Annotated in this window: 53 protein-coding genes, 1 tRNA gene and 2 riboswitches (2 of these 56 running past the window's edge); of the genes, 32 read left to right on the top strand and 22 right to left on the bottom strand. The window is 63.5% G+C overall.

The window, feature by feature from the left end:
- Positions 1 to 51 carry the 3' end of a pyruvate, phosphate dikinase gene (ppdK, locus tag KEM60_RS00795; RefSeq protein WP_219105595.1) on the top strand. Its footprint begins 2652 nt before the window's first position, so the window shows 51 of its 2703 coding nt (coding positions 2653-2703); its start codon lies off the left edge, out of view; it ends in the stop codon at positions 49 to 51.
- A gap of 173 nt (positions 52 to 224) precedes the next feature.
- Here ppdK and KEM60_RS00790 read toward each other — a convergent pair whose 3' ends face one another.
- The 3 genes from KEM60_RS00790 to KEM60_RS00780 form a co-directional block, all read right to left on the bottom strand.
- Positions 225 to 878, bottom strand: coding sequence for a PadR family transcriptional regulator (locus tag KEM60_RS00790; RefSeq protein ID WP_219105594.1), 654 nt, complete (start codon positions 876 to 878; stop codon positions 225 to 227).
- A 234-nt stretch (positions 879 to 1112) separates the two neighbouring features.
- Positions 1113 to 2096 carry an NAD(P)H-quinone oxidoreductase gene (locus tag KEM60_RS00785; RefSeq protein ID WP_219105593.1) on the bottom strand — a complete coding sequence of 328 codons (984 nt, stop codon included), beginning with the start codon at positions 2094 to 2096 and terminating at the stop codon, positions 1113 to 1115.
- A gap of 55 nt (positions 2097 to 2151) precedes the next feature.
- The gene (locus tag KEM60_RS00780) at positions 2152 to 2739 is read right to left on the bottom strand and encodes a molybdenum cofactor guanylyltransferase (RefSeq protein ID WP_219105592.1); all 588 of its coding nucleotides are present in this window, start codon (positions 2737 to 2739) and stop codon (positions 2152 to 2154) included.
- Positions 2740 to 3170: 431 nt separating this feature from the next.
- Between KEM60_RS00780 and KEM60_RS00775 the strand changes: the two genes are divergently transcribed.
- Together KEM60_RS00775 and KEM60_RS00770 are read left to right on the top strand one after the other, a co-directional pair.
- Positions 3171 to 3851: a hypothetical protein gene (locus KEM60_RS00775; RefSeq protein ID WP_219105591.1), complete on the top strand. Its 681-nt coding sequence runs from the start codon at positions 3171 to 3173 to the stop codon at positions 3849 to 3851.
- Complete coding sequence (locus KEM60_RS00770) at positions 3842 to 4180, top strand: hypothetical protein (RefSeq protein WP_219105590.1); 339 nt, start codon at positions 3842 to 3844, stop codon at positions 4178 to 4180. Before KEM60_RS00775 ends, KEM60_RS00770 begins: the two co-directional genes overlap by 10 nt.
- Before the next feature lie 50 nt (positions 4181 to 4230).
- On the opposite strand, the gene KEM60_RS00765 is transcribed toward KEM60_RS00770, so the two are convergent.
- Positions 4231 to 5031 carry an IclR family transcriptional regulator gene (locus KEM60_RS00765; protein ID WP_255574094.1) on the bottom strand — a complete coding sequence of 267 codons (801 nt, stop codon included), beginning with the start codon at positions 5029 to 5031 and terminating at the stop codon, positions 4231 to 4233.
- 176 nt (positions 5032 to 5207) lie between these two features.
- Here KEM60_RS00765 and hutH point away from each other — a divergent pair, with 176 nt between their 5' ends.
- Complete coding sequence (gene hutH / locus KEM60_RS00760) at positions 5208 to 6785, top strand: histidine ammonia-lyase (RefSeq protein ID WP_219105589.1); 1578 nt, start codon at positions 5208 to 5210, stop codon at positions 6783 to 6785.
- Positions 6786 to 6812: 27 nt separating this feature from the next.
- Here hutH and KEM60_RS00755 read toward each other — a convergent pair whose 3' ends face one another.
- From KEM60_RS00755 to pdhA, 5 genes are all read right to left on the bottom strand, one after another.
- On the bottom strand, positions 6813 to 8186 hold the full coding sequence (locus KEM60_RS00755; RefSeq protein WP_219105588.1) for an AI-2E family transporter: 1374 nt from the start codon (positions 8184 to 8186) through the stop codon (positions 6813 to 6815).
- A 138-nt stretch (positions 8187 to 8324) separates the two neighbouring features.
- On the bottom strand, positions 8325 to 9041 hold the full coding sequence (locus KEM60_RS00750; RefSeq protein ID WP_219105587.1) for a Type 1 glutamine amidotransferase-like domain-containing protein: 717 nt from the start codon (positions 9039 to 9041) through the stop codon (positions 8325 to 8327).
- A 64-nt stretch (positions 9042 to 9105) separates the two neighbouring features.
- Entirely contained in the window at positions 9106 to 10656 is a 1551-nt protein-coding gene (locus tag KEM60_RS00745; protein ID WP_219105586.1) for a dihydrolipoamide acetyltransferase family protein, read from the bottom strand.
- Positions 10653 to 11729 carry an alpha-ketoacid dehydrogenase subunit beta gene (locus tag KEM60_RS00740; protein WP_219105585.1) on the bottom strand — a complete coding sequence of 359 codons (1077 nt, stop codon included), beginning with the start codon at positions 11727 to 11729 and terminating at the stop codon, positions 10653 to 10655. Before KEM60_RS00740 ends, KEM60_RS00745 begins: the two co-directional genes overlap by 4 nt.
- 1 nt (position 11730) lies before the next feature.
- Positions 11731 to 12873, bottom strand: a complete 1143-nt coding sequence (gene pdhA, locus KEM60_RS00735; protein ID WP_219105584.1) for a pyruvate dehydrogenase (acetyl-transferring) E1 component subunit alpha — start codon at positions 12871 to 12873, stop codon at positions 11731 to 11733.
- A 249-nt stretch (positions 12874 to 13122) separates the two neighbouring features.
- Positions 13123 to 13226: riboswitch (TPP riboswitch) on the top strand.
- 96 nt (positions 13227 to 13322) lie between these two features.
- On the opposite strand from pdhA, the gene KEM60_RS00730 reads away from it, so the two are divergent.
- The 4 genes from KEM60_RS00730 (at position 13323) to KEM60_RS00715 (ending at position 16901) form a co-directional block, all read left to right on the top strand.
- Positions 13323 to 13988: an ECF transporter S component gene (locus KEM60_RS00730; RefSeq protein WP_219105583.1), complete on the top strand. Its 666-nt coding sequence runs from the start codon at positions 13323 to 13325 to the stop codon at positions 13986 to 13988.
- Entirely contained in the window at positions 13988 to 15613 is a 1626-nt protein-coding gene (locus tag KEM60_RS00725; RefSeq protein ID WP_219105582.1) for an ABC transporter ATP-binding protein, read from the top strand. Before KEM60_RS00730 ends, KEM60_RS00725 begins: the two co-directional genes overlap by 1 nt.
- A complete protein-coding gene (locus KEM60_RS00720) occupies positions 15613 to 16326 on the top strand; it encodes an energy-coupling factor transporter transmembrane protein EcfT (protein WP_219105581.1) in 714 nt (237 codons plus the stop codon). Before KEM60_RS00725 ends, KEM60_RS00720 begins: the two co-directional genes overlap by 1 nt.
- Positions 16327 to 16400: 74 nt before the next feature.
- Positions 16401 to 16901, top strand: coding sequence for an Lrp/AsnC family transcriptional regulator (locus KEM60_RS00715; protein WP_219105580.1), 501 nt, complete (start codon positions 16401 to 16403; stop codon positions 16899 to 16901).
- Positions 16902 to 17017: 116 nt separating this feature from the next.
- Here KEM60_RS00715 and KEM60_RS00710 read toward each other — a convergent pair whose 3' ends face one another.
- The 6 genes from KEM60_RS00710 to KEM60_RS00685 form a co-directional block, all read right to left on the bottom strand.
- Complete coding sequence (locus tag KEM60_RS00710) at positions 17018 to 17296, bottom strand: DUF4235 domain-containing protein (RefSeq protein ID WP_219105579.1); 279 nt, start codon at positions 17294 to 17296, stop codon at positions 17018 to 17020.
- Positions 17297 to 17488: 192 nt separating this feature from the next.
- Positions 17489 to 19102, bottom strand: coding sequence for a VaFE repeat-containing surface-anchored protein (locus KEM60_RS00705; RefSeq protein ID WP_219105578.1), 1614 nt, complete (start codon positions 19100 to 19102; stop codon positions 17489 to 17491).
- Between the two features lie 536 nt (positions 19103 to 19638).
- Positions 19639 to 20487 carry a PhzF family phenazine biosynthesis protein gene (locus tag KEM60_RS00700; RefSeq protein ID WP_219105577.1) on the bottom strand — a complete coding sequence of 283 codons (849 nt, stop codon included), beginning with the start codon at positions 20485 to 20487 and terminating at the stop codon, positions 19639 to 19641.
- 93 nt (positions 20488 to 20580) lie between these two features.
- Entirely contained in the window at positions 20581 to 22179 is a 1599-nt protein-coding gene (locus tag KEM60_RS00695; RefSeq protein WP_219105576.1) for a Cys-Gln thioester bond-forming surface protein, read from the bottom strand.
- Between the two features lie 987 nt (positions 22180 to 23166).
- On the bottom strand, positions 23167 to 24489 hold the full coding sequence (locus KEM60_RS00690; protein ID WP_219105575.1) for a DUF4921 family protein: 1323 nt from the start codon (positions 24487 to 24489) through the stop codon (positions 23167 to 23169).
- Positions 24490 to 24548: 59 nt separating this feature from the next.
- Positions 24549 to 25022, bottom strand: a complete 474-nt coding sequence (locus tag KEM60_RS00685; RefSeq protein WP_255574092.1) for a hypothetical protein — start codon at positions 25020 to 25022, stop codon at positions 24549 to 24551.
- A gap of 182 nt (positions 25023 to 25204) precedes the next feature.
- On the opposite strand from KEM60_RS00685, the gene KEM60_RS00680 reads away from it, so the two are divergent.
- Positions 25205 to 26467, top strand: coding sequence for an MFS transporter (locus KEM60_RS00680; protein ID WP_219105574.1), 1263 nt, complete (start codon positions 25205 to 25207; stop codon positions 26465 to 26467).
- Positions 26468 to 26508: 41 nt separating this feature from the next.
- On the opposite strand, the gene KEM60_RS00675 is transcribed toward KEM60_RS00680, so the two are convergent.
- The 5 genes from KEM60_RS00675 to KEM60_RS00655 all read right to left on the bottom strand — a co-directional run bounded on the left by KEM60_RS00675 (position 26509) and on the right by KEM60_RS00655 (position 32166).
- Complete coding sequence (locus KEM60_RS00675; protein WP_219105573.1) at positions 26509 to 28482, bottom strand: hypothetical protein; 1974 nt, start codon at positions 28480 to 28482, stop codon at positions 26509 to 26511.
- A 257-nt stretch (positions 28483 to 28739) separates the two neighbouring features.
- Positions 28740 to 29495 (bottom strand): ABC transporter permease subunit, encoded by a 756-nt coding sequence (locus KEM60_RS00670; protein ID WP_219105572.1) that lies wholly within the window; start codon positions 29493 to 29495, stop codon positions 28740 to 28742.
- Entirely contained in the window at positions 29492 to 30436 is a 945-nt protein-coding gene (locus KEM60_RS00665) for an ABC transporter ATP-binding protein (protein ID WP_219105571.1), read from the bottom strand. The genes KEM60_RS00670 and KEM60_RS00665 overlap by 4 nt, the downstream gene beginning before the upstream one ends.
- 477 nt (positions 30437 to 30913) lie before the next feature.
- Positions 30914 to 31234: a PLD nuclease N-terminal domain-containing protein gene (locus KEM60_RS00660; RefSeq protein ID WP_219105570.1), complete on the bottom strand. Its 321-nt coding sequence runs from the start codon at positions 31232 to 31234 to the stop codon at positions 30914 to 30916.
- 554 nt (positions 31235 to 31788) lie between these two features.
- Entirely contained in the window at positions 31789 to 32166 is a 378-nt protein-coding gene (locus tag KEM60_RS00655; RefSeq protein WP_219105569.1) for a helix-turn-helix transcriptional regulator, read from the bottom strand.
- Between the two features lie 103 nt (positions 32167 to 32269).
- Here KEM60_RS00655 and KEM60_RS00650 point away from each other — a divergent pair, with 103 nt between their 5' ends.
- From KEM60_RS00650 to KEM60_RS00630, 5 genes are all read left to right on the top strand, one after another.
- On the top strand, positions 32270 to 33325 hold the full coding sequence (locus KEM60_RS00650) for a permease (RefSeq protein WP_255574090.1): 1056 nt from the start codon (positions 32270 to 32272) through the stop codon (positions 33323 to 33325).
- 54 nt (positions 33326 to 33379) lie between these two features.
- On the top strand, positions 33380 to 33613 hold the full coding sequence (locus KEM60_RS00645) for a thioredoxin family protein (RefSeq protein WP_219105567.1): 234 nt from the start codon (positions 33380 to 33382) through the stop codon (positions 33611 to 33613).
- A 1163-nt stretch (positions 33614 to 34776) separates the two neighbouring features.
- On the top strand, positions 34777 to 35079 hold the full coding sequence (locus KEM60_RS00640) for a hypothetical protein (RefSeq protein WP_219105566.1): 303 nt from the start codon (positions 34777 to 34779) through the stop codon (positions 35077 to 35079).
- A 428-nt stretch (positions 35080 to 35507) separates the two neighbouring features.
- Positions 35508 to 36968, top strand: coding sequence for an Ig-like domain-containing protein (locus KEM60_RS00635; RefSeq protein WP_219105565.1), 1461 nt, complete (start codon positions 35508 to 35510; stop codon positions 36966 to 36968).
- A 194-nt stretch (positions 36969 to 37162) separates the two neighbouring features.
- Positions 37163 to 37237: riboswitch (cobalamin riboswitch) on the top strand.
- 46 nt (positions 37238 to 37283) lie between these two features.
- On the top strand, positions 37284 to 37907 hold the full coding sequence (locus KEM60_RS00630) for a hypothetical protein (RefSeq protein ID WP_219105564.1): 624 nt from the start codon (positions 37284 to 37286) through the stop codon (positions 37905 to 37907).
- Positions 37908 to 37992: 85 nt separating this feature from the next.
- Here KEM60_RS00630 and upp read toward each other — a convergent pair whose 3' ends face one another.
- Positions 37993 to 38631, bottom strand: a complete 639-nt coding sequence (gene upp, locus KEM60_RS00625) for a uracil phosphoribosyltransferase (RefSeq protein WP_219105563.1) — start codon at positions 38629 to 38631, stop codon at positions 37993 to 37995.
- A gap of 103 nt (positions 38632 to 38734) precedes the next feature.
- Here upp and KEM60_RS00620 point away from each other — a divergent pair, with 103 nt between their 5' ends.
- From KEM60_RS00620 to KEM60_RS00535, 18 genes are all read left to right on the top strand, one after another.
- Positions 38735 to 39166 (top strand): nucleoside deaminase, encoded by a 432-nt coding sequence (locus KEM60_RS00620; RefSeq protein ID WP_219105871.1) that lies wholly within the window; start codon positions 38735 to 38737, stop codon positions 39164 to 39166.
- A gap of 56 nt (positions 39167 to 39222) precedes the next feature.
- A tRNA-Ser gene (locus KEM60_RS00615) sits at positions 39223 to 39309 on the top strand.
- A gap of 119 nt (positions 39310 to 39428) precedes the next feature.
- The gene (locus KEM60_RS00610; RefSeq protein ID WP_219105562.1) at positions 39429 to 40634 is read left to right on the top strand and encodes a helix-turn-helix domain-containing protein; all 1206 of its coding nucleotides are present in this window, start codon (positions 39429 to 39431) and stop codon (positions 40632 to 40634) included.
- A 230-nt stretch (positions 40635 to 40864) separates the two neighbouring features.
- Entirely contained in the window at positions 40865 to 41527 is a 663-nt protein-coding gene (locus KEM60_RS00605; protein ID WP_219105561.1) for a hypothetical protein, read from the top strand.
- A gap of 1642 nt (positions 41528 to 43169) precedes the next feature.
- On the top strand, positions 43170 to 43595 hold the full coding sequence (locus tag KEM60_RS00600) for a hypothetical protein (RefSeq protein WP_219105560.1): 426 nt from the start codon (positions 43170 to 43172) through the stop codon (positions 43593 to 43595).
- A gap of 241 nt (positions 43596 to 43836) precedes the next feature.
- On the top strand, positions 43837 to 44067 hold the full coding sequence (locus KEM60_RS00595) for a hypothetical protein (protein ID WP_219105559.1): 231 nt from the start codon (positions 43837 to 43839) through the stop codon (positions 44065 to 44067).
- A 712-nt stretch (positions 44068 to 44779) separates the two neighbouring features.
- Positions 44780 to 45136: a flagellar basal body protein gene (locus KEM60_RS00590; RefSeq protein WP_219105558.1), complete on the top strand. Its 357-nt coding sequence runs from the start codon at positions 44780 to 44782 to the stop codon at positions 45134 to 45136.
- Between the two features lie 17 nt (positions 45137 to 45153).
- Entirely contained in the window at positions 45154 to 45552 is a 399-nt protein-coding gene (locus KEM60_RS00585) for a flagellar basal body rod protein FlgC (protein WP_219105557.1), read from the top strand.
- Positions 45549 to 45884 (top strand): flagellar hook-basal body complex protein FliE, encoded by a 336-nt coding sequence (locus tag KEM60_RS00580; RefSeq protein WP_255574088.1) that lies wholly within the window; start codon positions 45549 to 45551, stop codon positions 45882 to 45884. The genes KEM60_RS00585 and KEM60_RS00580 overlap by 4 nt, the downstream gene beginning before the upstream one ends.
- Positions 45881 to 47494 (top strand): flagellar basal-body MS-ring/collar protein FliF, encoded by a 1614-nt coding sequence (fliF, locus tag KEM60_RS00575; RefSeq protein WP_255574087.1) that lies wholly within the window; start codon positions 45881 to 45883, stop codon positions 47492 to 47494. Before KEM60_RS00580 ends, fliF begins: the two co-directional genes overlap by 4 nt.
- A 3-nt stretch (positions 47495 to 47497) precedes the next feature.
- Positions 47498 to 48511 carry a flagellar motor switch protein FliG gene (gene fliG, locus KEM60_RS00570; protein ID WP_219105556.1) on the top strand — a complete coding sequence of 338 codons (1014 nt, stop codon included), beginning with the start codon at positions 47498 to 47500 and terminating at the stop codon, positions 48509 to 48511.
- The gene (locus KEM60_RS00565) at positions 48504 to 49226 is read left to right on the top strand and encodes a FliH/SctL family protein (protein ID WP_219105555.1); all 723 of its coding nucleotides are present in this window, start codon (positions 48504 to 48506) and stop codon (positions 49224 to 49226) included. The genes fliG and KEM60_RS00565 overlap by 8 nt, the downstream gene beginning before the upstream one ends.
- Before the next feature lie 8 nt (positions 49227 to 49234).
- Positions 49235 to 50521, top strand: a complete 1287-nt coding sequence (locus KEM60_RS00560; RefSeq protein ID WP_219105868.1) for a FliI/YscN family ATPase — start codon at positions 49235 to 49237, stop codon at positions 50519 to 50521.
- A 37-nt stretch (positions 50522 to 50558) separates the two neighbouring features.
- Positions 50559 to 50999 (top strand): hypothetical protein, encoded by a 441-nt coding sequence (locus KEM60_RS00555; RefSeq protein WP_219105554.1) that lies wholly within the window; start codon positions 50559 to 50561, stop codon positions 50997 to 50999.
- Complete coding sequence (locus KEM60_RS00550; protein ID WP_219105553.1) at positions 50996 to 52144, top strand: transglycosylase SLT domain-containing protein; 1149 nt, start codon at positions 50996 to 50998, stop codon at positions 52142 to 52144. Before KEM60_RS00555 ends, KEM60_RS00550 begins: the two co-directional genes overlap by 4 nt.
- The gene (locus KEM60_RS00545) at positions 52141 to 54090 is read left to right on the top strand and encodes a flagellar hook-length control protein FliK (RefSeq protein WP_219105552.1); all 1950 of its coding nucleotides are present in this window, start codon (positions 52141 to 52143) and stop codon (positions 54088 to 54090) included. Before KEM60_RS00550 ends, KEM60_RS00545 begins: the two co-directional genes overlap by 4 nt.
- Positions 54091 to 54101: 11 nt before the next feature.
- Entirely contained in the window at positions 54102 to 54713 is a 612-nt protein-coding gene (locus KEM60_RS00540) for a flagellar hook assembly protein FlgD (protein WP_219105551.1), read from the top strand.
- A gap of 106 nt (positions 54714 to 54819) precedes the next feature.
- On the top strand, positions 54820 to 55917 hold the full coding sequence (locus KEM60_RS00535; protein WP_255574085.1) for a flagellar hook protein FlgE: 1098 nt from the start codon (positions 54820 to 54822) through the stop codon (positions 55915 to 55917).
- A 110-nt stretch (positions 55918 to 56027) separates the two neighbouring features.
- On the opposite strand, the gene KEM60_RS00530 is transcribed toward KEM60_RS00535, so the two are convergent.
- A protein-coding gene (locus tag KEM60_RS00530) for an alpha/beta hydrolase (RefSeq protein WP_219105549.1) crosses the window boundary here: on the bottom strand, positions 56028 to 57317 show its 3' portion. Its footprint extends 486 nt past the window's final position; only the last 1290 of its 1776 coding nucleotides appear in the window; the start codon falls outside the window, past its right edge — the gene reads right to left on this strand; the stop codon is at positions 56028 to 56030.

Below are 57317 nucleotides of genomic sequence, written 5' to 3'. Positions count from 1 at the left end.
CTTGAAGCTGGTCGTTCTTCGGGTACGGCGGAGGGCAGCGACTTCCGCTGATCGGTGATCTCCTCTGCGGATCAGCCGTGGAGGACAGCCAGGTCCGTATGACGTGCTGACGGCTCGGTTTCTCTGCAGAGACCGAGCCGTCAGCGTGGGTCACGACTTAGGTCGTTCGCCGTACCAGCGGCGGGTCGTGGCGAGCTGATCTGTGGGGGTGGCGGTGGGGGCGCTCATCGCGGACTCCGGTCGCTGGTGGCGCGGGGAGCGAGGAATGGCGCGGATAGGGGCCGGGAGGGGGCCGGGGCGTAAGGCGCTGCGGTAGAGGTTGTCTGTCGGTGGGTGGCCGCGCGGGCCAGAGTGCTTTCGACGTGGTCTAACCATCGGATTTCGGCTTCGTCGGCGAAGATCAGGTGGTCGAGGACTAAGTGCCAAGACAGGTCGTACGTCGGTGTGCTCTGGTCGGGGGGAGCGGTGGTGGCATCCGCGCGTTTGAGCCGGGTGAGGTCTTGGAGGTGGCGCAGGGTGGCGGTGCGTTGCTGCTGGACGAGGGCGGAGACATCGACTCCGGGAAGAGTGACGGCGAGGGCAAGTTTGATGACGAGTTCGTCACGGGGGGTGTCTTGTCGGTCGACCGGGGTGTCCCACCAGTGGTGGAGGACGGTGCGGCCGTGATCGGTGAGCTGGTAGGGGATGCGCCCTTCGTCGTCGGGGATTCCGGAGGATTCGACTAGTCCGTCGCGTTCGAGGCGGCCCAGGGTGGTGTAGACCTGACCCACGTTCAGCGGCCACGTCCCGCCGGTGCGTTCTTCGAATTCGGCGCGGAGCTGGGCGCCGTACATGGGGTGGGTGTCCATGAGAGCCATCAGTGCAAACTTCACCGACATGGGTTGTCTCCACATCCTCGGACGTATACCGGGTATTACTGGTTCCGTCGTTAAGGTATACCCGGTATGTGATCTGTGGTTGTGGTGTCACGCGGTGAGGGTGGTGGTTGCGCCGAGCGGTCCTGGATCCCCGTTCGCTGGGGCCCGCTCTGCCCGCCGTACGACGGACGGGGTCCTTCCTCGCGGAAGAACCCCGTCACCACCCCACCGGTCCCGGTGGGAAAACCCTGAAGCTCAGTCCACGGTCAGGACGACCTTGCCGATGTGATCTCCACCTTCGAGGAGCGCATGGGCCTGCGCCGCCTGCGCCAACGGCACGGTCTCATACACCATCGGGCGGACCCGGCCCGCTTCCACCAATGGCCAGACATGCTCCCGGACCGCCGCGACGATTGCGGCTTTCTCTGCCACTGGCCGAGCCCGCAAGGATGTCGCATGCAACGACGCCCGCTTGGACAGCAAGGCATTCAAGTTGAGTTCTGCTTTCACGCCACCTTGTAAGCCGATGACCACCAAACGACCGTTTGTGGCCAACGCTGTGACATTGCGCTCCAGATATTTCGCCCCGATGAGGTCAAGGATCACATCTGCTCCTGCGCCGCCAGTCGCGGTGGCAATCTCAGTGACGAAATCAGCATCTCGATAATTGATGAGGATCTCCGCCCCCAAATCGCGGCACGCTTCCAGCTTGTGCGCGCTGCCTGCCGTCACGGCGACGGTCGCCCCCGCCTCCCGAGCCAACTGGATCGCCATGGTGCCGATCCCCGACGCGCCACCGTGCAGTAGCACCACCTCACCGGCGTGCAGATGAGCTGTGCCAAAGAGGTTGGACCACACGGTGCATGCCACTTCCGGCAACGCCGCCGCCTGCACCATCGACAGTCCGGTCGGCACCGGAAGCACCTGGCCTGCTGGCACAGCGACCTTTTGGGCGTATCCGCCGCCGGTCAACAGAGCACACACCTGTTGACCGACTCGCCAGGTCTGCACGTGCGAGCCCACCTCGCAGATCGTGCCCGACACCTCCAGGCCCGGCAGCGGCGATGCCCCCGGCGGCGGGTCGTAGAAACCTCGACGTTGCAACAGGTCAGCGCGGTTGACACCGGCTGCAGCCACCTCGATGACGACGTCGTCGACCGCCGGGGTCGGGTCGTCGACCTCGGCGTACTGCAGGGCATCCACGCTCTTGCCGGGCGTGGGGATGGTGATCGCCTTCATGGCCCCACCTTAGATGGGGGCGTTGACGACCAGACGTCTCCGGACGTCGTTGTCCTCAGCTGCTGTTCCGACGATCAGCCCCGGCGTGATGCTGTCGGGCCCGCTCCAGATCCTCTGGGGTATCCACATCCCACGCCACCCACGCCGGAATGTCCATTGATCCGCAGGTCAACGGACGCAGCACGCGGCGTACCCCCAGATCACGTGCCTGCTCCGGGATGACTCGCCGCAGTGCGTCAGTGCGGTATGCCGCCAACAACGGCTGCCGCTCGCCGTTCTCGTCTAGCGCCTGGACGCCATCGAGAGACCGACGATCCTGTACGGCGGCAGCCAGTTGCGCCGCCACTGCGCCACCGAAGGGCAGATCTCCGGCCAGCACCACCACGTACGGCGTGGCGAGAGTGGTCAGCGCGGCGGCGATCCCGGCGACCGGTCCGCCTCCCGCCGGTTCTTCGCGGACCCATTGCACCGAACGCGGCACGGGACGTGCCGGACCCACACAGGTCACCGGCCAGTGCGGGGGGAGGTCCATGATGGTCCTGTCCAGAATGGGGTGGCCCCCGACGACAGCAGCCGTCTTATCGCTCGCCCCAAATCGGCGAGACTGGCCCCCGCAGAGGATCACTGCTGAGCACCTGTGCATCGACTCATTCTCGCTGAGAAATGAAAACGTCACTGTGTCAAGAGATATCGGTGCGGCAGTGTCGCTGCTGGTGGCGTGCGCGAACCGCGGCAACGTCAGTTGAGCCTGATGGTTACGATAGGGAGGCGGCTCGTGCCGCCCGATGCAGGAGGTGTCCATGTCGGAGCAGTCGAAGGGCGAATCGAGCCCCACTTCCGAGACAGAACCCGCCGCGGCACCCACGCCCGGCCACGAAACCGCAGCCGACGGGAATGACGCCACCAGTGTCTTATCCCCGACAGCGACCGCAAAAATGCCACAGCCGGTGGCCCCGCCGCAGCCGTTGGCACCTCCGGCAGGGATGGCCCCACCGCCGTTGCCCGGCCAGCAGGCTTCTCACCAGCAGCCCGGACCTGTTCAGCAGGGGCAGCCAGGCCAAGGCGGTCCCAGCTATGGCGGGCCCGCGTATGGCGCCCCACCGATGTCGGGTCAGCCTGGTCAACCCGGCCAGCAAGGACAATCAGGTCCGCAGGGGCAGCCTGGATATGGTCAGCCCCAGCAGGGCCAGCAGGGTTATGGCGCCCCGCAATACGGTGCCCCCGGTTACGGCCCGCAAAGTCGGCCAGGGCAGCCTGGATACGGCCAGCCGGGACAACCTGGCTATGGCCAGCAGGGGTACGGGCAGCCAGGGCAGCCCGGCCAACCTGGCTTTGGCCAGCCGGGTCAACCAGGCCAGCCCGGTCAACCGGGGCAGCCTGGCCAACCTGGCTATGGCCAACCCGGACGGCCAGGACAGCCCGGATACGGCCAGCCGGGACAACCTGGCTATGGCCAGCAGGGGTACGGGCAGCCAGGGCAGCCCGGCCAACCTGGCTTTGGTCAGCCGGGTCAACCCGGCCAGCCCGGCTACGGTCAGCCCGGTTTCGGCGGTCAACCTGGGCAACCTGGCTTCGGTCAGCCGGGTCAACCCGGCCAGCCCGGCTACGGTCAGCCCGGTTTCGGCGGTCAACCTGGGCAACCTGGCTTCGGTCAGCCGGGTCAACCCGGCCAGCCCGGCTATGGCCCGCAAGGCCCCTATGGATTCCGACCTGCTACCAGCAGTAAAGGAATGGCCAGGGGGACGATGGCCGTGATCGCCATCGTCGTGGTGTTGGTGGTGATCGTGGCCGGTGTCGTGGTCGTGCAAGCATTCAACAGTCCTAAAGCTGAAGCGAAATGCAGCAATACGTCCTGCGATCTCACCTTCTCCGGCAAGGGAGCAGCGGTCGACCTCTCCATCGGCAGTAGCGGTGGGAAAAAAGTCATCAAGCACGATGGCATCACCGGCAGCACAGCCACTTACACCGTCGATGGGGCTACTCAAACATGCCAGGCCGGTGACACCCGCAAAGTCAGCGGCCTCACGGTGACCTGCTCCTCGATTCGAGACCAGACGCTCACACTGAAGGTCACCAACGGCTAATCGAGCAAACACCGCACCGCGACCGTCGGTGTGAGCGTCAGCGCAGGCGCTCACACCGACGGTGACATGCCCCCTAACCGTCGAGTGATCTCATCCGCAGCGGCGCGGATCCGCCGTACCAATTTGTCCGTGGACATCCCGAGCGTTCCTTCCGCCCAGGTCACTGCCACCGCGGCCACGGGGTGCCCCACCGGATCCCGGGCCACCACCCCGATGGATTCAAACCCCGGGGTCACCGTGCCCGTCTCATAACCAAAACCTCGGGACCTGACCTGCGTCAACATCGCCCGCAATGACACCAGCCCCGTCGGCCCCTTCTGATGCCGCCGGACAAAAGCCGTCCGATCCGGGTAGAGGGCACGCACCTGCGCCGCTGGCAAACACGCCAACATGGACAATCCACTGGCCGTCAGATGCGCAGGCAGCCGCACATCGACGTCAGAAACCAGTGCTGGACGACCCGGCGCGCGCTCCTCCACGACATACAACACGTCACGCCCATGCAACACCGCCAAATGCGCCGAATGACCTATCCGGTCGACCAGCCGAGCAAGGACCGGGCGACCAATCCGCGCTAACGGCGCCTGCCGCGCATATGCCGAACCCGTCTCAAAAGCAGACAGCCCCAAGGTGTAGCGACGCACCTCAGGCAGATGCACCACAAATCCCTGATCACACAATGCCGCCAACAACTTATACGTCGTGGAGCGGGGCAGTCCCAAGTCCCGGGCCACCGCAGCTGCCGGCATCGGCTCAGCATGGCAGGACAACAGCCGCAACACTTCCAACACCTGCACCGCTGCCGGGGGAGCGCCAGGACTGGTGCCGTCCCCAGCCGACATATCACGCATCAAGCTGCTTCCTCCGCCTGGTACGACGATGACCGACGCCGCTTCAGACGCATTCAAAGACAACGCAGGCCATCACGCATCGTTCAAGCAGCAATGACACCACTGTCTCGTATCCGAGACGTGTTGTCAGCTTGTTTCCCGCCACGAAGTCCCCACCCCCCGATTTCATGGATGACATGAGCCCCCACGAGTCGGCCGCCGAGGCCCCCCGCCCCCACCCTGTCGCCCTGGGGACAAGCCCCCTCACCGTCGACGACGTCGTCGCCATCGCCCGCCATGACGCACCCGTCATCCTCACCGATGCGGCACGCCACCAGATCACGCACACCCGGTCCGTCATCGAAGCGCTCGCCGATGACGCGATGCCCCACTACGGCATCTCCACTGGCTTCGGTGCGCTCGCCACCACCTCTATCCCGCTGGAAAAACGTGCTCAACTGCAACGCAGCTTGGTCCGCAGTCATGCCGCTGGGACCGGTCCCGAGGTCGAACGAGAAGTAGTTCGAGCGCTGATGACTCTGCGATTGGCGACCTTAGCTACTGGACGCACCGGCGTCGCCCTGACGACCGCCGAGGTCTATGCCGACATCCTCAACGCTGGCATCACCCCGATCGTCCACGAATACGGTTCGCTTGGCTGCTCCGGTGACCTCGCCCCATTGGCGGCCTGCGCCTTGACAGCCATGGGCGAAGGTGAGGTCCGGGACGCGCAAGGATGTCGCCGCCCCACCGCCGAGGTCCTCGCTGAGGCTGGCATCACCCCAGTGACGTTGCGGGAGAAGGAAGGCTTGGCGCTCATCAATGGGACCGATGGGATGCTCGGCATGCTCTGCCTCGCCTTGACCGATCTCACTCATCTGCTGCGATGTGCGGATATCACTGCCGCGCTCAGTGTTGAAGGGCTGTTGGGCACAGACCGGGTTTTTGCACCGGATCTCCACGCTCTCCGACCGCACCCAGGTCAGGCCGCTGCCGCAGCAAATATGGCTGCGGTCTTAGCCGGCAGCCCCATCCGCGCCAGCCACGACAATCACGCCTGCACCCGTGTCCAAGACGCCTACTCGCTGCGGTGCGCGCCCCAAGTGCACGGCGCCGCCCGGGACACGGTGGCCCATGCCCGTGATGTCGCTATCCGCGAACTTGCTGCGGCGATCGACAATCCAGTGGTCACCCTGGACGATCGGGTCGAATCCAATGGCAATTTTCATGGAGCGCCCCTGGGCTACGTGTTGGATTTCCTGGCCATTGCGGTCGCTGACGTGGCCAGCATGAGCGAACGTCGTACGGACCGGTTCCTCGACCCGGCCCGCAACCACGGGCTGCCACCATTTCTCGCAGACGACCCAGGCACTGACTCCGGCCACATGATCGCCCAATACACGCAGGCCGCGATCGTCTCGGAACTGAAACGTCTTGCTGTGCCCGCCAGCGTCGACTCCATCCCCAGCTCGGCCATGCAAGAGGACCATGTCTCTATGGGGTGGTCCGCAGCGCGCAAACTGCGCCGAGCCCTCGACGGCCTAGGCCGGGTCCTGGCGGTGGAACTGCTAACTGCGGCTCGAGGAATCACTGTGCGTGATCCCCTTCGGCCCGGCCCGGCCGGTAGCGCCGCCGTCGACGCCTTGCACGTTGCAGGATGGGAAGGAGCTGGCCCGGACCGTTGGCTCGCCCCGCAGATCGAGACGGCGTACGAGGTGCTGCGCAGCGGACAGCTGGTGACAGCTGTCGAGGAGGCGGTCGGCCCGCTACGGTGACTCGCCGACCGGCCTCCTCACCTGCTGTCAGGCGCGTCGTCGAGCTGCGGCCATGCGTTCGCTTTGCTCGGCCAGCATCATCGGGGTGACGCTGCCGATCTTGCGGGTCTGATCTTCTTGGCGGTCTTCCTCTTCAGGGACATCGTCGTCTCCGGAGGATTCGCCCGCGAGGTCCTTCGCGGACATGCCGACCGCGCTTCCTCCTTGGGCCAGGCCGGGGAAATTGTCATGCCCAGCCCAGTAAGACATCACAGTGTTGACGACCGCCATGAAAGGCACCGAGAACAGCGCGCCGACCATGCCCAACAGGAAGGAGCCCAGACCGACGCCGAGGATGACGGCGAGCGGATGCAGAGCCACCGCTTTGCTCATCAGCACCGGCTGCAGGATGTGCCCTTCGACCTGCTGCACCAACAAGATGATGCCCAGCATGATCAACGCGGCGACCGGACCCTTCACAAACAGGGCCACCAACACGGCCAGGCTTGCGGAGATGACGGCTCCGACGATGGGGATGAACGATCCGAAGAAGATGATCAGGCCCATCGGGATCAACAGGGGCAGTCCGAGGATGCCAGCGCCGATCGCGATGAACACCGCATCCACGGCGGCCACGATGCATTGGGTCTTGGCGTAGCTGCCCAGGGTCACCCAGCCGCGGCGGAATCCTTCGTGGACTCGCTCCTGATACATCCCGGGGAGCAGACGCACCATCCACGACCAGATCCGGTCGCCTTCGGCGAGGAAGAAAAACGTCGAAATCAAGGTGATGAGAATGCCAGCGAGGAATTCAGTGGCGGTGCCGCTGGCGCGTAAGGCCCCGGTGGACAGGTTTTGGCCGTGTTCCTTCAGCCAGGTCCGTCCAGCGTCGAGGTATTCAGTCATCTGGGCGTCGCCGATGTGCAATGGGCCGTCTTGCAGCCATCGGGTCACCTGATCCATGCCCAGGCCAGCCTGATCGACCAGTTTAGGCACCCCGGAGATCAACTGGGACCCAGCCAGTGACAGCAGCCCGATCACCACAGCCATGAAGATCAGCACGGTCACTGCGGCGGCTGCATGGCGAGGGAAGGCCAGCCGGTGATTCAAGAAGACAGCAAATGGCATTAATAGCCCAGTGAGGAGCAGCGCCACTGCGATGGGAATCACCACAGTCGTGGTGGCTGACAGGATTTGCATCAAGCCCCACAGGGCGATCCCGACGACAATAAAACGCCAGGAGTACGCCGCTGCCACTTTCAGCTCGTGCGGGATCGCAGCCTCGGCATCCCGAGGGACCAGATCGGCCCCGGAGGTGTCGGACCAACCCGGCGAAGCGGAGGGATCGGTGGCGGCGGGGATAGTTTTTCGGGTGGGGACCGCCGCAGGGGTGCGGCGGGCAGGGCGGGGCAGTCTGGCCATGGCTCCTCAGGAGGTGTCGAGGTCAACGCGTCCTCGGGGCGCTGATCAGACGAAGTGTCCCATGCTGGGTCAGCTCCGTACCTCCCGATCCGCTGGATCGGGAGCCGTCCTGTCCCAAAACTGCTCCGAACGGCGAGCTCAGGTCGTTAGCACAGTCATGGGCTGCGCCGTGATGGACGCTCCGTTCTCGTGTTGGTCCACCCGGTAGACCGTGGCCCCATCCCGCTCGGCGTAACACCCGGCCAGTTGCCCGTCCACAAAATGCAGCGCCGCACCGTTATCTGCGCCATACCCAGAGGGCAACTGGCCGGTGTCGACGTACTCCTTGAACTGGGGGCGGCGATCGGCTTCCCCGTCGAAATGCGGACAGAACGATCCTGGCAGCAGACCCAGGCCGTGCGGGAAGGGCGACACCCCAGTGCCGTACCCGTCCGTGGCGCACGCTTCAAACCAGGCCGCGCCACCGGCACCAACGCCAGCCAGCACCACGTTTCGTGACGGGTCATGGGCGATGTCCATGACTTTGCGGGACACCCCGTGCGCTGCCCACAACGCCATCATGTTGACGGTGTTGCCGCCCCCGACGAGGAAAACATCGACCTCGTCCAGGCGGGCCAAAGAAGCGGCGGCGCCCTCCCACAAGGTCAACACGCTGGTCCTGGCGCGGCTCCGGCTGTAGGCATTCATGAACCGGGACACGTACAGGCCGTTGTCGCCCGATGCGGTCGGGACGAAACACACCAACGGATTGGGCGCCTCGGTCAGAGACAGGACATACCGGTCAAGACTGGTCGCAGCGAACCCCTCCGACGTGGAGAAGCCTCCGCCGCCCATCGCGACGATGTGAGTGCTCATGCGGTCACGCTATCCCGGGCAGGTCACCCAACGGTGGGTTAGGGGCGTGGTCACTGCGGTGTGTTCACAGTCCGGCCAGTAAGGCCCCAGGGTGTTCCACACAGTCCGCGACGTACCGCAGGAAACCACCAGCGACCCCACCGTCACACACCCGATGGTCAAATGTCAGTGACAACTGGGTCATCGGACGCACACACAACTGACCGTCGACGACCCACGGCCGGTCAATGATGCGTCCCACCCCGAGCATGCCCGCCTCTGGGTGGTTGATGATCGGGGTCGATCCGTCGACGCCGTACACGCCGTAATTGTTGAGGGTGAAGGTGCCACCGCTCATCTCTTCCGGAGTGAGGACGCCTGCCTTGGCGCGATCGACCAGAGTCCGTAGCGCTGCCGCGAGTTCCTGCGTGGACAGGACTTCCGCGTGGTGGAGCACCGGCACCACCAGTCCACGGGGTCCTTGCGCGGCAATCGACAGGTGAACTGATCCCATCTGCACAATTTCTTGGGCGTGGGTATCTACGCGGGCGTTGAGCTCAGGGAAACGGGTCAGCCCCGCCACCACGATCCGGGCGAGCAACGCCAGATAGCCGATGCGGGCGTGCGGCACATACGTGGCCAGGTCGTCCTTCAAGCTGCGCAGACCGGTCGCGTCGACATCCACCCAGGTGGTGGCGTCGGGAATGTCCCGGCGAGAGGTCGACAGCCGGTCGGCGATGACTTTACGGATCCCTGTCAGTGGCAGGCGGACATCGTCATGGCCAAAAGTCCGTGCTGCGGTGAGGGCGTCCTGGCCAGGAACAGCGGCCGACGCAGAGACAGCAGCTGGTTCGAGAGCGGCTGCTGGCTCGGGCGCGGTGACGGGCACCGGTACGTCGACCGTCTCTGACGTGGTGTCCGATGCTGCGACAAGACCGGATTCCGGGGCAGCAGCGTCCTGCTCCAGCTCATCAAGGAGGTCCCGGTCGGGGATCGGCTCCGCTGGGTACGCCTTATCCGTTGTCCACGTGGTCTCTCCGGGCAGCGCTGTCGGGGTCTGCGGTGCGATCGACGCCACTGGGGTGACGACAGCCACGGCCTGCTCCTGACGGTCCGTGGATAACACGGCCTCGATATCACGTTTAGTGATGATTCCTCCTGGGGCACTAGGTGACACCTGACTCAGGTCGATGCCATTCTCGGCGGCGAGACGACGGACCAGCGGTGAGATGACCCGCACCGCACCGCCCGGGCGTGAACCCGGCTCCTGGGCAGCCCTGGCCACGGCTGGCACGCGACGTCGACGACGCTGAGTAGTTTCCGAAGTGCCGTACCCGATAAGGACATTGCCCGATCCGGAGGTATTGTCCCCGACCGGTTGTCTCGAGCGCGAGGCCGTCACCTTCACCGTCACGAGAGGTGCCCCCACATCCAAGACCTCACCGGCCCGCCCGTGCCGATCAGTGACCACCCCGGCGTACGGACAAGGCACCTCCACCTGCGCCTTCGCGGTCTCCACGGTGACGATGACCTGATCGACGGCCACGGTGTCGCCGGTCTCCACCGCCCAGGACACGATCTCGGCTTCGGTGAGGCCTTCGCCCAAGTCGGGCAGCAGGAATGTCTGGGTGCTCATCGGGCCCCTCCCAGCGACACCAGGTCGGCTCCATTGACTGAACCCTGACCAGCTGACAGGTCGACATGTCGCAGGTCAGGCTCGTCATCCCATTGCAGCCGCGCAATCGTGTCCAAAATCCGGTCGACCCCAGGCAGGTGCAGATGCTCCAACTTCGGTGGCGGATAAGGGATGTCCAAGCCAGTGACTCGCAACACCGGCGCTGCCAACGCATGAAACGCTCGTTCCTGCACCCGCGCCACGATCTCTGCGCCCACCCCGGCAAAACCCTGCGCTTCGGTCACCACGACGCATCGCCCAGTCCGACGTACCGATTCCACCACGGTGACATCGTCGTACGGGTTGAGAGTGCGCAGGTCGATGACCTCCACCGACCAGCCTTCGTCCTCAGCAGCGGCCGCCGCCTGCAATGCCACCGGCACTGACGGCCCATAGGTCACGAGGGTGACATCCGTGCCAGGGCGCCGGACCACAGCCTGACCGGGCGGGGTGAGGTCATGGCGGGCCGCCAGATCACGCAAGTCGACGTCGTCCTTAGACCAATAGAGCCGCTTCGGTTCGAGGAAGATCACCGGGTCGGGGTCGGCCACTGCCGCGCGAAGCAGCACATAGGCATCTTCCACGGTTCCTGGGGTGTAGACCCGCAGCCCAGGGGTGTGCGCGTAGTAGCCCTCCGAGGAGTCGCAGTGATGTTCGACCCCACCGATGCCCCCGGCGTAGGGCACTCGGATCACCATCGGCAGGTTCACCACCCCCCGGGTCCGGTTGCGCATCTTCGCCACATGGGAGGTGATTTGCTCGAAAGCGGGGTAGGCGAAGGCATCGAATTGCATCTCCACGATCGGCCGCAGCCCCGCCATGCACATGCCGATCGCAAAACCTACGATCCCGGACTCCGCTAAGGGGGTGTCAAAACAGCGATCCTCGCCCAGATCCCGCGCGATGCCGTCAGTGATGCGGAAAACTCCGCCAGCGACGCCGACATCTTCCCCAAAGACACTGACGCGGTCGTCGGCGGCAAGGGCGTCTCGCAACGCCTGGTTGAGTGCGTTCGCAAAAGTCACCGGTGCCATGTCAGCACCCCTTCTGGTCAGTGGTGGGTACGTCGGCGTCGGTGTCGTCCTGTGCGGCGATCTCCGCGAGGACCTGTTCGCGCTGCTCTTGCAACTGGGCCGTCGGGGTGGCATAGACGTGGTCAAAGAGGCTGCCCGGGTCGGGCTGCGGATCGATATTCATCCGTTCGCGCAGGTCAGCTGCCGCATCTTCGGCGTTCTCGGCAATGAACGCCGCTGTCTCGTCGTCCAAGGTGCCGCAGGCACGCAGATAAGTCTCCAACCGGGCTAACGGATCGCGCGCGCCCCATGCAGCGACGTCTTCGGCGTTGCGATAGCGGGTCGCGTCGTCGGCGTTGGTGTGGGCTTCCATCCGGTAGGTGTGCAATTCGATGAGAGCGGGTCCGCCGCCGGCACGGGCTCGTTCGATGGCTTTGCCCACGACAGCGAGCACTGCGAGCGCGTCGTTGCCGTCGACTTGTTCACAGACCATTCCGTAGCCGATGCCTTTGTAGGCCAGGCTTGGAGCGGCGGTTTGTTTGGACAAGGGCACTGAGATCGCCCAGCCGTTGTTCTGGACGACGAACACCACGGGGGCTTTGAAGACCGCTGCGAAGTTCAACGCTTCGTGGAAATCACCTTCGCTGGTGGCGCCGTCGCCGATGAAGGCCACGGCGACGCGGTCATGTCCTTGTCGGGCTTCGCCGTAGGCGACTCCGGCGGCGTGGACGAGCTGGGTGGATAGCGGCGTGCACTGGGGGGCGGTGTGGGTGGCCATCGTGTCGTATCCGCAGTGGGCGTCACCGCGCAGCAAGGTGAGCACTTCCACGGGGTCGATGCCCCGGGAGATGAGGGCCACCGAGTCTCGGTACGTCGGGAAAAACCAGTCGTCAGGGCGCAGCATCAGCACTGAGCCGACTTGGCAGGCTTCTTGACCTCGTGAACTGGGGTAGACCGCAAGTCGGCCTTGCTTGGTCAGTGCGGTGGCTTGGGTGTCGAAGCGACGGCCGATGACCATGAGGCGGTAGCACTCCAAGAGAAGGGCCTCCGGCGGTGGGGCATAGTCATCAGTGACCGGGGTGACCCGCTCGCCGAGCTCGTCGAGGAATCGCACCGGCTCGGGCGCGGGCATCAGCCCGGTCCTATCTGTCGACGTCGTCGTCATCGGAATCCCTTCCTCGCCCGCTTCGTCGCGGTCCTGAGTGGCGGTGCATCGGCAGGCCTCGACACGGCCTGGTGTCACCATGGGTCACGTTGTGATCGTGCTCGCGCCGTACCCTCGGCTCAAGCACTCCCGGCAAGACGAGACTAATTGGCTTGAATAGCCTCTAGTACCAAACTAATTGTCATTCATAGGTGAGCTGAGACAGCACACGGTGGATGCAGGAGTGGCTATCGCTGAGGTACGGTGAGCCGCAGACGACAGGGGAGCGCCCACGCGCTGAGAGTGCGGACCCACCGCAGACCCTCGAACCTGATCCGGTTCACACCGGCGGAGGGAGTCGGGATATCTCAGGCATGCCACGACGACGCACCGTGATCCGCGGAGCGCCGCTGGGTGGCACGCCCCCCAGCGGCTCCCCTAGGAGACCAGCGGGTAGATAGGACATCAGCATGAATCACCACCCCGACACCACCCGCCCGACCGGCGTACTCGCCCGCGGTGGGCCTTTTGCCTGGCGGGCCATCGACCTGGTTACCCTTGCCGTTCTCGGTGTCGCCTTCGGTGTCGTGTTCTGGGGTTTTAGCACCTTCATTTACCCCCTGGTCGAAGTCTTCACCCAGCTGTTCCCGCCGGCCGGGGAATTGATGCTCGGGGTCTGGCTCCTCCCGGCGGTGCTCGGCGCGCTCGTCGTCCGACGTCCCGGCGCGGCCTTGTTCATTGAACTGGTCGCTGCCAGCATCGAAGCGATCCTCGGCAACAAATGGGGCGGTGCCGTGCTGATCTCGGCCGTGTTGCAAGCTGGTGGAGTCGAATTCGCGGTAGCTCTTTACCGTTGGCGCCGCTGGAAACTCGATGTGGCTGTCCTCGCTGGTGCCCTCGCCGCGGTCAGCGAGATCGTCCTCTATGAATGGTGGACTTATGTCGCTGAATACTCTCCTCTTTACAAAGCGGCGTACCTCGGCTGTGGGGTGATCTCCGGGGTCGTCGTGGCTGGAATACTCAGTTGGAAAGCCATTCAACTGCTTGCCGCCACCGGAGTCCTTCATGCCTTCCCAGCTGGAGAAGAGCTCTTGGCTGCGGAAGCCACCGTTGAGGACGACATCCCGCACCCCTGATGACCTCCCCGCGCGCCCGGATCCGCCCCGCCGACGGCCCCCGCTCTGGCGGCGCCCGCATCGACCTGAATCACCTCAGCTGGACCCCGTTGGGTCGGCGACGTCCGATCCTGGATGCACTCGACCTGCACCTGGAGCCGGGTGAAAAGGTCCTTCTCGCCGGGGCCTCCGGCGCCGGAAAGTCCACCCTGCTCCGAGCGATTGCCGGAGTCCTCGACACCGTCGACCCTGGCACGATCACCGGGCACGTCCTCATCAACGGCACCCCCGCCCACGCCGGTGATGGACGGGTCGGATTGATGGTCCAAGACCCCGCAGACTCCCGAGTCGCAGGCACCATCGGTCGAGATATCGCATTCGGCCCGGAAAATCTCGCCGTACCCCGCGATGACATCGCCCAGAGGGTCCGCCACGCCCTTCGCTGCGTGCACCTGCCCTACCCTGCCCACCATGCGACCACCGCCCTCTCCGGTGGTGAATCCCAACGACTGGCCCTCGCCGGACTGATTGCCCTGCAACCCCAGGTCATCCTCCTCGACGAACCCACCTCCATGCTCGACGAGCAGTCCGCCGCCGCCGTACGTCGAGCTGTCATCGACACCGTCGATGGCACCGGCGCCACGTTGATCGTCGTCGAGCACCGACTCGACGGTTGGGTCGACCTGGTGGACCGCCTCGTCGTCCTCGACGCTGAGGGCACCGTCTCCGCCGACGGGCCAGTCCAGAAGGTCCTCGACACCCACACCGCCACCCTCCTCAACGCCGGTGTCTGGGTGCCTGGCGCCCCTGCCCCTGACCTTCCTGCCCTCCCCGATGACCTCTGCCGCCCATGGCCAGGGGTCATCCCTGAGCACCTCGACGTCCCCCTCATCACCGGCACCGACCTGACCCTGCGGCGGCGCCCGCGACGCGGACTGCGCGCCCTCACTCAGCCTGAACCGGACATCCTCGCCCTGACCGGGGTATCCACTGAATTGCTCCGCGGACACGCACTCGCCGTCCGGGGGGCTAGTGGCGCGGGAAAGTCCTCTCTGGTTGGTGTCCTTTGTGGTCTTGATGCTCCCACCAGTGGGGAGGTGAGGGCGGCGTCGGGATTCTCGCCGCTGGGACGCACTGCTCCGCACCGATGGTCACCCATCGACGTGGCTGCGCGCATCGGCTGGATCCCCCAGCGGGCAGCAATGGCCGCGGTGGGTGGGCATACCGTCCGAGATGCCCTGCTGAGCACCCCCCGCGCTTTGGGTCGCTGGAAGAGTGGCGCCGGTGGCGCCGGTGTGGTCGGTGACTCTGGGCGTGCTGCGGAGCATCGGGTCGACGTCCTCATGGATGTCCTGGGGATCGGGCATCTGGCCCGTCGGCATCCGCATCGGCTTTCCGGTGGGGAACAACGACGTCTCGCTGTCGTAGCAGCTGTCGCTCATGGACCAGCGGTGATCGGCGCTGACGAACCCACGGTCGGTCAAGATCGGCACACCTGGGCGGCGGTCGCTGCGGTTCTCGTGGCGGCCCGGGATGCTGGCTGCGCGGTCGCGGTCTCTACCCATGACGATGCTCTGGCGGCGCATGCTGACGCGACGCTCCATCTGCACGCTGGAGCTATGCGGGTGGCGGGAGGGCCGCAGTGATGTGGGGTTTGCTCAGGCGGTGTGGTCCGTTGTCTCTGATGGCATCGTCATTGGTGCTAGTCGTGACGGCTCCGGCCATTCGCACCTTCACTCAAGCGCTGATCAGCGCCGGTACGGCGATTCTGCTCCTGGTGATCGTGGTGGGTCCGGTCCGGTTTCCGTGGGCCAGGATCCTCCCCGGGGTCTTGGCTGTCCTCTCGGTCACGTGGTCAAACTGGCTGCTGGCCGCCACTCCAGATGGCATGACGGCGGTCACTGCGGGCCTTCGGGTCGGATTCTTCGTCATACCGGGAATTATTTTTGCTTCGTTTGTGGACCCGTCCACGGTGGGCGACCATCTGGGGCAACGGTTGCGGTTGCCGGCGAGGCCGGTCCTGGCGTTTGTGGCGGCTCTGCAACGTTTTGAGGATCTGCAGCAGGAATGGGAAGACATTCGACGGATCCGGCGGATTCGTGGGTTGGCTTCCGGTCGCGGGCCTGTGGCGCTGGCCCAGGATGCAGCGACGTCTGCCGTGATGTTGATAGTGGAGGCGATTCGGGCTGCCGGTCGGATGACAGTCGCGATGGAAGCTCGCGGATATTCGGCGGCGGCGGCATCGGGGGAGCCCCGGACGTGGGCTGAGCCAGCTCCCTGGACCGGCGCCGACAGCACCTTGGTGATCATGAATTCACTGCTGGCGGCGTTGCCGGTGGCGCTCCTGTGGTGTGGATAAGACCCAGGCCGAAGGCTGCTGACTGGCGCCCCGTAGGCTCCTCGTGGAAGACGATGTGACGAGAGGTCCTTCTGATGCCTGATCGTACGTCCCCCACCGCGACGGCTCTGGATGCGACAGACCGGGCCATCGTGGCAGCCCTGGTGGATGACGGACGCCTATCCATGCGGGCTTTGGCGCAGCGGCTGCACATCAGTCGTGCGAATGCCTATGCCCGGGTGGAGCGGTTGACCCGATCCGGAGTGATTGCTGGGTTCACTGCGCGAGTGGTCGCAGACCGAGCCGGGTTGTCCACCGCGGCCTATGTGAGTCTGTCCATCGAGCAGGATTCGTGGCGTGAGGTCCGTGACGCTCTCGTCCAGGTGCCCTACGTCGAGCATGTCGCCCTAGTGGGTGCCGAGTTCGACGTGATCACCTTGGTGCGAGCTCCGGATACCGCGACCTTGCGCGATGTGGTCCTAGAGCGTCTGCAATCGATCCCGGGAGTGAAAGCATCTCGGACGTGGCTGGTGTTCGCCGACGTCGAGACCCCGGGTCCGTGGCGGTCGATGGAGCCCACCGGCACCGCTGACTGACCTGGCATCGCTGATCTGGCCTGAGGTGTGCTCTCAGCGACGTCTCTTGCGCTGGCGTCCCTCGCCTCCGACGGCGGTGCCATCGGAGGCGAGGAGGCCCAGGGTGCTCCCTGAGGTCAGTCCGCAGTGATTGCGGCCCGGGTACGGTCGCCCACGGACTTGCCGTAGTACCGGCTCCACTGTCGGCTGGCGAGCATCCGAGCGACAGCGATCGCCGCGCCGGAAGCCATGGCCCACGCCATGGCTTCCCATAGTTCGGTGTCGGGGTCATCGGGGTTGGTGGGGGGTTCGCTCGCCATGACGGCTTTCCACCCCTTTTCACTGACGATCTTGGCCACGGCTGCTGCGCCGACCGCTGCGCCCGCGCCGACCAGTTTGAACACCTTGTCGCCCACGGTTGCTCTCCTCTCGCGAAACACCCGACGACACGTCGGGTCTGGGCTCAGTCTGCCAGGACATGATGATCCCGACATATCGCCGGGTGGGCTCGGCCAGCGATGCTGCCAGGTCGTGTGCTGAGAGGCATGACAACAGGGGTGGCGCCGGTCGCGAGGACCGACGCCACCCCTGTGGGTGCGGCTACGTCGTCAGTGCTTGGCGGAACGACGACGCGTCATGTAGATGGCACTGCCACCAGCGGCCAGCAGGGCCAGACCGCCACCTGCAATGAGCAGGGTCTGCGAACCGGTCACCGGGAGTTCCGGGGTGTTCGGCGGCGTCGGCGGGGTGTTCGGTGGGGTGGCCGGAGGGGTGTTCGGCGGTGACGGCGGAGTGACCGGCGGGGTGCCGGGCTTCGTCGTGGTGGGCGGCGGCGGCGGAGCGTCGACGGTCACCGTCTGCTCGGGGCTGTTGATGTCCTCGTGGGACGCGACCAGGGTGTCACCGGTGATGACCTGCTCGAAAGCCACCAGGCTACGACCGGCGTGGCCCGCGGGGACCTGGAAGGACACGGTGGTCGTGCCGCTCTCAGAGGTGGGCGTGAAGCTGCCCTCACCGGTGATGCCGGTGCTCTTGCCAGTGGCCTTGTCCATCAGCAGGCCCTTGACCTTGTAGGTGGTGCCGGGCTTGAGGCCGGAGTAGCGGATCGTGTCGACAACCGTGCCACCGTTGGGTGACAGCTTCTTGTCGTTGTCCGCCTTGTCGATCGCGGTGGTGCTCAGCTTCGCTGGGGCCGGAGACCAGATGAAGTGCGCTTCGGCAGTCACCTTGGTGGCGCCAGCCTTGGCGGTGATCAGCGACTGCTTGCCGTGCGAGTACCAGACGGTACCGGCCGGGGCGAGTTCGCCTTGGGCGACGGCTTCCACCGAGGCCGTACCGGCTTCGGCGCCAGCTTTGATGCTGATGGTGTGCTTGCCCTGCGGCAGCTTGACCGGGGAGTTCGCCGGCTTACCGTCGATCAGCAGCTGAGCGCCCTGGGGGAGCTTGGCGGTGATCTCGGTCTCCGCGGAGGCGGTCAGCTCGGTGGACTTCAGCGTGGTGTTGCTGGTGCCGGAGATGCTGTTGAGCGAGAAGCTCGGGGTGACCTTGGGCGCCTTGACGTCCGTGGCGTTGGCCACCAGGTACTCGTAGAGCTTCTCCGCGGACTCGTCGTTGCCGACGTTGTGCGTCTGGAACGGCTTGGACGGGACGAAGCCCTGCGTGTAGTGCCAGATGGCGGCCTGGGTCGCAGCGACGATCCGGGTCTTGTCCATCGGGCTGTTGATTCCGGCCTTCTGCAGCACCACTTCGGGGGCGACACTGGGGAAGGAGTTTGCCGCGATCCAGGCCACCTTGCCGGAAACCTTGGACCAGTTCGGGTCGTGCGAGTTGTAGGAACTCCACTCCCGCTGGATGTAGCGGACGGTGCGGTTGCGGACGTCGATCGGGACGTCCATCTCGATGCAGTACAGGCCCACATCGCTGCCGGTCAGGTCATCCTTGAGGTGGATGAGGGCTGTGTTCATCTTCCGCTGGGGGTCCGGCTGGGCCCGCAGGACGGTGTTCTCGTGGCTGCCGCCGTTAATGTGTGCCTCGTTGGGGGCAGCGTGCGCCGTCCCGCAGGTGAGCGCTCCGGCGCTGAGCGCGAAGGAGCAGAGCACAGCGCTGGTGCGCAGTGCGGCCCGACGGGGGCTAGACGTGTGTCGTACTCGAGCGTCCTGCGAGTCGACCGCCGGTAGGGGGGCCTCTTCTCGCAGGGATGCGAGGGCCAACGGCCTATGCATGGTGTCTCTCCTCAGCGGAGGTGCCAACCCGTGACCCGTTGGCTGACGGGGCATGGATCGACAAAGGGCGTGGCGGAGTCAATGACAACGATGACCAGGTCAGGGCGTTGACGGACCCCACTTCTCTGTATGGTTCCCGGATGCTATCGCGTCCTCTGACTCAAAAAAGAGTTAGTTGAGTGATAAATGAACGCCCGTCTTGGACGATGTGCCAGGTAGGGGCATTAAAGCCCGCTATACGACGTGTTCAGTGGGTCATAAAGTTGCAATGAGTCGTTATGGATCCGTGACGTCAGTGATCGTCGTATCGGGGGTACTGGTGAGTACATCGCACTCTTCTGCCATCACATATAAGCCATCTGACCAGCAGATATAGGGGTTTCCGGTAGAGATCGCACGGAGAGAACCGGGCAAAACTCCCCATCATCAAAGTGACATTTCCATTGCAGCGTTCCAGCCATCCATCAGCAGCCGCTGTCACCAGACACCTGTGGGCTGTGACAGCTACCTGTCACAGCCCACAGTTCAGTATCGAATCAGATGCTCAGCACACCACTTGCCACCTGGTTGACATGACCACCGACGAAGACGCTCTGATCCTCAGCCACATCAAGATCCAACACAGACGGACGCCCTACTGCCGCACCCTGATAGATGTGCCATTGACCGCTCTCACCGTGCGCAGAGAGCCAATGACCCAAGTTCGCCGCCCCTGAACCCGTCGCCGCGACCTCCAACACGCCCCCGCCTGGCCCGTAGAACATCCGAGACACGATGGTCTTCTCGTCTCGACGCGCCCAGACATACACCTGAGGGTCGGTGTTCAGCAGCATCGCGTAACTGTGCAACATGCGAGCGTCCAGGTGAGTCTTGGCCACGTCCTCAACCGTCTTGACCGGCAACACCACCCCAGAGCGGCCCGAATTGATCAGCATCACGTCGTCGCTGATGGCGGTGGTCGGCAACCCCACCAGCGAAGCAAGGATCTGCGGGCTTGACTTCAACTTGCGGCTCTCAGCCTCCCGTGCCCGGATCTGCCAGTTATCGCGCCCATACGGCTTAATCCACGTCGGCTCGCTCTCCGGCCCGGAGGTCAGACGCATCGGGGCACGACGAGCACCGGACAACTCGTCCACCACATGTGCGGTGCCGAGACTGGCGCTCCCGGCGAACCGTCCCTTGCCCTCCGGTGAGTAGAACCGGATGTCTGCGCCCTCCTCGGTGACCTCCAGGAGGAACACAGTCTCCAGATTCACCTGGCGGGAGATGGCTTGCATGGCATCTTCGCCGAGGTCCCGGCAGTTCTCGAACACGGCGATGGCGTTACCAGAGAAAGGGTCGTGGCTCTCGGCGAACACGTTGATGAGGCGGAAGGTGAGATCCATTCCTGCAGCTTATTGCCCATCGGAGGTGGCCGCGTCCGAAAAGGGGCGGAGCCGCGATCCGAAGGGGACTCGGATCGCGGCTCCTGGGGGAACTCAGACGCGCGCGCGGCGTCCGAGGGCAAGGAAGGCGGCACCTACGCTGATCAGGGCGAAGGCCACACCTCCCCAGATCATCGTCCCGGCACCGGTGTAGGGCAGGGTGCCGGTGTTTTCCGGCGCGGACGAGGTCGGAGCGCTCGCGGTGGTGTTGCTGGTCGCTGAGGCAGTGACCTTGCCGTTGGGGCTGCTGGTGGTAGTGGCGGCCTTCTCCGGCGGCACGATCGCGCTTGGCTCAGGGCTGCCGACGGGCGCGTCAGCGGTCTGAGTTGGTACGGCGACCGGTGCGGACGGTTCCTGGGTCGGCACGGGTGCCTGCGTTGGTGCAGGTGAGTCGACTGGCGTAGGTGCTTCGGCCGATGTGGTGGGTACGGCGGTCGGTGCGACGCTCGGTGCGTCAGTGGTGGGCGTGCTCACCGGGGTCTCGGCTGGCGTGGTGGGCGCGGCCGTGGGCGCGACGCTCGGTGCGTCAGTGGTGGGCGTCGGCTCTGGCGAGCTGACCGGAGTTGTCGGCTCCGGCGACGGCGCAGGGGCGGACGGTTCTGGTGTGGGCTCTGGCGCAGGTGCGGGAGCAGTCCAGGACAGTGTGGTGGAGGCTTCGGCGGTGGTCTGGGTGGAGGATGCGGTGATCAGCGACTGGTAGTTGCCACCAGTGCTCTGCCAAATCGTGCCGACCGGGGCCCCTACGCCGGAACTGCTCACCTTCACGTCCAGCGAGCCGCTAGGGGTGGTCGGAGGGACGCTCAGTGACAGCGTGTGCTCGCCAGCGACGACCGTTGCGGGCAGGGTAGTTTCCTGGCCGTCGATCGTCAGTGTCGCGCCAGTGGGAAGGGTTCCGTTGACGGTGGCCGGGTTGGTGGCTTTCAGCGTGATCGGAGCAAAAAGGCCGTTGTCGTCACGGGCAGGGTTGTTCGGTGTGAGGCTGACGCTCAGCTTCGGTGGGGCCACGTCGGTGGCGTTCGTGGTCAGGTAGTCGTAGACGGCGGTGGCGGCAGGGTCCGCGCTGTCTGCGGTGGCGCGGGAGGTGGCGGTCCAGAAGCCGTCGGCGCGGGGCTCGAAGCCCTGGGTGTAGTGCCAGATGGCGGCCTGGGTCGCGGCGGCGATGCGGCTGGCTGCGACGGTCTCACCGGCTTGGAGGGTGTACCCGGCGTTGTGTAGGACCTGGGTGGCGTTGATCTGCGGATAGGAGTGGGACAGGATCCAGGCGACCTTGCCGGAGACGCGGTCCCAGTTGGCGTTGCGTTCGTACGTCGCCCATTCGTGGGCTTCGTAGCGCAGGTTACGGTCGATGTAGGTCGGGGTGTCCCGTTCGATGCAGTAGACGTAGGCGCTGCCACCAGCATCCGGGCGGATCTGCATGAGCGTGGTGCCCATCCAGGCGTGGGTGGTGTTTTCCCAGACTTCGTTCTGGGCGGTCCCCCCGGTCAGGGTCCCTTGAGGGCCGACGGCGTGGGCGTTGCCGGCTCCTGCGACGAGAGCGGCGAGTGTGAGACCACCGGCGGTGGTGGCGCTGACGATGTGGCGTGCGTGACGGCGCATCTTCCCCGTGAACTGCATGGAACTGTCCCCTTGAATGTTTTCCCCGTGGATCACCACCCATGCGTCCTTTCCCCAGGATCCGCATGGGGTGAAGTGCCAATTTCCCCTTGTGCACTTCGCCAGAAGTCTTCGAAGAACCCCTTCTCCGATATCTTTCTGATCGTGATCTGCAGCTGCGCTGCGATCTCTATGTTGCACGTTCTTGAAGCCCAAAGTCAAATCAGCTAGATCAGCCATCGTGGCGCGGATCGACCACAGCTTGATCACCCTGCTTTAGGGGTGATTCAGGCGGCAGGAAAATCCTGAGGTGAGCTCTTCATGGTGGCGGGACAGCGATGTGTAGCAGAACTGACAGCAGGTTGGCAGAATGACATCTGCGCTGGTCGTAGCCAGGTGAAAATAAAAAGGCAGGATGTCATGCCGCCCCCATCATGGGTGAGACATGACATCCTGCCTGTGCACCCTCGAATGATCTATGAGATCGCTCGAGGCGACATTTCCTTGGTGGCGGAAATGTCACTGATCATGTCGTCACCCCTGAGTCCATGATCAGTTTTTCGCCCCCGAAGGACACATCCCCATGTACTTCGGGAGCGATGCCAGATTGTCTCGACTCCCCAGCCGACAATCCGGTCATCGCATTCCTGAAATGATGCTCCCCAGCTATTTCAGGATGTTTTCCTGTTCCCCAACAGGTGCGTTAATGCTGTCCCCCGATGATGCTGTCAGGATCACGTCGACGATGTCGGCATCCCCATGCCATCGTCCTGAATGCATCCCCATGCGTTCAGGACATCGCGTGTCCCTCGTGTGGTTCACGGTCCGTGTGTCCGGCCCGTGACTTAATCCTGAGACGGACGTCCGAGTCATGTCTACTTTCCGTTCGCTGACCTGGGTAAAGTGCCAGTAAACGGGGCAGCACTGGGGGTGCAGATCGTCAGATCCGCAGCGGCATTCAGGTGTTAACAGGGGTTAGTGAAGTTAACGTGGATCGGGTTGCTGGCTGCCTGGGCGGGCTTGCTGGGGGTGGGGGGAAAGCGCGGGTCAACGCAGCACAGGGTTGTAGAGCAGCGAGTTCGGCACGCAGCAGCATTCAGCGCCGATCGTGATACCCGGCGCGATCCGCCCTTCGTCTCGCAACCGCAGCAGGGCAGGGACGACCCGGTCGCGCAGATTCCAGGGGTCGATGGTGTTGAGATAAATCTTGGTGCCCCCTTCGAACCCGGCCAGTGTGGATACCCGCCACTTCACCAAGATCCGCCACGGCATAGGTAAGTCCACGTCTGGGGGCTGATGGCTCCACTCCTCGTTGCAGGGGATATCGGGTCCGGTCGCGGCATGACAGGCGTGCAGGAGGTCAGAGAGGGCAGCTCGCTCGTCAGGAGTCTGCTCCCAAGGGCGGCAGCGTGGGCTGCGACTGTAGATGGCTAAGGTGGGGTAGCGATGCCCGAACCCGACGAACGCCACGGCATGTTCGTTCTCCGCGACGATGAGGTTGTGGTAGCCGGCGTAATCCACGGCTAGTTCGTTGTAAAGGTTGGGGTTGGTGCGCAACCGTTGCAGCTCCAGCTGGGTCTGCACTCCGCGATCGTCGATCGCCACGATCTGTTTGTGCAGGTGATCGAAGGACGCCCCGGCCGGTTTCAGCCAGTTCTGGAAGGCAGCGACGTATCGCACGTATCTGTTTTGCTGGTAGAGGTCACGCATCGATTCGACGGTGAAGTCGACGTACCGGCGGTGCTCGTCGTACGTGAGGGTCCCAGAACCGGCGAGTTGGTCGTCGTGGGTGGCGCCATCGATGAAGTGGCGGCGGGCGACGATCACGTCATGCCCGCCGCCGAAGAACCCGGAGGATTGTTCCAGCTTGTCTTGCTCACCCAGCGCATCCCAGTCGGATTCAGAGCGACCAGACGCAGACCACCGTTGAAAGAGCACCCGCAGGACATGCTCCCGACCCAGTGGGTCGGCGAGATAGCGCTGGCGGTGCTCCTGGATGCTCGGCGGCAGGACATAGCCGTAGTTGGCGTGCCAATAGTCGTAGGAGACGATTTCAAACAGATTGGGGATACGTCGGAACTGCGCGACGCTCGCTCCGATCTGGTCGAAAGGCACGTGGTGCAGGGTGTGCCAGGTGCCATCGTCGACAGTCACCCGCGCCTTTTCTGGTGGCGTCTCGGGGTAGCGCTGCTCACAGAACGCACAGTGGCGGCGCGCCTCGAGAGGCTCGACCGGGAGTGGGTCGCTGCGACGTACCCCGAGGGGACGGTTGCCTCGCCCCGGTACGGTCCACACCTCCGTGCCGGTGAACGGATGGATCTGCTTCACCGTCCCGTCGGCCATCTTCGTCAACGGTTCTGCAGAAGGCATGTGTGGTTGCAGCACGGCAGCAGCCTAGAGACGGGAGGGCGGTCACCACGCCCCGGGGCTCACAACCGGATATCGGCTCGTGACTTGCCGTGCGCATCGAGCCAAGCCACCGCCTTGTCCATCACGTCCCCGGAGTACGGATTGGTGAAACCGGCTCTCCCGCCGTTGCGCTGGTCGAGTTCAGCGGCGGCATTTTTTAAATAAACGCTGGTGACCGGCTGGTGCGGGGCCAGCTGGCCGGTACGTCGATCCAAGGCCAGTTGCAATGCGAAGGCACTGGCTGAACCGGGCTTGTCGGTGAAACCCGGCTCAATTTTCTCGCCGGTAACCTCGGTCAGCATCCGCTTGTCCGAGTCGGTGAGATACCGGAAGTCATTGAGGACGGAAAACTGGTCCGCCGTACTGCTCCGGGAGACCCGCTGCGTCGCAGCCGTCGTGACGGGCGCGTCCACTCCGTCATGCGGGGAAGCCGACACCGGCACAAATTGCGAGCGCACCGGGGGAACTACGGCGTCTGACCTGGGGGGTGGCATGCCGGGAGTCGGAGCAGGAATACGCATGTGCAGCCTCCGGAGGGTAAGTCGAGGCGGTCTGTCATGTGCCCTATCGACACTCTCGAAAGAAAGTGAAGCAGAAGTGGATTCGATGTTCTGCTGGGTTGTCGGCATGCCCGGCGGCTGGGTCTGGGGGAGTGTCAGTGATACTGGGCGATGCCATGACGAACACCTCTGACCTGCCTAGCGCCCCCTCTGCCCCCAGCATCCCCCGCGAAATATGGGTGCTGGTCGTGGCTGCATTCTGTGTCGCCATCGGGTTCGGGCTGGTCGCTCCGGTCCTGCCGGCGTACGCCCGGAGCTTCGACGTCGGGGTGCAAGCTGCCGCGGCGATCATCAGCGTTTTCGCGGTGATGCGACTGCTTTTCGCCCCGGCGGGGGGTGCCCTGGTCGTGCGCTGGGGTGAGCGATCGGTCTATTTGAGTGGCTTAGTGATTGTGGCGCTGTCGACAGGGGCGTGCGCTCTCGCCCAGGACTATTGGCAGCTGCTGATCTTCCGTAGCCTCGGTGGGGTCGGTTCGACGATGTTCACTGTGTCGGCGACCGCGCTGATCGTGCGGTTGTCGCCACCGACCATCAGAGGCCGCATCTCGGGGCATTACGGCGCGGGCTTCCTGCTCGGCAACATCCTGGGGCCGGTGCTGGGCGGGATGACCTCTGGTTTCGGCTACCGGGTGCCCTTCTTGGCCTATGCCGTGACGTTGCTGATCGCTGCGGCAGTGGTGGCCTGGCAGATCCCCGCAGCGTCCTCACCTCGCCAGGACACGACGACGGCTCTGCCGGTGATGACGGTGCGTGAGGCCTGTCAGGGGCGGGCCTATCGGGCTTTGCTGGTGTCGAGTTTCTGCAACGGCTGGTCGACGTACGGCTCCCGGGTGGCTTTATTGCCGCTGTTTGCGGTGACCGTGCCGGGGATGGGTGTCGGCTGGGCTGGGGTGGCGCTGACCGTTTTTGCTGCCGGGGATGCGGCCGCGCTGAGCGTGGCTGGCCGCTTGGTCGACGTGTGGGGGCGCAAACCGCTGGTCCTCATCGGTCTAGTCGTGAATGGTATTGCCACTGCGGTGATCGGATTCTCCACCAACGCACCAGCACTGCTGACGGTGTCCTTCGTCGCAGGTGTCGGCGCCGGCATCCTCATTCCCGCACAGCAGGCGTGCGCTGCCGACGTGATCGGGCACGAACGCAGCGGCGGGAAAGTCCTCGCTGCGGTGCAGATGGCTCAGGATGCCGGCACCATCGTCGGTCCCATCCTGGCGGGAATGGTCGCCGACATTGTCGGATTTTCCTGGGCCTTTGGGATCGCCGGTGTGCTGATGGTCATCGCGGTAGCCGCGTGGCTGCCCGCCCCGGAGACGCTTCCTGTGGTGGTCGAGCATGACGGGCCGTACGGCGACCCGGTTGCTGACCCACCGCTGCCGTCCTGAGCTGACATCATCGCGCGCCGAACCCACGACAGGATGGCGGCTCACCGGGCGGGCGGCACGACCGGAGTCGGAATGTTCCCCGAGACTGCGGGGCTGCTTGGCACGATGGGCGCCCCCGGTGTGCCTGGGGCGGACGGTGACATCGACACCGTGGACAGCGCCGCTGTCTGCGAGGTCACCTGATAAGCGTCGATCAGCCACGGCCGCGACGGATTCCCCTTCACCACAGCGATTCGATAGGTCCGTTTGAGGATCTGATCGACCTTCCGCCCACCGTCAAGCATGTGAGTGACGATGCCGGTCTCAAAGCCCAACCCGAGGCGTTTTTTGCCATCAGGTCCCTCAGCGGTCCACGTGACCGGCTGCCCCACCGCAAAATTGCTAGACCGCCCGCTAGCTGCCGGGTCAAAGGTCAACCGGGAGTTATCCCAGGCCAGCCGCGTCAACGCAGAGATGCGCTGCGCCGCGGCACTATTCACATCCTGGGTGCGCACCAGATCCGCCACGTCCCGATCCCACTGCGCCACCAACGACGGCGACAAATACGTGCGGACCGTCGCGAAGTCCCCGACCGTGTACGGCTTGTCCTTGTCACGCCTGACCGCCAACTCGGTAAACCCGATATCGCGGACCGTCCCAGCCGTCAGGCAAAACGCTTGGGCCACCCCCTCAGCAGTGAACTCCGCCGCCGCAGCCGTGTCCTTCACCTGACCTGACCATTGCGCCGGATCACACGCCATCCCCGCCGCCAGTGACCCCGAAGCACCCCCCGCCGGAGCGGTCCCAGACGCCCCGGCGGGGCTGGACTCAGCACTCGTCGGAGCTTGCGTGACGCTGGTCGCGCTACTCGGCGCGCCAGAAGGCTGCACCACCGACAAGATCTGCGGAGTCATCACCGCTGCCCCCGCAGCAAGGACAACCACAGCAGCCAGCGGAAAGACGATCCGCGCCCACCGCGGGGTCGTCGTACGTCCCTGCCCCCTCCCACCCGCCGATGAGACGGTGGCGGGCGACATGCTTCCAGCCGCGGGGGCACCAGCATCGGTCGACGAGCCTGTCCGAGCTGCTCCGCCCCCGACCGCCCCAACCGGTTTCGGTGACGATGAAGGCCTCACCGGTTCCGAGCTGGGCACCGACGCCTCATCGTGACGGCCCGCCCCCGTGGCCGCTGCAGATGCCACCTTCTGGGCCGCAGCTGCCCGCACTGCCGCCATCCGCGCCGCAGCAACCTTGTCAGCGGCAATCCGCTCGGCAGCTCGCTGCTCACGCGCGGCACGCTCCCGCGGGTCAGTCGCATCGGGGCGCGCCGATGACGCAGCCGGACGCGACGGAGCCGCACCTAACGCAGGCTGCTCACCAGCGAGGCGTGCCGCAGCAGCCTGTGCCGCCAACAATTGCAGCGCGGCAGCAGCCGTCGCCGGATCGGCACTATCAGCCAGACCTGCTGGCGAGGACGGCTCTGCTGACGATGGCGTTGATGGTGATGACGGTGATGCTGCCGCCGCCGACCGAGACACCCCAGGATCCTGACCTGCCGCCGCCAGCCGCGCCCCGTCCCCGAGGCGAGACTCCATCGCCCGACGCGGCTCGTGCGGAGGCGGGGACGCCGGCGCGCTCGCCACAGGTGGCTCATCGACGACCGGGGTGGTGACGGTGGGCGGAAGATGGGGAAGGTGAGCGGGGGGTTCGACGTACTCCTCGACGACGGCGTCTTCAATGTCGGGGTAGGCGTGGACGCCGTACGGGTGGGGGTCGTACGGACCCTGGAACGGCGGTGCAGGGTAGCCGAGCGGTTCGTACGACGGTGGCAGGTATTCCGGAGCTGCCGGTGGATAGGAGGAGACAGTGTCTGGGGCGTCCACGGAGGCGGGGTAGGGCACGGACGTGCCCGGAGGGTACGGCGATTGCCCCTGCTCGGGGACGACAGGCTGGGGGCTGTGACCTTGGGCGAGGCGACGTCGGCGTTCGGCGCGGGTCTCACCCTGCGGGTGGGCGGAGTCGTCGCGCGTGGTCATGCCGGTCCTTTCGGGCAGGGGTCGGGGCCACCTCTACCGTTGACCTATCGACCGGAACCGGCCACGGGTTAGCTTCACACCTCCGTCTGGTGAGCCAATTACTTTGCTGGGCAAGGAAGAAGCAATGACGCGGGGGTCCAGCAGGCGGGCCGACGGTGCCCGGGCAACTGCGGCCAGGCTGCGGCGGACCAGCGCTCGACGCGGCATCGCCAGGCATCACACGACGCGCTCAACCCATGATCCAGTCCGATTGCATGTCAGATCTCTCGGCGGCTCAGGGCGAGGATAGCCACCCACAGGCAGAGGCCGGTCGAGGCCAGCGATGTCGCGGCCGGCCAGGCCCAATCCACTGAATTACCCTGTGCCAGTTTGGGCAGGACTGCGACGACACCGGCCGGGCTATACCTGGCAGCGGTGTCCCACATGCTCAATGTCGACAGGACGATTAGAACCGCACATCCCAGCCCGGCTGCTCCAGCCGCCGACCGTAGAACGCTGCTGAACAGCAACGACAGCGCTAAGGAGAGGACCGCGAGGGTAGACCACAAAGCACTGGCCCCGACTAATGGGCCGCAGGGGATGCTGGGGAACATCGCCAATGTCACGCCCCAAGTCAGCAGCGTAGCGACGGTCGTCGTACCAAGGATGAGGAGGGTGGCCGCGGCGAACTTAGCCATGACGAAGGCGACTCTGCTGATTGGTTTCGTGAGGACGATTGGGGCAACCCCTCCCGCAATCTCCCCACAGACGCTGCCGCTTGCCGTGACGATAACGATCAGCACCGTGAGGGGTGTCAGATTCTTCACCCACTGGGCGTAGGCGTCCCATGCGGTCGGATCTGGGAGCGCCGGGACACCAGCGCCCATCGTCGCGGTAAGCAGTCGCGGCGCCATAGCGGCCAAGATCGGACTCGCAACCGCGTTCAGCAGCATAAAACCCGGGAGGACAGCGATGCGCCACGTACGAAGCGTCTCGCGAACTTCTTTCATGAGCATCGCCCGGAAGCCGTTCATGATGCCTCCGCTTGTCCGGTGATGGCGAGGAAGACATCCTCGAGGGTAGCCACGCTGGTCATGTAACGGTCCAGGGCCAACCGTTCGGCGGCGATGAGCTGGGGGATTCGAAGACTCGCGGGTTCGGCGGCGCGCAGCTGCAGAATCCACCCGTCCTCGGTGTCCTCAATGGCGCTGACCCAAGGCTCAGCCGCCAAGGTCTGCCGTAAATGAATCAGCGAGCCGGTCCGGTGCGGGTCTGTCACGCGCAGATGCACACGTGCATGATTTCGGTATCGCTCCGTCAGCTCCTGCAGAGGCGCTTGGATCATGCATCGCCCGTGGTCGAGGATGGCTACGTGATCAGCCACGCGCTCGACATCGGACAGGATGTGCGTGGAGAAGACGACGGTCGTGCGCCCACGCAGGGACGCCACCAGATCGAGGATCTGGTGGCGTCCGATGGGGTCCAGCGCGGAGGTCGGCTCGTCGAGGATGAGCAGGTGCGGCGCATTGATCAGCGCTTGTGCGATCCCAAGCCGCTGCTTCATGCCACGCGAGTACCCACCAATCTTAGTGGTTACTCCGTTGAGCCCGACCATCTCCAGGAGCGTGGTGCTCCGCTCCCTGAGCGTCCTCTCCGCTAGTCCGTGGGCGTGACCGGCGAATGCCATGAACTCGGGGGCGCGCATCCATTCGTAGAAGCCCGGCACGTCCGGTAGATAACCCACCATTGAGGTGAGTTTCGCCCTGTCCCGGCCCATATCGTGCCCCAAAATATGGGCCGTTCCGGCCGTCGGCCGGGCCAGGCCGAGTAACAGGCGGATGGTCGTCGTCTTGCCGGCGCCGTTTGAACCCAAGAAGCCGAAAACCTGGCCTGACTCCACGGTGAGGTCGAGACCCTCCAGGGCCACCTTGTCGCGGTACGCCTTGCGCAGGCCGCGCGTCTCGACGGCATTCATCGGGGGCCGCCCGAGGCGGTGCACACGGACCCGGCCGATATGGCAGCCGATTGCATGTGGGTCTCCATAGTGAAGAGATGCGATGGGCTCACGGCTTCTCCTCGCGCGGTGGTTTTTTTTGGGGGGAGGCGGAGCCGACACCGTGTCCTTGTGGGCCATCCGTGAGCGTCACCGCCTCGCAGCCTTGCGCTCTGATCAGCAGATGATCCGCATCGAGCTCATGTTTCTCGGTGCCCCCAACATCCGACAGGACACGAGCCGTGACCGTCGGTCGGGCACCGACCCGCGCCTCGGATCGCCCCCGCAGGGCGGTCACCTCAGGCCACGTGCGTAGCTGCTCGGTGAGCCTCCACCGCTGGAGAGATTTTTCGCCACGGGTACGAGGTCGTATCTCGCCACCACCTGCATGCACATCGCACGACAGGGAGCGGATGCAGCCCTCCAAGAAGGGCTGCTCCACCATGCGTAAGCAAAAGCTCATCGCTTGCCATAGAGCACATCAGCTACGTGGTCTGGATGGGATGTGCCGATCCGGCCGTGGTTGTCGATGGCTGCGGGACGGCGGCCAAAGAACAGGAACGTGATCGCGCCGATGAAGTTGAGGAGCAAAATTGCCGCTAGCCAGACCCAGCGATTTCCAGTAAATCGGTCGGCGGGGGTTCGTGCCCACCGGAAGAGCGCCAATGCGAGTAAGCAAATCTCGGCGATGGCGAGGGGTACAAGAATGCGCCAGCCCAATGCAGTCGCCGACTCATAGGCGGGGGCACCGGTGATGAGGTCCTGAGCGAAGGGGAACATGCAGATATCCCTTCTGCGCGTGGCGCGGCGCCTCGGCTTGAGGGCAGTCCGCCGGGTACCTACCGATCGAACAGCGCGCGTGCGCACCCCGAACGATAGGACTCGGGCACTCCTGCCGCATGGTTAAAGAACAGGTGGGCGATGCGCCGACGAAGCCTGGCGCCTCGCGGAATCGGTGGTACGTCCGATCTACTCAGACCACTGAGGCTAGTGTAATTCCACGTACCTTGCTTTGTGAGGGATAGCCGCTCATTGCTTGAAGGCGCTCCTATGTGAGCTCTGCTAGAGCTGTGGCACCCGGTGCGGGCCGCGCTGGGTGGGGAATGTCCGCCAGCCAGAACGGAGACGTCTGTCGAGGGGTCGGCTGATGCGCTCGTAGCAGCTCGATGGAGGGCAGTGTGCCAGCGTGACAGTGAAGACCTGGCTACACAAGGATCTCAAATCGTTTGTATGGACCAAGACCGCCGACTACATCCTCGATACTTTCGCCGGCTACTGCCAACGAATCGACGACTCACGACAATAAAAGGTGGGGGAACTGCCCCCGTCGTAAATCAGGGGGCTGGTGTGGGGTCGTCTGTTTCCGGAAGGGGAAGCAGGCTGCTGAGGTGCGCGATCTGGCGGCGTACTTCGGCGGAGTCGATCGAGTAATGGGCCCATCTGCCGCGTCGCTCTCGTGTGAGCAGGCCTGCTGCGACGAGGCGGCTCAGGTGGTGACTCATCGTGGGTTGGCTGATCCCTAACGCCTCAGGGAGAGTGCAGGAGCAGACGGTGCCGCCAGGAGCTGCGGCGATGTGGTGCATCAGGCGGAGTCTCACCGGGTCGGCTAGGGCTTTGAGGATGCTCGCCTGGGCCTGGGCTTGCTCTGGTGGAAGTAAGGCGGCGGCGTGGTCGACGCAGGGCGAGGAGGTGGGGGTCGGGGACGCCGTCATGGGGCCACCCTAGATCACATTGACGGGGGTCGATATGAGGGCTAGCGTCTCACGTATAGACATCCATCGATATATTGATGGTGAGGTGACTGAGGAGGAAACGGTGTCTTCTGAGCTGCCACACGACACCAAGCCCACCACGACCCGCTCGGGACTCGCGGTGCAGCTTCTCCTGGTCGCCGCCGCGTGGGTCCTGCTCTACGCCCTCAACGAGCAGCTGTGGACCTGGCTCTTCGTCGACCTAGCTGGCCTAAACCTTGCCGATCGTTTGTCCGGAGCGCTTCACTTCTTTCTCTATGACAGCAGCAAAGTGCTGCTGCTCCTGCTCGGGATGATCTTTGTGATCGGAATGCTCCGCACGGCCATCCGGCCCGAATCCGTGCGCACCTGGCTGCACGGGCGATCGTTGCCCATGGCGCTGATCTTGGCAGCTCTGTTTGGCGCGATCACTCCGTTCTGCTCATGCAGTTCCATCCCGTTGTTCATCGGATTCGTCGCTGCTGGGGTGCCGTTGGCAGTGACGCTGACCTTCCTCATCGCATCCCCACTGGTCAATGAAGTGGCGGTCATCCTGCTCGGCCAGACTTTCGGATGGGGACTAACCACGGCGTACGTCGTGTCCGGTCTGGGGCTGGCGATCATCCTCGGCGCGATGTTCTCCCGCCTCGACCTTGATGACCAGGTCGCTGACTTCGTTAGGGACACCCCCACCGCACGACTCCACGCCACCGGTCACCGCCCCACCCTGGCGGAGCGCGTCGCCGCTGCCCGCGAAGAGACCAACCAGATCGTCGGCCGAGTCTGGATGTGGGTCTTCATCGGTGTCGCTGTCGGTGCCCTCATCCACGGCTGGGTGCCCGCAGACTTCCTCACGACCTACGCCGGTCCAGGCAACCCCCTGGCCGTGCCCGTCGTCACTGCGCTGGGTGTTCCGCTGTATGCCAACGCTGCCGGCGTGGTCCCCATCGCTGAAGCGCTCTACGCCAAAGGTATGGCTCCAGGAACGGTGCTGAGTTTCATGATGGCCACCGTGGCGCTGTCCCTCCCGGAGTTTGTCCTGCTCAAACAGGTCCTTAAACCACGTCTACTGGCCTTGTTCTTCGGGTCAGTCGCCATGGGCATCATGGTGATCGGCGTTGGGTTCAACGCTTTCGCCTGACCACTTTGAAGACCGACACCACCCGCCGCCCACCTCACAGAAACGGATCGCCAGATGCATATCAAAATCCTCGGCCCCGGTTGCCGGAACTGCACCACATTAGAAGCCGAAACCCGGGCCGCTGTCCAACGACTGGGCTTGGACGCCACGATCGAAAAAGTCACTGCCTACCCCGACATCGCGGCATACGGGATCATGTCGACCCCTGGTCTGGTCGTCGATGAGGAAGTGCTGGTCTCTGGGCGAGTCCCTAAGCAGGACGAAATCGTAGCCCTGCTGAGCCGTTGACATGCCCCCTCACCAGGCTCCTCAGCGCTGCCGTCTGTGTTTTTTTGCCTGTCATCCACAATGCGGGGCGTTCACAGATGGCTGCGGCGTACCTCCGGCATCTCTTAGCAGGAGCAATCGAAGTGCGATCTGCTGGCTCGGTGCCAGCAGAAACCATTAACCCAGGACAGGTAAGGGCGTTATTCATGAGCGATTCGCCCTTTTAATGAATATCTAGAAGCTTGCAAGCCGCAAGTATCTCCGGCACGCATGCCGCGCAAGATCTAATCGCTCGTGAATAACGCCCTAAAGCAGCACGATAGGACCGTAGGTGGGTTTGCTTTGTAGGTGAGAAAAGGACAAAAAGTGAAACCGATCCCTCCATCTCGGACCCCTATCGCCCCAAAATTTTCCGGATCACCGCAGATCAGCCTCTGCGGTGCCATGGTGACAGGTGTGTATCGATTGCTGCCCGGGATGCAGGGGGTGGGCCGATAACACCTCGTGAATAACGCCCTGAGCTGACCATAAATTTACCTAATTAACCAAGACTTGAAGAAAATTTAAATGACGATTAAAAAAAATACCGGAAAAATAAACTTTGAATGTAAAGATTGCATTACAGTAAATCTTGAAACACTTTTCTGTAATGCATTAGGTCCCATCGTAGAAAGGGCGTTATTCATGGGGTATTTGCCGTTTCGTAAAATGAGGGCGTTATTCACGAGGCATTTCCAGGTCATTCTTGGCTACCAGCCAAGTCGATAGAGCTCGAGTCGGGTAATGACGGCAATGATATCGGGGAGTTCTGTGAGTCTGCCTCGCCAAGAATGCTGACACTGGCCATGGGGGAGGCTCGTGGGGATTTTCAGAAGGGGCTATACGGATAGACGGTTCCAGTGCCATTAAGAGTCAAGACACGCTCACGGTCAATGTTGGAGGCGGGGGTAAACCTGCAGGCGGTCAATTGGCACTTGGTTCCACATATGGGGGAGGGGGTGCCGGGGGGCGGCATGTGCTAGCCAATGAGACCCCTGTCGATGACACTGGCATAGGCGCTAGTGGGGGAGGATACTCCGGTGTTTTTATGGGGGCATCCCCAGATGCGGCCCACTATTTAGTGATAGCCGGTGGCGGAGGTGGTTCCGCTCCCTCAGCTGCTGGTCAGGGTGGAGGTGGTGGCGGTGAAACTGCAGATGCAGGTGGGCCATCACGCGGCGGTGGCGGAGGAAATCTTTCTGCCGGTGGCACTTCCCCTGGTGCAGGAGGAGAGTGCCTCCCTGGGGAATCGGGCTCGTCCCTCACAGGTGGCAAAGGCGGGAACAGCTGGGGTGCGAACGGGGGGGCTGGTGGTGGAGGAGGAGGTGGAGTCTTCGGTGGTGGCGGGGGAACAGGTGCGAATGCTGATCAGCCAGACTGTGGGGGAGACCAAGCCGCCGGTGGGGGCGGTGGCGGTTCGGGAGCTGTCCAGTCAATTTTTAATCTGATGTCTTCGACAGCTAATGGTGCCATGGGTGTGCAGAATGCTGGCGATCCTCCCTCTCCTGGCGTGGCAATTCCACCCGGTAACACTGATCCAAATTATATGTCAGGGGTAGGTGTTGGGGGAGGATTTGATCCTTCTAATGGCACTTCATCGGGCGGGCCTGGTCTCGTAGTGATCATGTGGAATATCCCTTCATTGAGTATTACGGGACCAGCCAATAACTCGTCCACGTCTTCATTGCGGCCAACGGCCTCGGGGAGGGGCACTCCGGGGTGGACAGTTAGTGTGCGTCGTGGCGGAAACATTATTTGCACCGCTCTCGTCGCGCCCGATGGATCGTGGTCCTGTAGTCCGTCTAGTGATCTTTCGCAGGGTGAAGTTACCTACAGTGCAACGCAGCAATTCGGTCAGGATCCGGAGTCTGCGGCGGTGACGACGACCTTCATGATTACTGCACCGCCTCCGTCTCCACCCGTGGTAGCGGCTCCGACGTTGACAGGTCCAGTGAATGGATCAGTGGTGCGGGATACGGTGCGTCCGGTGGCATTGGGGACAGGGACTATTGGCAGTGTCATCACTGTGCGTTCTGGCGGCGCGGTGGTGTGTACGGCTGTGGTGGGTCCAGATGGGCGGTGGTCGTGTACTCCTCTTGCGGATTTGTCCGCAGGTGTTCACACGTATACCGCGACGCAGCGAGCAAATAGCCCTGGTGCGCTGGAATCCGGCTCGGTATCGACCACGTTCACGATAGAGCTACCTGCGTTGCCCGCTCCGGTGATTCTGACTCCTGCTGAGGGAGGTTTTGCGGGGAGGACTCCCCAGATCACTGGGACTGGAAAGCCGGGCGCCCAGGTGAGTGTGACTAATGTGACTGATGGGGCCGTGTTGTGTACGGCGTTAGTGGGTTTCGATGGGAAATGGTCTTGTCGGTCTTCACAGTTGCCGTTCGGGGGGCAGCGGATAAAAGCAGTCCAAAAGATGCCGGATGGGCCAGTCAGCCCGGTATCGCCGGTAAGAAACTTCACGGTGGCGGTAACGCTGTCTGGGGCGGTGTTTAAGGACAGCAACCGTAACGGCCGTCTGGATGCCGGTGAACTGGTCATGGATGGTGTCCGGCTTGAACTGGGGTCCGCTGGGCCTGACGGCACATTTGGTACTAGCGATGATGTCCAGTTGGGCGCTGCGACGACCAGGGCTGGGGTATTCAGTTTTCCTGGGATCATGCCGGGGATGTATCAGTTGCGCCTGATTTCATCAACCTTGCCGCGTGGGATGTATCCAACCAACGATAAGGATGGAAGTGCTGATCGACGGATCGTGGTGGATGTTCCTGAGACTGCGTCGGCGCTTCAGTTGACCGGTCCAGTCTTGGGAGCAGATGCAGCGACGTTAGGCAGCTTGGATTTCGGTGAGATGTTTGCCGGGATCGATGTGGTCGTGCGTGACGCTCAAGGCAATCCGATCCGTAACGCTGATGTTTCATTCACAGACGCGGCAGGGACGGTGTTCACCGGGCGCACCGATGCGCAAGGGCGATTGGTCATTGATGGCAGCGCTGACAAGCCGATGGCGCTAGGCAGCGGTCAGGTGACTGCAACCCTCAGCGATGGCCGTTCTACGACTACTGATGTCGGCGTCGCGACCACAGTCACCAAAGTTGTCGCGCAGATCCCTGGAGATGCGCCTCAACCGCCCGCACCGACACCCCCAAGTCCGACGTCTGGTCCTGGCGGGGATCAAGAAGCCACGGCGGATCAGACCTTGCCGTACACCGGTGCGATTGGTGTCTGGGATCTGCTGTTGCCAGGGTTGACGGCAATGGTGGCGGGCGTGTTGTTACTCGTGGCTAGCCAACATCGACACTTCAGGAATACCAGACGTCAAGTCTGACGTCATAGATCAAGGGCCGGTCCGGTTGAAGCATGCGATAGCGTGGCTCCGGACCGGCCCTCTGACATCTCCTGGTGCTGAGACGTCGTTTGTCTGAGCGACGCGAACAGGCTTTGAACCACCAGGTCAGCGAGATGATCGGGTGTTACGGTGGGGGCGGCCGCAGACCTGTGGCCTATCGACTGCTCAGCGAAGCCGGTGTGAATCCGGCGCTGTCCCGCAACGGTGATGTTCGAGTTCGGTGTGACGCCAGACTCGACTCAGTCCGGTCGCCTGACCGTCGATGACCCATCGATCCCCGAGGTAGGGATCCGGGTGGCGACCGCTCTCGGTCGACGTATCCCGGTGCCCTACGCCTGGGGACGGCGCTACCGAGGAGCTAGCGAGATGCTTCAGCCCACCATCCCGACCCGGCGGCAACCCCACCCGGTCGGCACCGACCTGCCCACCGGACCATCTGGCGCCTCCGCAGAGATGATCACCCCGCCCCTGTCCACCTGGTCCGGGACGCGACACCACGGGCAGCAGTCGCTGTGGCAGGCTGGCACGCTCAAGCGACTCATCCACGACAGCCACCGTGAGCAGGGACGACTCGACCAAGAGGACTGGATCAACACGGCCCTAGTGGAAGACAGTTTTGAACTGGTCATGGCGCACGATCATCGCGGGCATCCCGTGGCCGGGGTGGACGTCGTCCGAGATGCTTCCGGTCGGCTCGCGCTCACGCAACGGGCGGTGCTGCCACGTTTCCATGGCAGCCCGGCCTTCGCCGGTCTGATCCGGCAGATCCTGGATGCTCACCTGGACCCGGACACGGACCACGCTGTCGTCGTGAAAGGCGACGCCATCGAGACGGCTTTAGACGCTCAGGGATGGCAGGTCAGTGGATACGCCGGTGATGGTCGACATGTGTGGCACCTGCCGGTGGAGCACCCGTGAGCTGTCTCCCGCCCGGGGACGACACCGATCACCGACGGGGCGGCGTACCGACCCTAGCCGGTACGCCGCCCCACCAAGACATGAATCAGACCACGCCGTACAGACGGTCTCCAGCGTCACCCAGACCGGGAACGATGTACCCCTGCTCGTTGAGCTGGTCATCGACAGCACCGACGACGAGTTTCACTGAGAGGCCACGGCCTTCGTAGCGCTGCTTGACGTGCTCGATGCCCTCGGGGGCAGCCAGCAGACACACCGCAGTGATGTCATCCGCACCCAACTGCAACAGATAATCAATCGCCATCACCAGCGAATGCCCTGTCGCCAACATCGGGTCGACGAGGAAACACTGCCGACCAGTCAACGACTTCGGCAGCCGGTTCGCATACGTGGTGACCTCTAAAGTCTCCTCGTCACGGACCATGCCGAGGAAACCCACCTCAGCGCTGGGCAACAACCGCACCATGCCTTCCAACATGCCCAAACCGGCACGCAGGATCGGCACGATCACGGGCTTGGGATCCGCCAGCTTGATGCCAGTCGTCGCGCACAGTGGCGTCTCGATCGGTTTGGGCTCGACACGCACCTCCCGCGTCGCCTCATAGGCCAGCAGCGTCACCAGCTCCTCCGCCAAACGCCGGAACGTCGGGGAGTCGGTGTTCTTGTCACGCAGATAGGTGAGCTTGTGATTAATGAGCGGGTGATCGGCGACGTGGACACGCATGAGCAAAACTTACCGTGTGAGCAGCGCAACCGAGAGTTCTCACGTCGACAGGCGCCCCCGCCGACCCGCCGGGCCGGGAACGCCACGACGGTACGACGACTGGATGGGGCAGGCACTGGACCTGGCCGTCGCCACCGGCCGTACCGGTGACATCCCCATCGGCGCAGTCGTTGTCGATCCTGACGGGGCCGTCATCGGCTCAGGAGCCAACCGCCGAGAAGTCGACGGCGACCCCACCGGACACGCCGAAATCGTCGCTTTACGCCAGGCCGCAGCCACCCTGGGCCGGTGGCGCCTCGACGGCTGCACCCTCGTCGTCACCCTGGAACCCTGCCCGATGTGTGCTGGCGCCGCCTCACTGGCCCGCCTCGACCGGATCGTGCTGGGAGCCTGGGACCCCAAAGCAGGAGCCTGCGGCTCGGTCTGGGACGTCGTACGAGACCGACACGTCCTGCATCGGGTGGAAGTGGTCGGCGGAGTGCGGGAAGCCGAATGCGCGCAACTGCTGTGGGACTTCTTCCACGGTCTCCGGTGAACAACAGCAGCCGAACGGATTTCACACTCCACGTCTGCTCTAGTACCCTGGGCGGCGGTGGCGTGTCCGAGCGGCCAAAGGAGCACGCCTCGAAAGCGTGTGTGGGGGCAACTCCACCGTGGGTTCAAATCCCACCGCCACCGCCCATGGGAAGGCCCCGGAACTCACCGAACTACGTGAGCTCCGGGGCCTTCGTCATTCCCGCGGAAGTCTCTAGCGATAACGCGTCAGTAACACTTGCGCCAAGTGGCATCCTGTCAGCATGAGCTACTACCTCGGTCCCGGCCGACCGCTCACCTCGCTGTCGACGTGGCAAGAGCTCAAGGCCGCCGCCGCGGGCGGACTCCTGAGTGAGACGCAGTGGTGCGAGGTGAAGGAGATGCCGTCGCAGTCAAGCAAGGCCTCGAACGTCGAGCTGGCTAAGGATCTGGCTTCCCTCAGCGTTGATGGCGGCCTGCTCGTCTACGGCGTGGCTGACAAGTCCTTCGAGGTCGTCGGGTGTGACCTCACGAACTTTGAGACGCGCATCTCGCAGGTGGCGGCAACTCGTGTCACCCCGCCGCTGTCTCCTGTGCTGAACCCGCCTATCCCGTGCCCGGATGACGACGGCAAGCACGTGCTCATCGTCTCTGTGCCGGCTTCACCCGTTGCGCCGCACATGGTCGACGGGAGCTACTGGGGCCGCTCCAGCGATGGCAAGCGCAAGCTCGCAGATCCCGAGGTCCGCCGACTCATCCAGGCTCGCGAGAACGCAGAGGAGAAGTTCGGGCAGATCCTCGACGACCTCGTGCGAAACGACCCGCTGGATGACTTCGTGGAGGACATGCCCACTGGCAACGGCCACGTCTACTTCGTGGCGCAGCCATGCGCGCCGGTCCTCGCTAAACCCATTGAGATGGATGAGCTGCGGAACGTCCTGGCTAACCTGCGCCAGTCCCCTTCATACGAGTTGCTCGCTGGCTGCACGTACAACGCACATGACCCGAGCGGCGTGGGTCTGCGATCGCACACAGATGCTGTGAGCGCCTCCGATGAACGCGACCTCGCGCAAGTCGGTATCGCTGACAATTTCATCGTGAAGGCGGTATACGGCGGAGCTTCCACGCACCGGACTTGCCCTTCCGGACCGGGCTTCTATGTGCCTATCAACTCGGTTGTGGCCTTCGTTGCTCAATGCCTGAACCTGGTGCACCACGTTGGCACCTCCACCGGATACCAGGGCGAATGGCGCGTCGGGGTGCATCTCACGCATCTGCGTGGAGCGTCGCTTAACTCCGATGACATCTCCTTCCAGCCCGTGCCCTTACGGACAGATGAACTCCGACGTGTCGAAGTGATCCAGCCGACGAGCTGGACGGACCCGGGCGCGGACGCTGGGGACCAAGCAGTCATTCTCTTGCGGGGATTGCTGCGTGGGCTGAATATCCCTAACGAGAAGTATGTCGATCTCGTTCATAGGAGCTATTGACCAGCTGTAGTTCCTGGGAGTATCGCTCGCCTCGACTCGTGGAGGTTCCCCCGCCTTAACACGGCAGCAGTGTGAGCGACCCGATGCGCTTTCTGTTGGCGTGCACGAGAGCCCATGTCTCACTCGTCACCAGTCCTTCAACCGCCCGTCGGGACCTCTAGATTGCGCAGATTCGTTCCCGCGGCGAAGATGTCCGCTCCTAGCATCCACTTTGATGCTTTGATCAAGACATGAAGGTTAACTTTGGGCAGAGACTAAGCGATGGGCTCGCTTCACATCTCGAGTTCGACTATATCTGTAATCGAGGCCATAGTTTCGGCGAATACCACGTTCACGGGGCAGTCAACGAGATTCTTTCTGCCAACATCGACCCCGGGCGCTATCGTATCCACGCGGGCTACGCGCATCCGGCTATTAAGCGGATGGAAGAGGGCTCGGGGCGCCAGAAGGAGATCGACTTCTACATTGAGGAGCGAACGGGGAAAGAGGCCCTGCTGTGTGTTGAAGTCAAGTGGGCTGGTTCGAGTCATGCTAGCTCAAGGAATTGCTCACTCGACGTCCTGCGGCTAGCCGCAATTAAGGCTGCTAGCCCATCTGACGAGTGTCTGTTTGTCCTGGCAGGAGGTAAGACTGCGGTGGCAAATGTTCTCCGCAAATCGCCCCTAGCTTCATCTGAGGGGCACGATCCACGGCTTCTCGACTTCCCGAGAGCGGCGAAGGTATCCAAGAGGCGAATCTATCCGACGAGAAAGAACGGGAAACCAGTCAGTTTTATTGCTGCTCAGATCGACAAGGTTCCCTCGGTTCCCGATCTGATCTACACCACTCTCATCTCCCCAGCCAGCCTCAGCCCTAATCGATTCCAGGTCTTGATGTGGCGGGTGGGTGTCTAGTAAGGGCGTTATTCACGAGGGTTTTACCCCTTTGAGGAAAGTCAGGAAACTTGCAGGTTACAGGCCCCTGCAACGGGCGGGTCGTCCGACTTCTCGCCGCTCGTGAATAACGCTCTAAATCGCTAATGTCTTTTTCCTTCATTCATTCAAGGCGCCATCACTGGTCGCCTCGCGTTTTAAACCCGTGAGTCTTCGCGATGCCCAGTGGCTCGTGGCACGCGATTCTAGGCGGTGATGGTAGGTAGGTTGTAGAAAAACCGTGAGGTGGGTGAGTGCAAAGTGGACGCTTTACCTGTAGAGGCGTAGATAGCGGCATCCCTGCTGAGCTGGGAGCCTGCTCTATAAGAGCATTATTCACGAGCTCTTAGCCCAGGAGTGAGTTTTGCGTCGAAAAAGCCTGTGACCTGCAGGTTTGCAGATTTCCACCAAGGAGGCAAAACCCTCGTGAATAACGCCCTAAGGTGGTTATAAAGAAGTCGAATCGACGTGGGTTCGACTCCTTCCAATCCCAATTGTTATCTGCCGCCCACTCGTCCACTGGAGTGGCCAAGACCTGCTCAATGCCAGTAGATATTTCTCCTTGCTCAAACAGAGAGATGATGGCGGCTAGCTGGCTGTCCTGCATCACTTCACCCAGTCATTGCTAATGTTGCCGCCGCTGCTCCCCATTGATACTTCGATGCCATGATGCGACTCCACTTATTGGTGACGATATTTAACAGATTCATGCTCTCAGGAAAACTGCCGATACGGTACCAGTCGCGCAGCAGGACTCGATCCTGAGGCACTCGACGAGCCGATTGCTCGGGTTGTGGAGATTTTCCGCCCTCAAGGTCTGGACTTCACCCAGCACCGGTTCTCGGTAGAAGAGCACGTGATTCTGTCCTCGATGAAGCTCTGACCTTCTCCGGCATCTCTCTGGAGGAGCCGGTTGTCTGCCAACTATGCCGACTGGCATGAGGCTGGCTGTCCCCGGGGAAAGAGGAGGATGGGCGCTGGGAGCAAGCTGAATGCTCGCCGTACGTCGACATGGCCTCAGCGCCAGGCGATGTGAAGTGGGTAACACTCAAAAAATGGACAGCTGTCCATCACGTGAGACACATCGCGGGGTGTTGCCGCCCAGTGTCATGCGATTCATCCGGTGTCTTCGCCTGCTTGGCGATACGGGGAAGAGTGTCCGCTACTACTGAAGCTGAAGATGCCGGAAAAAAGCACAGGGCAATCACGCGACGCATCTTCAGGACGCGTCGAAGCTTCTCGGCAAGATTGCGTCCGCTGACAATAACGTCTCGGTAACTTGCCGCTCAATATCACACACATGGAGCTCGACGGAAATCCGTAGAGTCTTGAAGGTCAGAGCCACGCTGTGACCCTTGACCATACCCCATCTGGGACGTCACGCAAGTTAACGTCCGTCACTCCACTATCAGTCTGCAAGATTGCATCGACGCAGGTCAGAGCGGACTTATGCGAGAAACATCAGAAGGCGTGACGTGTGTAACCTCCTGAAAATCAACGGAATTCCTCTCAGAGGGTTTACAGGTACGGCACAGCCGTAGTTAAATCTGCGGTGTTGCGCGGCCCAAGGCGTTCGAGTGCCTTACTGCCGCAACGGTTCTCGATGTGCATGAGGAGTAGGTTGATGCGAAGCGGTCGGTCTGGGATCGGTCGAGCAGGCTCGGGAGCGTTGGCCAAAGCTGCCACCGTCGTCGTGCTCTGCTTGTCCGTGACGTCACTATCCGCCTGCGGCGGAGACTCGTCTGACAAGGGCGCAAGCGGCGCGCAAGACTCGCCGACCAGTGCGCCACCCTCCTCGATGCCGATGCTTCCGGTCTCTAGCGTCCAGGATGGAGTCAAGGATGGCGTCGCCAAACTCAAGGTCAAACAAGACAAAGCCGCTGACGTTGAAGCCCTTCTGAAACTCGCGTGCGTGGTCAAACAAACCGACGGAAAAGGTGACGCGGCCGCCGGGCAGATCAAGAGCGAAGCCAAAGATCGCAAGCTGCCGGAAGCCGAAGCACACCCGGAGATTGTGATCGCAGTCGCGCACCAACACCTCTGCCCGTGACCGACACGGTCGGTCGCCGACACCCCTGACGACGACCACCTTCTGTCTGGGCCGTGGACCGAGGCCCCCTTCACCGGAGGTCCACGACCCTGATTGCCGACCACGATCCGCTGCCCTGACGTGATCGTGTCTCGGTTGCACTTCCTGTGCTCCTGACTGTGGATGTCAGGTGGAAGCCCACCTTCGACATCCAGCTGCCCCTACCTGTCTGAGCTGAGAGGACGCCATGTCGGCTACTCCTGTGTCCGAAAGACCCCCTACAGATCCCCTGAAGGCCAGTGGATCCACTGCCACCGACGAGCACGACGATTTTTCGTTGGTGCGGGTCCCTGAATCTGCCCGGTATGGGTGGGTCAGTGTGGCGATGCAGCGGTTTGGGATGTTGTCTGCGTTGGCGCAGTTCATGTTGGCTGCGTCGATTGGGGCGTTGGCGGTCCGCTTTGTCTTGAGCTTCCTTGTACGCATCCCGTAGTGATCCCATCCCCGGATAGGTCGAGGCACTACCCACTAGGAGCTTCCCCGCAGGATCGTCGTACGGCATGGCGAGGATTTCGTCGCGTAACGCGGTCAGGGACCGTTCCATTTCCAGGATCGAGGAGTTCATCGATCGTGAGCTCGTGGCGCTGTCGCTGCCCCACTGGCTGGTTTTCAGGGAGGCATTCAGGGCGGCAGCTGACGCGGCGCCTGTCCAGCCTTGTCCGCTAAGGGTTTTCATGGCTTTCTGGAAGGTGAGGAAGGTGTCGACGATCAGGTCTTGCGAGATGGCGTAGTCGCGAGCGCAGGCGTTCATTGAGTCTGGTTGGACGCTCTTGACCATTTTCTTCAGGTCGTGAGCGTTCATCGCCTCATATGGTTGCTGCCCCATGCCAATTCCCCTCTTCCCGGTCGCGGTGTGCGGGGGTGGCGATGGTAGAGGGTGGTCCGCCCCCCATGTCGGACACCTGACCGACTCATCATGACATGGGTGGGGGTGATCTCTGTAGACAATCCCAGGTGGCCTCTTTGTGGTGGTGCTGGGCCTGTCGGGGACCTGGCTGGATCGGCTCAGCACTGGGGTTGTGGCGCCGATCTTAGGAGTGCCACGGACGGCATCTTGGCGGATACGGACGGGCCCTGATGGGCCGGTGCGTGTCTGGTGTTCTTGGAGCCCACCCGGCACATCACACTCGAGGGGATCACGACAGATGGCCTTTCCCATCGGCGACAGCACCATGGGTGCTTTGCAGCAGGCGTTGACGGGCCTGTCGTTGCGGCAACGCACCATTGCGGACAACATCGCCAACATTGAGACCCCTGGGTTCCTCTCCGGGAAGATCGATTTTGAGTCCAGTCTTAAGCGGGCGTACGCCGAGGGGACTCCGGGTGCGGCGTCGATTGGGCGGGCGCGGTCGTTGGAGCCGACTCGGACTAATGGCAGCAATGTGAACTTGGACGAGGAGACCCTTGCCAGTCAGCAGACCTTGTTGACCACTCAGTTGGCGACGGCGGCGATGACCACGAAATTCCAGCGGTTGCGGATCGCCATCACCGGTCAGGCCTGAGAGGGGCGGGGGGTCAGATGAGCATCTTCGGTGCGATGAATATCGCCTATACCGGGTTGGTTGTGGATCGTAAATGGCTGGATTCGGTGTCGGACAACCTGTCCAACATTAACAATGTCAGCCCGACGAGTGGCAATGCTTTCCAGGCTCGGTACATCGTGGCGCGGGCCAATCAGTATGGCAATAACGGCGGGTCGTATGTCGCTGGCACGTTGTTCGGTGATCCGAAGGGGCGTGTGGTCAGTGACCCGACGCATCCGTTGGCTGACGCTGACGGCAATGTGCGGGTCCCGGACATTGACATGGGCAGCCAGATGGCTCAGTTGATGATCGCGCAACGCTCCTACCAGGCGAACTTGGCGGTCGTGGACCGCAGCAAATCCATGTACGAAGCGGCGATTGGAATCGGCAAGTGACCTTCTTCATCCCCGGTATCGCTACGATCCCGGCCTTCGGCATCCAGCCCGTGCGGGATATGTCTGGCGCGGACCGACTCACGATGCCATCGGCTGTGGGGTCGCCGGGTCGAGGTGAGTTCGGGGCGATCCTGGCTGACAAGCTCGGTGAACTTGATGCGCTGCATAAGACCAGTGACACGCTCGCGGTGAAGGCGGTCACGGGTGACTTGACGGACATCGCTGATTACACGATCGCAGCGAATGAAGCGACTGTGGCGACGCAGTTCGCGGTGCAGGTGCGTAACAAGGCTGTGGACGCTTTCACTGAGATCATGCGGATGCCATTGTGAAAAACAACGTCAAGTTGCAGGCGGTCGTGGGACGCGCGAAGAGCGTGTTCAACGGCTTTACGCCGGGGCAACGTGCCGTCACGATCATTGCGGTGGTGGTGGCTGTGGTCGGGATGGTGGTTTTTGCGAATTGGTCGTCGAAGCCAACTATGACTCCGATCTTCACAAATCTCAGCGCGGCCGATGCGTCGGCGATCACCACGAAGCTGCAGGAGACTGGCGTTCCGTACGAGTTGGGGGATGGCAGCAAATCGGTGCTGGTGCCAGCGGATAAGGCGAATCAGGCTCGGCTTGATCTCGCGGCGGCGAAACTCCCGCAGAATAGTCCAGATAGTGCCGGTTATGCGATGCTCGACAAGCAGAGTTTGGGTTCGAGTGACTTCCAGCAGAAGTTGTCTGCAAAACGTGCCTATGAAGGTGAACTGGCTAAGACGATCAAGAAGATCGATAAGGTTCAGGATGCCAATGTTTATCTCGCATTGGGTGAGGATTCGCCGTACACCGACAATCAAACCAAACCGTCGGCGTCGGTCCAGGTGACGATGGCCAATGGCAGCAAGTTGAAGGCTAACCAGGTAGACGCGATCACCTACCTGGTGTCTTCGGCTGTGCCGAAGATGGATCCGCATGCGGTGACGGTCACTGACTCCACGGGGCAGCGCTACACCGATACCGATGGTGGTGCTGGTTTGGATCAGCGGGCCGATCAGATTCGCGCAGTGTCCGCCGCGAAAACAGCTGAACTGCAGCGTTTCTTGGATACCATCGTCGGCCCGGGCAATTCGACGGTCAGTGTGCAGGCTGAATTGAACTTCGATAACACGAAGATCAACCGGCAAGAATATGTCTTGGCGAAGCCGGGTGATCCGCCATTGGCGGAGCAGCACAGCACGGAAAAAATGACCGGTGCTGGCGGGCAAGCCGTCGGTGGTGTCCTCGGACCGGACAACATCACAGTGCCTGGTTTAGGCCAGGGCAACGCCAACAGCCAATACACCAAAGAAGACTTCACCCGGCAGAACCCCTACGGCACGATCACTACGACCACGGACGCGGCGAAGGGGTCGATTAAGAAACTTGATGTGGCTGTGGCCTTGGATGTCAAGAACGCTGGCGCGTATAACGCGACTGACCTGACCGACCTGTTGAGTCGCGCTGCGGGTATCGACACGAACCGGGGTGACCTGGTGAAGGTCAGCAAGTTGGCCTTTGACACGAAAGCTGCTGATGCGGCTAAGTCGCAGGCTGAGGCAGAAGCCGCTGCTGCCCGACAAGAGCAGCTGCTCGACCTGGCGAAGAACGCCGGCTTGGTCTTGCTGTTGCTGGTAGCGCTGTTCATCGGTTTCCGTCGCAGCCGTAAGCGTGAGGAAGTCGTCGATCTGGGCGAGCTGCCGTCAGCGTCGCCACAGGCTGCGCTGCCACCGACCCCGACCGATCCGCCACTGGAGTACCAGTTGGAGTCGGATCTGCTGCCGGTGATCGAAGCCACTCCGGTGGATCCGCAGAGCGCGGCGCGGGTCTTGGCGCGCGAGGAGATCGGCAACTTGGTCGAGGAAGACCCGGACGAGGTCGCGCGCTTGCTGCGCGGCTGGATCTCAGAACGGAACTGACCCATGACGACGCTCACTCAGATGACCGGCCTGCGCAAAGCAGCCATCTTGCTGGTGCAATTGGGCACCGAGCATTCCGCGAAGATCCTCAAGACGTTGCGTCCGGCCGAGGTGGAGGCGTTGACCGCCGAGATCGCCCGGTTGGACAGCGTCGACGTGGACACCCTGGACGAGGTGTTGGAGGAATTCCGTCAGCTCGCGCAGGCCCGCCAGTATTACGTCCAAGGTGGGGTGAACTTTGCTGAAGAGGTGCTCATCGCCACGTTGGGGCAGGAAAAAGCCCACGAGGTGATGCAGCGGCTCACGGCGTCGATGGTGGAGATGCCCTTTGAGTTCCTCCGCCGGGTCGACGCGAAGCTGATCCTGTCGTACTTGCAGGACGAGCATCCACAGACGATCACGTTGGTGTTGGCGCATATGCAACCTGACGCGGCAGCGATCATCCTTTCTGGTCTCCCGCCGGAGACGCAGGCCGAGGTGGCGCACCGGTTGGCGATCATGGATCGCACTAGCCCGGAGATCGTCAAGCAGGTCGAGGCGCATTTGGAGCGGCGCTTGTCGACGCTGGTCCAGGCGAGTGACTACAGCAACGTTGGCGGTCTGAAATCTCTGGTTGACGTCATCAACCAATCCGACCGTACGACGGAGCGCCTCATCCTGGAAGGCTTGGAAAAACGGGACTTGGAACTCGCCGAAGAGGTCCGGGCACACATGTTCATGTTCGAGGACATCGTGGGTCTCGACGATCGGGCGGTGCAGGTCGTGCTGCGCAAGGTCGACTCGAAGGATTTGGCGGTGGCTTTGAAGGGTGTGCGCGAGGACGTCCGGGAGAAGATCACCCGCAACATGTCCGAACGTGCCGCGCTGTCCTTGGCCGACGAGATTTCAATCCTGGGCCCGGTGCGGTTGAAGCAGGTCGAGGAGTCGCAGGCTGTCGTCATCCGGCAGATCCGCATGTTGGAGGAGGCCGGCGAGATCGTCGTCAGCCGCGGCGGAAGCGACGAGTTCGTTGCCTAACGGCAGGTCGCAACGCGGGTACGTCATCCGGGGCAGCGAACATCCATCGCCGGTCCGGCCAGCACGGTTGTCTTCTGACCTGCGCAGCAGCGAGTTCCTCAGCCCGGGGATCGCCGATCCACGCCTGGTCGATCCGCATTTGGAAGCGGTCGTTGAGCAGGCGGCGATGGAAGCGCGGGCGCGGGGTTTCCGGGCCGGTCATGCTGCTGGCTATGCCGCCGGTCGGGAAGAGGGCTTGGCGCTCTTGGATGAGCAACGCCAGATGCTCCTCGAACAGGACGACATTGATCGGCAACGCCATGCGGCGTACTTGCAGGATCTTGTGACGAGCGTGTCCCACGCGGTCGCCGACGCTTTGCAGGTGCAGGTGCCCACGTTGGAGGAGTTGTACGACGTGGTGGCGACGATGACGGTGGAACTCGCTGAAGGGCTGGTCGGTCATCACTTGAGCGTTGACGGATGCGGCGCGAAAGACGCCATGCTGCGGGCGATGCAGCAGGCGCCACGCGGTGCGAAAGTCACGTTGCGGTTGAATCCCGCCGACGTCCTGGAAATCCAGGAATACATCGACGGGGTACCCGAGTGGGGTGACGTCACGGTGGTGGCTGACCCGTCGGTGGAAGTCCATGGCGCGCTCGCGCAGGCTGACAACGTGGAGATCGACGCGCAGTACGGTCCGGCTTTCGAGCGGGTACGTCGGGTGGTGCGTCCGTGAAAGCGTTGATGGCGCAACTCCTGGAGGCATCTCGACCGACGGTCAGTGGCCGGGTGGTCAGTGCGGTGGGTTTGTCCATTGAGGTTGCCGGGCTGGAATTGGGCGTCGGTGAGGCGGTGCGCATCATCGGCGATGAGGGGCCTTTGATGGCTGAGGTCGTGGCGTTGGGTGATGGCCGGGCCACCTGTATGCCGATCTCTGACTTGCGGGGTGTGCGGGCCGGATGCCCGGTGCAGTCCACGGGTGGCCCATTGCGGGTCCCGGTGGGTCCGGGCATGTTGGGTCGGGTCGTCAACGCACTGGGCGAGCCGATGGACAGTCGGGGTCCGTTGACCGATGTGCAGTTGGTGAGTTCGTCGGGGGTGCCACCTGCGGCGATGCAACGGGATCGGATCAGTGAACCGATGCCGTTGGGAGTGCGGGCGATTGACGCGATGATCCCGTGCGGCCGCGGCCAACGGTTGGGGATTTTTGCCGGGTCAGGTGTGGGCAAGTCAAGTTTGTTGTCGATGATCGTGCGCGGCACGACCGCCCCGGTCTGTGTGTTGGCCCTGGTGGGGGAGCGTGGCCGTGAGGTCCGCGAGTTCGTGGAGGGCGATCTGGGGCCGGAGGGTTTACGTCGTGCCGTCGTGGTGGTCGCTACGTCGGACGAGCCCGCGTTGGTGCGGTTGCGCGCCGCATTCACGGCGACCCGAATCGCTGAATGGTTCCGGGACCGCGGGCAGGACGTCGTGTTGTGTATGGACTCGGTGACCCGAGTGGCGATGGCGCAACGGGAGGTGGGTTTGGCCTCAGGTGAGCCCCCAGCTACCCGAGGGTATCCGCCGAGCGTGTTCGGCCTCATGCCGCGACTGTTGGAGCGGGCGGGGACGTCCCCGACAGGCAGCATCACCGGGCTGTACACGGTCCTGGTCGACGGGGACGATTTGAACGACCCCATCGCCGACAATGTCCGGTCCATCTTGGACGGTCACATCGTGTTGTCCCGTCGGTTGGCCACGTCAGGCCATTTCCCAGCGATCGACGTCCTGGAGTCCATTTCCCGGGCAGAGAAAGCCATCACCTCCCGGGAACAGCGCGCCGATGCGGTCGCGATCCGTCAGCTGATGGCCGCGAAACGGGACGCGAAAGACCTCATTGAGATCGGCGCGTACGTCGAGGGCAGCAACCCGGTGGTTGATAAGGCGTTGCGCCAGAGCGGGCAGATCGATGAATTCCTCCGCCAGGACATGGAGGATCTGACCCCGGCGGATCACACCTGGTCATGGCTGCATTCGTTGGCAGCTGCGCCGTAACCCTTGGCAGCTGCGCCGTCAATCCCAGGAGGGCGCAATGAGCGGTGAAAAAGCGCGACGGCGCCAGTTGGGCACATTGCTACGGATCCGCCGGTTGGAAGAAGACCTCGCCAAGGGCGAACTGGCCCGCGCCAACGCCCTGATCCGTCGCCAACAGGACCAGCTGGCGCAGGCCAGGCAGGCCTACCAGCAGCAGACCGCACCCCCTGAGGTGTGTGACGTCCGCGATTTTCAGGCCCAGCTCGCCCGCAACCGGTCGGTGGCAGCGATGGTGCGTGGCTCAGAACGCGCAGTCACCGATGCTGTCGACGAAGCCGCACGCACCCGTGACCGGGTTCGCCTGGCACGCATCAAGACTCAAGGACTCGAACGTCTCGTGGAGCGCGTTGACCAGGTCGTTTTTGCAGAAATGCTCGCCGCTGACCAGCGCACTGCCGAAGAGAGTAGAGCCAGCCGTCACACGAAGGGAAACCGATGAGTGTAGAACTGTCCGGGTTCGCGGCCTGCCAGGCCCGGATCGCCGACATCCAGGCGAAGTTCTTCGGCAACGGTGTCACCCAACCCGGCACATACACCGCCGACGGCGCCCTCAACGGTCGGACCGCGTGGAACTACAAACTTCAGGACCTTAAGAGCCTCTACGACACGGCAGCCGTCACCGGCGGTAAGTTCCCCTGGTCCGGCGTAGACGTCTCGCCATACAACACCAATGGCACCGGCAACGGCATCGGCGGCACCTTCACGTCCGGGAACACCCGCCCCACCAGCTCAGCGACCGCCGTCTCCGGGGCGTTAGCCATGACCGGCGCCAGCGGAAATGACGTCGTCGCCGCCGCCAAAAAATACCTCGGCGTGCCCTATGTATGGGGCGGCACCAGCAGCTCCGGCCTCGACTGCTCCGGTCTGGTGCAAAAAGCCTACGGCGACCTAGGCATCACCCTTCCCCGCGTCGCCGCCGACCAAGCCCGAATGGGCACCTCCGTGCCATCTCTGTCCCACGCCAAACCCGGCGACCTCCTCGCCTTCGGATCACCGGTCGACCACATCGCGATCTACGTCGGCGGCGGCAAGATGATCGCCGCCCCCCAGCCAGGGGAGAACGTCAAGATCCAAAGCGTCTACACCACCCCCACTGCGATCCGCCGAGTCGTCTCCGACGCGCCCGCTGCCGCCCCTTACGCCGCGCTCACCAGCAACGCGCTAGCGGCACCGAGCGGACCAACCGGGTCAGCACTCGCTGCCGCCCCCGCCTCATACCGGGCGCTCTTCCAGGCGGCCCAAGCCAAGTACGGCGTCCCGGCGGCACTTCTGGCAGCCGTCGCCAAAGCCGAAAGCGGATTCAACGCTGGCGTGGTCAGCCCCGCTGGCGCCATCGGACTCATGCAGATCATGCCCAGCACCGCCCGCAGCCTCGGCGTCGACCCCCGCAACCCCGCTCAAGCCGTCGACGGCGCGGCCCGCCTCCTCCGCGATGGCCTCAACCAATTCCGCACCACCGCCCTGGCGCTCGCTGCTTACAACGCTGGTCCCGGTGCGGTCAAACAGTACGGCGGGGTCCCGCCCTACCCGGAGACCCAAAACTACGTCCGCAAGATCATGGCTGACCCGGGAGTGCGTGCATGAACATCCAACCCGTCACCGAACTCCTCGGCACCGACCAGGCCGCCGGTCGGTCCAGCGCCGACGCCCCCACCGCAGACAGCACCTTCGCCACCGCGCTGCACCGCCGGATGCGCACCACCGCATCCACCGAGCAAGCACCCCCCACCCAGACCGCGAATCGGTCCCATGCCACCCGCACCACCGTGGCTCGTCATGCTGTCGACGCCGAACGACCCGCCCCCACCACCGTGCCTTCACCCACAGCCGACCCCGCTGGGGCCCGCACTGTCGATAGCGCCGCCACCGTCACGACAAGCGAGGCGACGACTCCCATCGGATCTGCCCTCGCCGTATCACCACTCGGGCTTCCACTGGTCATCGCATCCCCCACCTCAGCTCCCCACACCGAGGCTGCTTCTGCACCCCTCACCGTGGACACCACCACTGCGGTCACGACCACCCCGATGCTCCTCGCCGGGGTGAACCCCACCACCTCTGCGTCCCCCATCACCTCTGCGTCCCCCACCACCTCCTTTGGGCTGCCCGCCACTGCTGATGTCTCCGCCGTGGACTCCACGGCCACTGACAGCGTCATGCTGCCCTCAGCAAGCAGCCCGCTCACCACCACGATCCCGGCCCCATCCGCGATGACCTCGCCCACCGCGGTGCCGATGACCCCTCACACGAGCCCGCAGCAACACGACGTCACCGCCGCCGTGCCGATGACCGCTGCCCCCGCATCCCCGGCCGTCACTGCAACGTCACCCATCAGTGCTACCCACGGAGCTGATATCACGACCAGCGCAGCTGCCACCACCAGCGCAGCCCCGCCGTACGGTGTCACCACCAGCGCAGCCCCGCCGTACGGTGTCACCACCGCGACCCCATCCGCCGGACCCACACCCATCCTCCCCGTCGCTCCGGCCCCCACCGCCATCCCCCGCACCGACATCACCATCATCGACACCACCGCCAGCACCCTCGCTGCAGCGACCGCGCGCACCCTCGCCAGCGGCAATGCCACCGTCGACAGCCAACTCCTCGCCGACCTTGAATCCACCGCACTCCGCCTGGACGGCCCCGCCAGCACCGACGCCACCAGCAGAACCACCCCCTCGGCGCCACTGGCCCCCCCACACCCCAGCACCACCGGAACCCCCAACGTGCCCACCACCGCAGTGCCGGTCCCCGCCCTCGACCCCACCGCATCGACGCCGCTCCCGAGCACCCCACCCGTCGCACCATTGACCACCACCGACACGCCACGGCTTCCCACCAACACCGCACCCGACCGATTTGCCGCCGCGCTCGCCGGTGTCGGTGTCGGTGTCGGTGCTGACAGTGCGACAGCGACAGCCTCTCTCGATGCTTCCGACCACCCGGCACGACAGGCTGGCGCGCCCGCAGCCTCTCCAGCCAGTGACCACCAGGCTGCGGAGCGGACCGCCTCCCCGGTCATGCCGACCCATCAGGTGATCACTCCCACCAACACCCACCTGACGCCGGCGAGCACCCCGCCGACTCCGGTGCACGCTCAGGTCGCCGCAGCGGTCCTGCCTGCGTTGACCCGACGGGACGGCCGCTACGAGATCGACTTGCAACTCGACCCGGCCGGTCTGGGACGGGTCAAACTCAGCGTCACCATGCACGCGGGGGAGATCTCCGTGCAGATGCAAGCCGCCGACTCCGGTGCCCGCGACATGCTCCGCCAGAATCTCGATCAATTGCGGCAGCAGCTCGCTGACGCCGGATTCGGCAAAACCTCCGTGGACGTCGGTGACGGATCGGCCACCTGGCAGGACCCCCGAGGACACGCGGGGAATCACGACTTCACTGGAACCTCCCGGACAGGATCGGGAGCAGACGGGGCGACCGCCCCGGAATCAGACGCACCGACCCCACCCGGTGACTCATCAGTGATCCGCGCAGCCACGGACGGCAGCCGGTCCCTGGACGTGAAGATCTAAGGGAGGACTGTATGCCCAGCATGCCGATCGCTGATCCCCGAGGAACCTGGGATCCGACGTATCACCCGCTCGTCATCGACGGGAAAACGTACGAGCGCCCCACCACGGGGTATGTCAAGGACAAAGATGGGAAACTTGTTCCGGTCTCCACTCCTGGAAAAGGAATGGACGGACTCTACGGCCGGAACACCACCGGAAAGTCCGCGACCGAGTTTGACGGGGAAACCTTCCTGAAGTTGCTGGTCACCCAGCTGAAATATCAAGACCCCAGCAAACCAGCCGACTCCAGCCAGATCATGCAGCAGAGCGCCACGCTGTCGATGACCGAGCAGATCAACAACATGGTGAAGTCCAACGCCAACATTCAGGCGACGTACACTTCCATGCTTGCTGAGCAGCGCATCTCGTCAGCGATGTCGGTGGTGGGACGCAAGGTCGAATACGTCACTGATCCCAAGGATCCGCAAAAAACTGAGCAAGGCGTCGTCGATTCGGTCAAGTTTGACGGCACTGGGCCGATCCTGTCCATAGGTGGCAAGGACATCCCCTACACCAGCGTCACCAAGGTGATCAGCAGCACGGCGGCCCCCACGCCTCCGCCGGCCACCCCACCTGCCGCCTGAGCGAGCAGCTTCTCGCCGCACCGGCCTCACACCCATTCCGCACCACCAGCTCGCAGCAGGGCAGCACCCCTGCGATGACGAAGGGCACCCATTCATGCTTCGTTCGATGTACTCGGCCGTCTCCGGCCTGCGCGTCCACCAGACCATGCTGGACGTCACCGGTAACAACATCGCGAACGTCAACACCTTCGGCTTCAAAGCCGGCCGCGCTGTCTTCGAAGACAACCTGTCCCAGATCATCCGCGGCTCCTCAGCGCCTGTCCCGGCAGCGGGCGGCGGACCAGGAATCGGTGGTGTCAACCCAGCTCAGGTCGGTCTCGGTGCCCGTCTTGGGGCGATCACGAACCTGTTCAGCCAAGGCGGCCTGCAGGTCACCAACCAGACCACCGACGTGGCTATCCAAGGAGATGGCTTCTTCACAGTGGAGAAGGCAGGCGCTAACTTCTTCACCCGTAACGGTGCCTTCAACTTCGACACTGACGGCAACCTGGTCACCAGCAATGGCTCGTATGTCTTGGGCTACATGTATGCACCGGGTGGGCGAGTCGCAGCGACTAACTCACAGGCCGACCAAGCGGCTGCGATGGCTGGCAACGTCATGCTCGATAAGAACGGTGTCATGGTCACCGCCACCACTACTCCAGGTGACCTGCAAGCAGTCCCATTGAAACTGCCAACCGCGCTGATCAATGGTTTCCGTAGTGGCGCTAACCAGACTTTCAAGATTGCTTCGACAGGAGTTAACGCTAACGGTGAGGCCACCGCAGGAACTCCTGGGACCCTTCACTGGGATCAGTACATGCAAGGCATGGACAATGCTGCCGGTGGCACCGTGCAGAATAAAGACCTCGCGATGGAATCCTTCCAGATCAACCCGGACGGCAAGCTGGTCGGCTCGTTCTCGGACGGCACGAAGCGAGTCTTCGGTCAGATCGCGCTGACCACTTTCAACAACCCGCCCGGACTGGAGAAAGTCGGCGGTTCGATGTACCGCCAGACCAATAACTCAGGCGTTCCTGACACGGGTGTTCCCGCTAACGGTGGCCGTGGCACGGTGGAATCCGGAACGCTGGAAATGTCCAACGTCGATCTGGCCCAGGAGTTCACAAACCTCATCGTCGCCCAACGCGGTTTCCAGGCGAACTCCAAGGTGGTGTCCACCTCCGACGAGGTGCTTTCAGACCTCATCCAGATGAAACGCTGACCCTGACGCGCTGACCACAGCAACACCGCGGTGGGCGGTCACCTCGACATCCGAGGTGACCGCCCACCGTCGTACGCTCGGGGCATCCCCTGCGAGCTCGACTGGACCGATCAGGAGAACAGCGGCTGATCAGGCTTGCAGGTCGCGCCTTGCGCCGGGAGTTTCCCGTCAGCCAAATACGTCTCGATGGCCTTTGATGCGCAGCGGTTCTTGTTGCCTGCGACATGTCCAAAGACATCGACCGTCAGCAGCCGCGCGCCAGGGGAGAGCTTCGCGAGCGCTTGGGCGTTGCGCAGCGGGGTGGCGGGGTCGTGGGTGTTGCCGATCACCAGCATCGGGTTGGCAAGTTTGGTGTCAAATGGCCCTTGGTAGACGTTGCGGTCACGGCCCGGCCAGTTGGCGCAAATGGAGGTGCCCCACGCCCAGTAAGCCTGGAAGGGGTTTTTTCGGAGGGCGTCCGGGGTGCTGTATGCGTCCCATACTTTGGGGTCGTTGGGGTTTTTGGTGTCAGAGCACAACACCGCGAGCAACCCGGGCACCTCTGACCAGCTGGGACGGCCGGTGGGTGGTACGACGGGACGGATCGGTGTGTCGGCGGCGGGGATACCGAGGAGCGGACCGACGAGGGATTGCTGCTCGTCTCCTCGGACAGCGGGCGGAGCTGAGACGGCTGATGGTGCTGCCGGTGCAGTCGCGGCCCGAGTCGACCGGGTTGTGGTCGTCGGCGCTGCGGGTGGTGCCGTCGGAGCGGTGGATGTGGCCGTGGGGGTCGTGGTGCTGCTGGGGGCCTGGGGTGGGGCTGGCTGTTTGGCCATGGCTTCCCAGGTTTGGTGGGTCAGGATCATCAGGTTGCGGTAGCCGCGAGTGTCGTACATCAGCAGGGCGGCTTTGCGGATCCACCCGTCAAAGGTGAGGGTTTCCCCGTCCTTGACGAACGGACCTTTCCGGAGCCGGTCGAGGACCTCTCCCCATTCTTTTTCGACGGTGGTGCTGTGTGGGCAGGCATTCGGACCGGCTTTTTTGCATTCGGCGAACGCGGCTTGCAGGGTTTTCGCGGATTCTTCGGCGGGTCCGTATCTGGCGGTGACTGGTTGTGTCTCGCCGTCTTTGCCGTGCCCGGTGGACCAGGCCACCGGATCGAGGACTCCGTCGTTGACCATGCGGCCCACCCGGTTGGGGAAGAGTGCAGCGTACGTCGCACCCAGGAATGTGCCGTAAGAGATTCCGTAGTAGTTGATCGTTTTTTCGCCCAAGGCGCGCCGAATCATCTCCATGTCTCTGGCGACCTGAGCGCTGGAGATGTGGTCGATGATGGGGCGGGAGGTCTTGGCGCAGGCGTCTCGGTAAAAGACGTTGAACCGGTGCTGCTCTCTGGTCTGCTCCGCGGTGATCGGGAAATG

Origin of the sequence: Austwickia sp. TVS 96-490-7B, from assembly GCF_019331795.1 — a bacterium.
In the GTDB taxonomy this organism is placed as follows: domain Bacteria; phylum Actinomycetota; class Actinomycetes; order Actinomycetales; family Dermatophilaceae; genus Austwickia.
Note: the sequence above shows the minus strand (reverse complement) of the source record. Positions and strands in the feature narration are given on the sequence as shown.

Bases quoted from the DNA above. Each gene is read 5' to 3' on its own strand.
- KEM60_RS00700 (WP_219105577.1), bottom strand. From the start codon at position 20,487: ATGGATCTCACCTTCCGCCTCATCAACGTGTTCGCCGAGAGCCACGAC.
- KEM60_RS00765 (WP_255574094.1), bottom strand. From the start codon at position 5,031: ATGCGTGATATGTCGGCTGGGGACGGCACCAGTCCTGGCGCTCCCCCG.
- KEM60_RS00750 (WP_219105587.1), bottom strand. From the start codon at position 9,041: ATGAGCACTCACATCGTCGCGATGGGCGGCGGAGGCTTCTCCACGTCG.
- KEM60_RS00715 (WP_219105580.1), top strand. From the start codon at position 16,401: ATGCCTGATCGTACGTCCCCCACCGCGACGGCTCTGGATGCGACAGAC.
- upp (WP_219105563.1), bottom strand. From the start codon at position 38,631: ATGCGTGTCCACGTCGCCGATCACCCGCTCATTAATCACAAGCTCACC.
- KEM60_RS00680 (WP_219105574.1), top strand. From the start codon at position 25,205: ATGACGAACACCTCTGACCTGCCTAGCGCCCCCTCTGCCCCCAGCATC.
- KEM60_RS00660 (WP_219105570.1), bottom strand. From the start codon at position 31,234: ATGTTCCCCTTCGCTCAGGACCTCATCACCGGTGCCCCCGCCTATGAG.
- KEM60_RS00590 (WP_219105558.1), top strand. From the start codon at position 44,780: ATGGCCTTTCCCATCGGCGACAGCACCATGGGTGCTTTGCAGCAGGCG.
- KEM60_RS00545 (WP_219105552.1), top strand. From the start codon at position 52,141: ATGAACATCCAACCCGTCACCGAACTCCTCGGCACCGACCAGGCCGCC.
- KEM60_RS00745 (WP_219105586.1), bottom strand. From the start codon at position 10,656: ATGAGCACCCAGACATTCCTGCTGCCCGACTTGGGCGAAGGCCTCACC.
- KEM60_RS00665 (WP_219105571.1), bottom strand. From the start codon at position 30,436: ATGAATGCCGTCGAGACGCGCGGCCTGCGCAAGGCGTACCGCGACAAG.
- KEM60_RS00705 (WP_219105578.1), bottom strand. From the start codon at position 19,102: ATGCATAGGCCGTTGGCCCTCGCATCCCTGCGAGAAGAGGCCCCCCTA.
- KEM60_RS00780 (WP_219105592.1), bottom strand. From the start codon at position 2,739: ATGCACAGGTGCTCAGCAGTGATCCTCTGCGGGGGCCAGTCTCGCCGA.
- KEM60_RS00585 (WP_219105557.1), top strand. From the start codon at position 45,154: ATGAGCATCTTCGGTGCGATGAATATCGCCTATACCGGGTTGGTTGTG.
- KEM60_RS00600 (WP_219105560.1), top strand. From the start codon at position 43,170: ATGCGAAGCGGTCGGTCTGGGATCGGTCGAGCAGGCTCGGGAGCGTTG.
- KEM60_RS00560 (WP_219105868.1), top strand. From the start codon at position 49,235: ATGGCGCAACTCCTGGAGGCATCTCGACCGACGGTCAGTGGCCGGGTG.
- KEM60_RS00610 (WP_219105562.1), top strand. From the start codon at position 39,429: ATGAGCTACTACCTCGGTCCCGGCCGACCGCTCACCTCGCTGTCGACG.
- KEM60_RS00670 (WP_219105572.1), bottom strand. From the start codon at position 29,495: ATGAACGGCTTCCGGGCGATGCTCATGAAAGAAGTTCGCGAGACGCTT.
- KEM60_RS00725 (WP_219105582.1), top strand. From the start codon at position 13,988: ATGACCTCCCCGCGCGCCCGGATCCGCCCCGCCGACGGCCCCCGCTCT.
- KEM60_RS00720 (WP_219105581.1), top strand. From the start codon at position 15,613: ATGTGGGGTTTGCTCAGGCGGTGTGGTCCGTTGTCTCTGATGGCATCG.
- KEM60_RS00540 (WP_219105551.1), top strand. From the start codon at position 54,102: ATGCCCAGCATGCCGATCGCTGATCCCCGAGGAACCTGGGATCCGACG.
- KEM60_RS00755 (WP_219105588.1), bottom strand. From the start codon at position 8,186: ATGGCCAGACTGCCCCGCCCTGCCCGCCGCACCCCTGCGGCGGTCCCC.
- hutH (WP_219105589.1), top strand. From the start codon at position 5,208: ATGAGCCCCCACGAGTCGGCCGCCGAGGCCCCCCGCCCCCACCCTGTC.
- KEM60_RS00740 (WP_219105585.1), bottom strand. From the start codon at position 11,729: ATGGCACCGGTGACTTTTGCGAACGCACTCAACCAGGCGTTGCGAGAC.
- KEM60_RS00690 (WP_219105575.1), bottom strand. From the start codon at position 24,489: ATGCCTTCTGCAGAACCGTTGACGAAGATGGCCGACGGGACGGTGAAG.
- KEM60_RS00535 (WP_255574085.1), top strand. From the start codon at position 54,820: ATGTACTCGGCCGTCTCCGGCCTGCGCGTCCACCAGACCATGCTGGAC.
- KEM60_RS00645 (WP_219105567.1), top strand. From the start codon at position 33,380: ATGCATATCAAAATCCTCGGCCCCGGTTGCCGGAACTGCACCACATTA.
- KEM60_RS00555 (WP_219105554.1), top strand. From the start codon at position 50,559: ATGAGCGGTGAAAAAGCGCGACGGCGCCAGTTGGGCACATTGCTACGG.
- KEM60_RS00675 (WP_219105573.1), bottom strand. From the start codon at position 28,482: ATGACCACGCGCGACGACTCCGCCCACCCGCAGGGTGAGACCCGCGCC.
- KEM60_RS00605 (WP_219105561.1), top strand. From the start codon at position 40,865: ATGAAGGTTAACTTTGGGCAGAGACTAAGCGATGGGCTCGCTTCACAT.
- KEM60_RS00770 (WP_219105590.1), top strand. From the start codon at position 3,842: ATGGCCGTGATCGCCATCGTCGTGGTGTTGGTGGTGATCGTGGCCGGT.
- KEM60_RS00785 (WP_219105593.1), bottom strand. From the start codon at position 2,096: ATGAAGGCGATCACCATCCCCACGCCCGGCAAGAGCGTGGATGCCCTG.
- KEM60_RS00775 (WP_219105591.1), top strand. From the start codon at position 3,171: ATGGCGGGCCCGCGTATGGCGCCCCACCGATGTCGGGTCAGCCTGGTC.
- KEM60_RS00730 (WP_219105583.1), top strand. From the start codon at position 13,323: ATGAATCACCACCCCGACACCACCCGCCCGACCGGCGTACTCGCCCGC.
- KEM60_RS00685 (WP_255574092.1), bottom strand. From the start codon at position 25,022: ATGCCACCCCCCAGGTCAGACGCCGTAGTTCCCCCGGTGCGCTCGCAA.
- KEM60_RS00655 (WP_219105569.1), bottom strand. From the start codon at position 32,166: ATGACGGCGTCCCCGACCCCCACCTCCTCGCCCTGCGTCGACCACGCC.
- KEM60_RS00620 (WP_219105871.1), top strand. From the start codon at position 38,735: ATGGGGCAGGCACTGGACCTGGCCGTCGCCACCGGCCGTACCGGTGAC.
- KEM60_RS00550 (WP_219105553.1), top strand. From the start codon at position 50,996: ATGAGTGTAGAACTGTCCGGGTTCGCGGCCTGCCAGGCCCGGATCGCC.
- KEM60_RS00790 (WP_219105594.1), bottom strand. From the start codon at position 878: ATGTCGGTGAAGTTTGCACTGATGGCTCTCATGGACACCCACCCCATG.
- pdhA (WP_219105584.1), bottom strand. From the start codon at position 12,873: ATGACGACGACGTCGACAGATAGGACCGGGCTGATGCCCGCGCCCGAG.
- fliG (WP_219105556.1), top strand. From the start codon at position 47,498: ATGACGACGCTCACTCAGATGACCGGCCTGCGCAAAGCAGCCATCTTG.